General features: G+C 46.8%; 46 protein-coding genes and 3 pseudogenes. 31 read left to right on the top strand and 18 right to left on the bottom strand.

Features of this window, described 5'->3' with window-relative positions:
• Positions 1-119, bottom strand: a pseudogene (locus QUA33_RS17315) (photosystem II D2 protein (photosystem q(a) protein)); the annotation flags it as partial.
• 88 nt (positions 120-207) lie between these two features.
• Between QUA33_RS17315 and QUA33_RS17310 the strand changes: the two are divergent.
• The 3 genes from QUA33_RS17310 to QUA33_RS17300 all read left to right on the top strand — a co-directional run bounded on the left by QUA33_RS17310 (position 208) and on the right by QUA33_RS17300 (position 1,501).
• On the top strand, positions 208-387 hold the full coding sequence (locus QUA33_RS17310; protein ID WP_333149755.1) for a hypothetical protein: 180 nt from the start codon (positions 208-210) through the stop codon (positions 385-387).
• A 146-nt stretch (positions 388-533) separates the two neighbouring features.
• On the top strand, positions 534-806 hold the full coding sequence (locus QUA33_RS17305; protein WP_333149754.1) for a hypothetical protein: 273 nt from the start codon (positions 534-536) through the stop codon (positions 804-806).
• A gap of 23 nt (positions 807-829) precedes the next feature.
• The gene (locus tag QUA33_RS17300; RefSeq protein WP_281363590.1) at positions 830-1,501 is read left to right on the top strand and encodes an energy-coupling factor ABC transporter ATP-binding protein; all 672 of its coding nucleotides are present in this window, start codon (positions 830-832) and stop codon (positions 1,499-1,501) included.
• Positions 1,502-1,625: 124 nt separating this feature from the next.
• Here the strand turns inward: QUA33_RS17300 and QUA33_RS17295 are convergent, their stop codons facing one another.
• On the bottom strand, positions 1,626-2,414 hold the full coding sequence (locus tag QUA33_RS17295) for a DUF4058 family protein (protein WP_333149752.1): 789 nt from the start codon (positions 2,412-2,414) through the stop codon (positions 1,626-1,628).
• 129 nt (positions 2,415-2,543) lie between these two features.
• A complete protein-coding gene (locus tag QUA33_RS17290; RefSeq protein WP_333149750.1) occupies positions 2,544-2,786 on the bottom strand; it encodes a hypothetical protein in 243 nt (80 codons plus the stop codon).
• Positions 2,787-2,916: 130 nt separating this feature from the next.
• On the opposite strand from QUA33_RS17290, the gene QUA33_RS17285 reads away from it, so the two are divergent.
• From QUA33_RS17285 to QUA33_RS17270, 4 genes and pseudogenes are all read left to right on the top strand, one after another.
• Entirely contained in the window at positions 2,917-3,129 is a 213-nt protein-coding gene (locus QUA33_RS17285; RefSeq protein ID WP_193974922.1) for a helix-turn-helix domain-containing protein, read from the top strand.
• A 120-nt stretch (positions 3,130-3,249) separates the two neighbouring features.
• Complete coding sequence (locus QUA33_RS17280) at positions 3,250-3,741, top strand: hypothetical protein (RefSeq protein ID WP_333149748.1); 492 nt, start codon at positions 3,250-3,252, stop codon at positions 3,739-3,741.
• Between the two features lie 104 nt (positions 3,742-3,845).
• A pseudogene (locus QUA33_RS17275) lies at positions 3,846-5,804 on the top strand (tetratricopeptide repeat protein); the annotation flags it as partial.
• A 34-nt stretch (positions 5,805-5,838) separates the two neighbouring features.
• Entirely contained in the window at positions 5,839-6,141 is a 303-nt protein-coding gene (locus tag QUA33_RS17270; RefSeq protein ID WP_333149746.1) for a tetratricopeptide repeat protein, read from the top strand.
• Between the two features lie 32 nt (positions 6,142-6,173).
• Here QUA33_RS17270 and QUA33_RS28275 read toward each other — a convergent pair.
• From QUA33_RS28275 to QUA33_RS17255, 4 genes and pseudogenes are all read right to left on the bottom strand, one after another.
• A pseudogene (locus QUA33_RS28275) lies at positions 6,174-6,287 on the bottom strand (hypothetical protein); the annotation flags it as partial.
• Positions 6,288-6,303: 16 nt separating this feature from the next.
• Positions 6,304-6,540, bottom strand: a complete 237-nt coding sequence (locus tag QUA33_RS17265; protein WP_333102254.1) for a hypothetical protein — start codon at positions 6,538-6,540, stop codon at positions 6,304-6,306.
• The gene (locus tag QUA33_RS17260) at positions 6,537-6,824 is read right to left on the bottom strand and encodes a type II toxin-antitoxin system HigB family toxin (protein WP_333149745.1); all 288 of its coding nucleotides are present in this window, start codon (positions 6,822-6,824) and stop codon (positions 6,537-6,539) included. Before QUA33_RS17260 ends, QUA33_RS17265 begins: the two co-directional genes overlap by 4 nt.
• 192 nt (positions 6,825-7,016) lie before the next feature.
• Positions 7,017-8,525, bottom strand: coding sequence for a UbiD family decarboxylase (locus QUA33_RS17255; RefSeq protein WP_333149758.1), 1,509 nt, complete (start codon positions 8,523-8,525; stop codon positions 7,017-7,019).
• A gap of 336 nt (positions 8,526-8,861) precedes the next feature.
• Here QUA33_RS17255 and pstS point away from each other — a divergent pair, with 336 nt between their 5' ends.
• From pstS to hppD, 8 genes are all read left to right on the top strand, one after another.
• Positions 8,862-9,890, top strand: coding sequence for a phosphate ABC transporter substrate-binding protein PstS (gene pstS / locus QUA33_RS17250; RefSeq protein WP_333149743.1), 1,029 nt, complete (start codon positions 8,862-8,864; stop codon positions 9,888-9,890).
• Between the two features lie 202 nt (positions 9,891-10,092).
• Positions 10,093-11,094 (top strand): phosphate ABC transporter permease subunit PstC, encoded by a 1,002-nt coding sequence (gene pstC, locus QUA33_RS17245; RefSeq protein WP_333149741.1) that lies wholly within the window; start codon positions 10,093-10,095, stop codon positions 11,092-11,094.
• Between the two features lie 2 nt (positions 11,095-11,096).
• Positions 11,097-12,077, top strand: coding sequence for a phosphate ABC transporter permease PstA (gene pstA, locus QUA33_RS17240; protein WP_333149740.1), 981 nt, complete (start codon positions 11,097-11,099; stop codon positions 12,075-12,077).
• Between the two features lie 55 nt (positions 12,078-12,132).
• Positions 12,133-12,984 carry a phosphate ABC transporter ATP-binding protein PstB gene (gene pstB / locus QUA33_RS17235; RefSeq protein ID WP_333149738.1) on the top strand — a complete coding sequence of 284 codons (852 nt, stop codon included), beginning with the start codon at positions 12,133-12,135 and terminating at the stop codon, positions 12,982-12,984.
• Positions 12,985-13,178: 194 nt separating this feature from the next.
• Positions 13,179-14,447, top strand: coding sequence for an APC family permease (locus QUA33_RS17230; protein ID WP_333149736.1), 1,269 nt, complete (start codon positions 13,179-13,181; stop codon positions 14,445-14,447).
• 42 nt (positions 14,448-14,489) lie between these two features.
• Positions 14,490-15,899 carry an NYN domain-containing protein gene (locus tag QUA33_RS17225; RefSeq protein WP_333149734.1) on the top strand — a complete coding sequence of 470 codons (1,410 nt, stop codon included), beginning with the start codon at positions 14,490-14,492 and terminating at the stop codon, positions 15,897-15,899.
• 83 nt (positions 15,900-15,982) lie between these two features.
• On the top strand, positions 15,983-16,690 hold the full coding sequence (locus QUA33_RS17220; RefSeq protein WP_333149732.1) for an SDR family oxidoreductase: 708 nt from the start codon (positions 15,983-15,985) through the stop codon (positions 16,688-16,690).
• A 400-nt stretch (positions 16,691-17,090) separates the two neighbouring features.
• Entirely contained in the window at positions 17,091-18,152 is a 1,062-nt protein-coding gene (gene hppD, locus QUA33_RS17215; protein WP_333149730.1) for a 4-hydroxyphenylpyruvate dioxygenase, read from the top strand.
• Between the two features lie 20 nt (positions 18,153-18,172).
• Here hppD and QUA33_RS17210 read toward each other — a convergent pair whose 3' ends face one another.
• Both QUA33_RS17210 and QUA33_RS17205 read right to left on the bottom strand, forming a co-directional pair.
• On the bottom strand, positions 18,173-18,706 hold the full coding sequence (locus tag QUA33_RS17210; protein ID WP_333149728.1) for a GNAT family N-acetyltransferase: 534 nt from the start codon (positions 18,704-18,706) through the stop codon (positions 18,173-18,175).
• Positions 18,687-20,816 (bottom strand): diguanylate cyclase domain-containing protein, encoded by a 2,130-nt coding sequence (locus QUA33_RS17205; RefSeq protein ID WP_333149726.1) that lies wholly within the window; start codon positions 20,814-20,816, stop codon positions 18,687-18,689. Before QUA33_RS17205 ends, QUA33_RS17210 begins: the two co-directional genes overlap by 20 nt.
• A 496-nt stretch (positions 20,817-21,312) precedes the next feature.
• On the opposite strand from QUA33_RS17205, the gene QUA33_RS17200 reads away from it, so the two are divergent.
• A complete protein-coding gene (locus tag QUA33_RS17200) occupies positions 21,313-22,011 on the top strand; it encodes an HAD family hydrolase (protein WP_333149724.1) in 699 nt (232 codons plus the stop codon).
• A gap of 219 nt (positions 22,012-22,230) precedes the next feature.
• Here the strand turns inward: QUA33_RS17200 and QUA33_RS17195 are convergent, their stop codons facing one another.
• On the bottom strand, positions 22,231-22,842 hold the full coding sequence (locus tag QUA33_RS17195) for a CPP1-like family protein (RefSeq protein ID WP_333149722.1): 612 nt from the start codon (positions 22,840-22,842) through the stop codon (positions 22,231-22,233).
• A 243-nt stretch (positions 22,843-23,085) separates the two neighbouring features.
• Positions 23,086-23,964 (bottom strand): peptidoglycan editing factor PgeF, encoded by an 879-nt coding sequence (pgeF, locus tag QUA33_RS17190; protein WP_333149720.1) that lies wholly within the window; start codon positions 23,962-23,964, stop codon positions 23,086-23,088.
• Positions 23,965-24,395: 431 nt separating this feature from the next.
• Here pgeF and QUA33_RS17185 point away from each other — a divergent pair, with 431 nt between their 5' ends.
• From QUA33_RS17185 to QUA33_RS17175, 3 genes are all read left to right on the top strand, one after another.
• Entirely contained in the window at positions 24,396-26,174 is a 1,779-nt protein-coding gene (locus QUA33_RS17185) for a peptidoglycan DD-metalloendopeptidase family protein (RefSeq protein WP_333149718.1), read from the top strand.
• A 74-nt stretch (positions 26,175-26,248) separates the two neighbouring features.
• On the top strand, positions 26,249-28,621 hold the full coding sequence (locus QUA33_RS17180) for a hypothetical protein (protein ID WP_333149756.1): 2,373 nt from the start codon (positions 26,249-26,251) through the stop codon (positions 28,619-28,621).
• 15 nt (positions 28,622-28,636) lie between these two features.
• Complete coding sequence (locus tag QUA33_RS17175; RefSeq protein ID WP_333149716.1) at positions 28,637-29,527, top strand: glycosyltransferase; 891 nt, start codon at positions 28,637-28,639, stop codon at positions 29,525-29,527.
• Between the two features lie 264 nt (positions 29,528-29,791).
• On the opposite strand, the gene ribE is transcribed toward QUA33_RS17175, so the two are convergent.
• On the bottom strand, positions 29,792-30,505 hold the full coding sequence (gene ribE / locus QUA33_RS17170) for a riboflavin synthase (RefSeq protein WP_333149714.1): 714 nt from the start codon (positions 30,503-30,505) through the stop codon (positions 29,792-29,794).
• Positions 30,506-30,733: 228 nt separating this feature from the next.
• On the opposite strand from ribE, the gene QUA33_RS17165 reads away from it, so the two are divergent.
• From QUA33_RS17165 to QUA33_RS17150, 4 genes are all read left to right on the top strand, one after another.
• Positions 30,734-31,240 carry a bifunctional nuclease family protein gene (locus QUA33_RS17165; RefSeq protein WP_333149713.1) on the top strand — a complete coding sequence of 169 codons (507 nt, stop codon included), beginning with the start codon at positions 30,734-30,736 and terminating at the stop codon, positions 31,238-31,240.
• Positions 31,241-31,245: 5 nt separating this feature from the next.
• A complete protein-coding gene (locus QUA33_RS17160; RefSeq protein WP_333149711.1) occupies positions 31,246-32,376 on the top strand; it encodes an aldo/keto reductase in 1,131 nt (376 codons plus the stop codon).
• Between the two features lie 528 nt (positions 32,377-32,904).
• Positions 32,905-36,147: a PAS domain-containing protein gene (locus tag QUA33_RS17155; protein WP_333149709.1), complete on the top strand. Its 3,243-nt coding sequence runs from the start codon at positions 32,905-32,907 to the stop codon at positions 36,145-36,147.
• Between the two features lie 232 nt (positions 36,148-36,379).
• Positions 36,380-36,886, top strand: coding sequence for a hypothetical protein (locus tag QUA33_RS17150; protein WP_333149707.1), 507 nt, complete (start codon positions 36,380-36,382; stop codon positions 36,884-36,886).
• Between the two features lie 67 nt (positions 36,887-36,953).
• Here QUA33_RS17150 and QUA33_RS17145 read toward each other — a convergent pair whose 3' ends face one another.
• Complete coding sequence (locus QUA33_RS17145; protein WP_333149705.1) at positions 36,954-38,063, bottom strand: extracellular solute-binding protein; 1,110 nt, start codon at positions 38,061-38,063, stop codon at positions 36,954-36,956.
• Complete coding sequence (locus QUA33_RS17140; RefSeq protein ID WP_333067056.1) at positions 38,060-38,179, bottom strand: hypothetical protein; 120 nt, start codon at positions 38,177-38,179, stop codon at positions 38,060-38,062. Before QUA33_RS17140 ends, QUA33_RS17145 begins: the two co-directional genes overlap by 4 nt.
• Here QUA33_RS17140 and QUA33_RS17135 point away from each other — a divergent pair.
• Both QUA33_RS17135 and QUA33_RS17130 read left to right on the top strand, forming a co-directional pair.
• The gene (locus QUA33_RS17135; RefSeq protein WP_333149760.1) at positions 38,129-38,290 is read left to right on the top strand and encodes a hypothetical protein; all 162 of its coding nucleotides are present in this window, start codon (positions 38,129-38,131) and stop codon (positions 38,288-38,290) included. The two genes, QUA33_RS17140 and QUA33_RS17135, sit on opposite strands and share 51 nt — an antisense overlap.
• 553 nt (positions 38,291-38,843) lie before the next feature.
• The gene (locus tag QUA33_RS17130) at positions 38,844-39,242 is read left to right on the top strand and encodes a hypothetical protein (RefSeq protein ID WP_333149703.1); all 399 of its coding nucleotides are present in this window, start codon (positions 38,844-38,846) and stop codon (positions 39,240-39,242) included.
• 387 nt (positions 39,243-39,629) lie between these two features.
• Here QUA33_RS17130 and cobT read toward each other — a convergent pair whose 3' ends face one another.
• The 4 genes from cobT to QUA33_RS17110 form a co-directional block, all read right to left on the bottom strand.
• Positions 39,630-40,736, bottom strand: a complete 1,107-nt coding sequence (gene cobT / locus QUA33_RS17125; RefSeq protein ID WP_333149701.1) for a nicotinate mononucleotide-dependent phosphoribosyltransferase CobT — start codon at positions 40,734-40,736, stop codon at positions 39,630-39,632.
• A gap of 72 nt (positions 40,737-40,808) precedes the next feature.
• Complete coding sequence (locus QUA33_RS17120; protein ID WP_333149699.1) at positions 40,809-41,564, bottom strand: DUF2232 domain-containing protein; 756 nt, start codon at positions 41,562-41,564, stop codon at positions 40,809-40,811.
• A 253-nt stretch (positions 41,565-41,817) separates the two neighbouring features.
• Positions 41,818-42,315 carry a universal stress protein gene (locus QUA33_RS17115; protein ID WP_333149696.1) on the bottom strand — a complete coding sequence of 166 codons (498 nt, stop codon included), beginning with the start codon at positions 42,313-42,315 and terminating at the stop codon, positions 41,818-41,820.
• A 90-nt stretch (positions 42,316-42,405) separates the two neighbouring features.
• Positions 42,406-43,119: a Crp/Fnr family transcriptional regulator gene (locus QUA33_RS17110; protein WP_333099436.1), complete on the bottom strand. Its 714-nt coding sequence runs from the start codon at positions 43,117-43,119 to the stop codon at positions 42,406-42,408.
• 273 nt (positions 43,120-43,392) lie between these two features.
• Here QUA33_RS17110 and QUA33_RS17105 point away from each other — a divergent pair, with 273 nt between their 5' ends.
• The 6 genes from QUA33_RS17105 to QUA33_RS17080 all read left to right on the top strand — a co-directional run bounded on the left by QUA33_RS17105 (position 43,393) and on the right by QUA33_RS17080 (position 50,459).
• Positions 43,393-43,563, top strand: a complete 171-nt coding sequence (locus QUA33_RS17105) for a hypothetical protein (RefSeq protein WP_333067050.1) — start codon at positions 43,393-43,395, stop codon at positions 43,561-43,563.
• A 259-nt stretch (positions 43,564-43,822) separates the two neighbouring features.
• A complete protein-coding gene (locus QUA33_RS17100) occupies positions 43,823-43,984 on the top strand; it encodes a hypothetical protein (RefSeq protein ID WP_333149694.1) in 162 nt (53 codons plus the stop codon).
• Between the two features lie 232 nt (positions 43,985-44,216).
• Positions 44,217-46,508, top strand: coding sequence for a hypothetical protein (locus tag QUA33_RS17095; RefSeq protein WP_333149692.1), 2,292 nt, complete (start codon positions 44,217-44,219; stop codon positions 46,506-46,508).
• A gap of 143 nt (positions 46,509-46,651) precedes the next feature.
• Positions 46,652-48,556 carry a hypothetical protein gene (locus QUA33_RS17090; RefSeq protein WP_333149690.1) on the top strand — a complete coding sequence of 635 codons (1,905 nt, stop codon included), beginning with the start codon at positions 46,652-46,654 and terminating at the stop codon, positions 48,554-48,556.
• A 309-nt stretch (positions 48,557-48,865) separates the two neighbouring features.
• The gene (locus QUA33_RS17085; RefSeq protein WP_333149688.1) at positions 48,866-49,531 is read left to right on the top strand and encodes a sugar transferase; all 666 of its coding nucleotides are present in this window, start codon (positions 48,866-48,868) and stop codon (positions 49,529-49,531) included.
• Between the two features lie 82 nt (positions 49,532-49,613).
• The gene (locus QUA33_RS17080) at positions 49,614-50,459 is read left to right on the top strand and encodes an ADP-ribosylglycohydrolase family protein (RefSeq protein WP_333149686.1); all 846 of its coding nucleotides are present in this window, start codon (positions 49,614-49,616) and stop codon (positions 50,457-50,459) included.
• The last annotated feature ends 93 nt before the right edge of the window (positions 50,460-50,552 follow it).

The following is a 50,552-nucleotide window of genomic DNA, read 5'->3' as shown; positions in this document are numbered from 1 at the left end:
CAGGGGAATAGCAGGATGCCAGACCAGCCTACGAAGACGAAGCGATCGCGTTTGAGCCAGTCGTCGAGTACATCAAAGATGCCTCTTTCGGTCTGGGCGCGTCCGACTGCGATTGTCATTACGCAAATCTCCAAATGGATATAATTACAGCGGATCTTTCTCTAGTCATTAGTCTCCAACCGTTGCCTCTGCTTACCAGAAAACAAGTTGGATTATGAACAGAGTTTACTTTTCTTTACCGTATTGACGATTATAGAGGTAATTCTTTACAAGAGCAAGTTTTTCTTAAAAAACTTTCGGCTCTTGAGTTTTGACTTGTGCGAAGTCCCCGAAGCCCTCGAAGTCCCCGAAGTCCTTGCCCTGCATTTGGGAACTTCTACTATATAGGAGTCTCTGCGCTTTGCGTCAGAAGCCCCGTGGCTTGGTAGATGTATCGCCCTCAACCTCGGATTTTTCTAAGAAACTGGGTTTCCGTGGGTAAGTCCTATATATATACTGAGGATAGAGCTCCAAACTTAGGTTTTTAAGACTATATGTTCAGCATTGACATCATTGTGAAAAATACACCCGTCTCGCTGTCGGTGCAGCGGAAGTTGGAGGAGGACGCTGAGACTGTTTACCAGCAGGTACTGGCGGCGATTCGCAACTCCCAACCGCAAGTTTTGGAACTAACTTGCGAGAAAAATCCTGAGAAAAAGGTGGCTGTAGTCAGCAGCGAGATTTCTGGGGTGGTGGTTTCTCAGAAATCGGGGGCGTCATCTACAGGCAGATCTCCGGGTTTTGTCTCGATGTCGGCTGCAGAATGAGGGCTGGGGGTGTTGGTGCCGATATGAGCCAGTCAGCCGTTGCTGTGCGGGATTTGGGTTTTTGCTGGCCGTCGGGCGATCGAGTGTTGCAAGGTTGCTCTCTGGATGTACCCAAGGGCGAGTTTTGGATGCTTTTGGGTACTAACGGCAGCGGCAAGTCTACGCTGTTGAGGCTGATGGCTGGGCTGCTGCACCCCCAGTCGGGGGAAATTGACTTGGGTGGGCGAGTGGGTTTTGTGTTCCAAAACCCGGATCACCAACTGGTGATGCCGACTGTCGGTGCGGATGTGGCTTTTGGTTTGGTGGAGGAAAAGCTTTCTAACGTTCAGGTGCGGGAGAGGGTGGCGGAGGCTTTGGAGGCTGTGAATTTGCTGGATTTGCAGCGGCGGCCGATTTATGCTTTGAGTGGGGGCCAGAAGCAGCGAATTGCTCTTGCTGGGGCGATCGCCCGTCACTGCGAAATTCTGCTGTTGGACGAACCGACGGCTTTGTTAGATCCTGATTCTCAGTTGGATTTGGTGGCGGCGGTGCAGCGGTTGGTGAAAAATCGCGGGATTACGGCTTTGTGGGTGACTCACCGTTTGGATGAGTTGAATTATTGTGATGGGGCTTTTTTGTTGGAAAAGGGCCAAGTGGTCGATCGGGGAGATCCGGCGCGTTTGAAGCAGCGGTTGATGCAAAGCCAAGATGTTTAGCTGTCAAGCAATTTGAGAATTAAGTCATTCTGCGAGGGAAACCGCTCTGCAAGTCAAACGAACTCTGCCTCCGCAGACTAAGAAATAAATAGGGTATTTAACCAGATTTTGGCGGCACGGCAATTTAATCTCGCAATCCTCGATCGCGCAACCAAGCATCTGCCCAAATTGTATCGGCTTCTGACAGCGGTGGTATGACTTCCCAGTTGCGATAATCTATCTTCAGGTCGTAACTTGCTATGTCGTAAATTTGATTGAATAATTCCTGCAAGTTTATGACAGGTTCGGTATCGCCCGATCGCAGCGGCAGAGGAAAGGCAGGCATCGCGTTTTGCACGTTAAAAGCGTACAAATCGGCTCTGGGACGGCGATTTCCCCGACATACCAAAACGCTATAGTGACTTTCAACATTATTGCCAATAACTGGCATTTTTCGACCGCGCCGCAATAAATCTATTTCAATTAAATGAGTGCGGCTACCTAAAATTTCTTCTCGCTTTTCCTCGTACATTTGTCGTCCTTTTCCTGTGCGCTTATTGCTAGGCGAGAGGATTTCAATCAGGGTGATTAGTTCTTGGTTTCCTCTTTCTCTAATTTCTAAATAGCCTTCCCGAACCTGGTAGGGCATGGGAATATTTACTGTCAAGGGTTGTGTTGGTAGCGCTGCAACGGCTACGTTTGATGTGATTAATTCGGTTGTAGTTCTTGGCTGAATTACGTTTACATCAGGAATGCCAATTGACAAATCATCATCAGCGGTTTCATAGATTCTCACTTCCAACGAGACTAAATACTTAGGACGCAGTTGTGGAGACAAAAATCTAAAAATTTCACTAATTAACAAGTGATGTAGGGCAGGCCAGAGTTCGGGATGCTCTAAATACGGGTCCATACCAGGAAAGGGAGATGGCATTGATGTGACTCCTTGACTCAAGTCTATTTATAGTTTAGCAACATTTTTTTGGGGAAATTAGGGTCGATCGCACTTCCTGCCAAATAGAATAATTCCTATTTGTGGAAGGGCGATCGCACTTGTTAACGGTTAAACTTTGATCGGCAATTGTGTTTCAATTGGAACGCTATTTTCATCTAAGACAGACACCGCATTTACGAAAACAATTGTATGCGGGACTGCGGGCATTAAGCGGCGCAGTGCATTTAGGTAAGATTCGGCATCGGGACGGCGGGCGAAACGGGCGACTGTTAACCGCTGACAGTTGGGGAGGTGGCGAATTAGATGCCAAGGTTGAAGTCGATCGCGATATGTCGATTGTTTTGGTATCATAGATGTGTTCTGCCCACTTTTGTGGGTGGTAAAGGAAAGGCGTTCGCCCTTGATTTCTCAGGTCGGAGGGCGATCGCTTATTTATGATGTTTTATATTAAACTCGAATACTCGAGTGTTGTCAAGAGGGAATGGGACGAATTAGGCTGCGAGTTCGAGAATTTGCTCAAGAGAAGGGTTGGAATCTGACAGAAGTATCCAAAAGAACAGGTATTCCATATACCACGATCATTACCTATGCCAATTCTCAAGGCATGGCTACCGTTGACTACACAGCTTTGGACAAGATGGCCCGTGCGTTCGATATTGCGATCGAAGATTTAGTCGAGATTTTGGAACAGTAAACTGATTATGCGTAAACGACGGCTCTTGCGTTAGCACTTTTTACACGATACTTGCGTATATTAGAATTTGGCGGCTGTAGACTAAAGTCAGGAGTTGTTCAGTCTGCCGGAGTTATATTAATGCCAATTAATCGTCTGTCTGACATGGAAGAGAACTTGGAAGATCTGAAAGACCAATTAGTGGGCAAGCAGAAGGCTCTAAATTTAGCACCGCAAGAAGAAAAGATCCGAATTAAACAGCAAATCCGAGAGCTACGCAAGGAAATTCGGGAGCAGGAAGAGGAGTATTGGCAGGTTCTCGATCGGCAAACGAAAACAGAAGAAATTCCCGAACATGAGGCTGAGATTATTGTTGCCGAGATTGTCGAAGAAGTTGGGCAAATTGAAGTGCAGCGGCAGTATCCCGATGACGTAGTTCAGATTTTGCAGGAGATTCGGGACAAGCTAAACCAACCGGAAGCAACAGCGGCCGCGAAACTTAAAGGCGTGATGTCACCAATTCCACCGTTTGTGGGAATTGCGTATGAAGTGGAGTTGGATACAGAGAAGTTTTTACAGCGACATTTTCCAACGTTTCAGGAGTGGGCTAAGGTATTAGCAAAAAAGTCCTAGACCTGGAGCGAAAAACAGCTAATCCAGGTTTCACAAGTTTTTACCAACTATACGATATTCCCTCGGAACTCGGTTCAAAAAACTTTGTCGGACGGGATGAGGAGATGCAGCAATTGCACGGATTGTTGCAGGATGGGAGCCGCGTTGCGATCGCCGCTGCGTCGGGGATGGGCGGCATCGGCAAGACAGAATTGGCATGGCAGTATGCAACTTTTCACCGCGACTGCAATACCTATCCAGCCGGGATTTGGTGGCTGTTTGTGCGGGAAATCGATTTAGCGCCGCAGGTGTTGCAGAAAGCGCTGCGAATGGGAATTCAGCCGCCGGATACTCTCGACAATCTGGAGGAACGGTTGCAGTTTTGCTACGAAGAGTGGGCAAAACAAACCTCTGGCAATGCTCTGCTGGTATTGGATGATGTCAACGATTACCGCGCGGTGCAGCGGTTGCTGCCTAGAAATCCCCGCTTTAAAGTGTTGCTGACAGCGCGACAAATTGTGCCGCCGCCTGTGGGGTGTTTGCCTTTAAAAGTGTTGAAACCAGAGGCGGCGCTAAACTTGCTGCGGCTGACGGCTGGGGATTTGCCGGGAAACGGGCTGGGACGGATTGATGCCCAGCTTGATGATGCTCAAGCGCTTTGTCAGTGGTTGGATTATTTGCCTTTGGGCATCGAACTGGTGGGGCGCTATCTGCGACGCAAGCGGGCGCTGTCTTTGGCAGAAATGCTGAAACGGTTGCAGAGTCAGCGATTGGAGGCGCGGGCATTGCAGGAGGCGGAAGCTGGGATGACGGCTAGGCGCGGAGTGGCAGCAGCCTTTGAGTTGAGTTGGGCGGAGTTGAAACTTCCGGCGCGGACGCTGGGGTGTCTGCTGAGCGTGTTTGCCCTGGCTCCGATTCCTTGGGAGTTGGTAGCCGACTGTTTGCCGGATTGGGATGAGGAGGAGTTGGAAGATTGTCGGGATTACGAACTGCTGGAACAGAGTTTGCTGTCGCTGGTGGAGGATGAAAGGTCAGATCCGGGTCAATCTGAGCTGGTGCAGCCACGCTATCAACTTCATGCTTTGATTCGGGAGTTTTTTGGGGCGAAATTGCAGGGACGGGCTGATGCTGAGGATTTGCGGAGAAGTTTTGCGGTGGCGCTGACAGCGGTGGCGAAGACGATTTCGTATCCGGTGACGCTGGAGGTGCAGGAACGGGTGAAGGAGGCGCTGCCGCATGTGGAGGTTGTGGCGGAGCAATGGTCGCATTTGCTGAAAGATAGTGATGCTGTGTGGTCTTTCACGAGGTTAGGGTGGGTTGCTCAGGGACAGAGTTCTTGGGTAGAGGCGGAGAAGTGGTTCAAAGCTTGCCTCCAGATGACACAGCAACGCTGCGGAGCCGACCATCCCGGTACGGCAACGAGTTTGAACAATCTGGCAGACCTATACCGTGCAATGGAACGCTACCCAGAGGCGGAACCGTTGTTAGTGCGATCGCTCTCGATCTGGGAGCAACAGTTCGGAGTTGACCATCCCCAGACGGCTATGAGTTTGAACAATCTCGCAGCCCTGTACTATGCAATGGGTCGCTACGCGGAGGCGGAACCGTTATTAGTGCGATCGCTCTCTATTTACGAGCAGCAGCTCGGAGCCGACCATCGCAATACCGCTCCGACTTTGAACAATCTGGCAGAGCTATACTGTGCAATGAGACGCTACTCGGAGGCGGAACCCTTGTTCGTACGATCGCTCGCCATCACAGAGCAGCAGCTCGGAGCCGAGCATCCCCACACGGCTATGAGTTTGAACAATCTGGCAAATTTGTACTATGCAACGGGACGGTACCCGGAGGCGGAACCGTTATTAGTGCGATCGCTCGCCATCTGGGAGCAGCAGCTAGGAACCGACCATCCCCATACTGCTCAGAGTTTGAACAATCTGGCAGAGCTATACCGTGCAATGAGACGCTACTCGGAGGCGGAACCCTTGTTAGTGCGATCGCTCTCTATTTACGAGCAGCAGCTAGGAGCAAAACATCCCGATACGGCAAGTAGTTTGAACAGTCTGGCAGGGCTGTACAAGTCAATGGGACGCTACGCGGAGGCGGAACCCCTTTTATGTGCGATCGCTCGCCATCCTGGAGCAGCAGCTCGGAGCCGACCATTCCCATACGGCAACGAGTTTGAACAATCTGGCAGCGCTATACCGTGCAACAGGATGCTACGCGGAGGCGGAACCGCTTTACCTGAGAGCATTAGAAATCTTGTTTAACCGATTGGGAGAGAATCATCCCAACAGCCAAACCGTTAGGAGAAATTTCATTGATTGTCTCCGGGAGGCGATGTCAGCGGGTCAAGACTCGCAACTTTCCCAGCATCGAACAACGCAAGCAATGCTTAAGCGAGTTCGGGAGACGGAGTAGCTGTTGCTGTTAGAGCGATTGTGACCAATTTCTTACTCAAATTTTTGGCGAATCGATTCATCTACAAAACTCCAGTTTCCAGATGGAAAGACAATGATTTGCTGTTCGTCGCCTGCGAAAATGTCAAGTCCGCCACTTTGTGGGTCAAAGCGGAATAGTGGGTTATGGAACCTCTTCTAATTCAGGAATATGTTCAGCTTCATAGTTTTCGACTAAAACACCAATAACGTCCATCATCGAAGCCAGGGGATGACTTTCATCCTCGCCCACTCGATCGATAAGGCTATCTAGTAGTTCGACTAAACGCTCGTATTCCTGTTCGGTGTGAGGGACAAAAACCATTTTAGCAATGGATGACCAAGCACCAATTGTTTGATCGAGATTAAGACTTTGCATCATTCTTTCCACCTTTCTTCATCGTATTCTGAGTGAGTTAATACAGCTCGAATGTAGACTTTGTGCCGATTGTAATGAATAGCAGCAATGAGTCTAACTTTATTCCCTCCAATGTTGAAAACAGTCAATTTCCCTACTCGATCGGCAGATGGAAATAGTTCACGGAGTTCAACGAAGGTCGCAAATTCATTTTGTTTGACGAGTTTGTACCACTGAACCAAGGCATTTGTTGTATCGGGATGAAGTTTAGCAAACTCATTCAGCCGTTTGCGGGTGATCACGTGCATATTAATTTACTCATGCCTCCTCCTCTTTAATTTTTGGCGTTAGTCTTGTCAACGGAGCATCGAGCCAGATTCTTCGCTTCGCTCAGAATGACAGGATTACCTTAAAATGCGTAAATCCAGTTTATCAAACTCCCCAAAAAAAAGGGAGAAATCCTCTCTCCCCTTCTCCTCTACGCCTTTACGGTTCCTTCCCTACTTCATCTCATATCCAAACAAATTCGGATCGACTTCTCCCAAATTCAAATCCGCCAAACCATACTCAGCCCAACGCCTTTCTACCATCGCCGCCACATCCGGATCGGACTCCAAAACTTCCCCCCATTCGTGATCGGTTTCCGGCGGCATCTTCGTAGTAGCATCAATCCCCATTCTGCCTCCCAAACCAATCTTTTCACTGGCAAAATCTAACGTATCAAAAGGCGTATTCGGAAGAATAAATACATCCCGAACTGGATCGACTTTAGAACTAATTGCCCAAACTACTTGACGGGGGTCGCGAATGTTGATACTTTTATCGACAACAATCACAAACTTAGTGTAAGTAAACTGCGGTAATGCACTCCAAAATGCTAAAGCAGCCCGCCGTGCTTGACCGGGATATGCTTTATCGATCGAGATAATTGCAGCTTTATAACTCAGCGCTTCCATCGGTAAGAAGAAATCGACAATTTCCGATACTTGCTGCCGCAAAATAGGGGTATAAATACGGTTAAGCGCGATCGCCATCATTGCTTCTTCTTTCGGCGGCCGCCCGCTAAATGTGGTCAGATAAATCGGGTCTTTGCGGTGCGTCATGCAGTGGAACCGCACCAACGGCGAATCTTCCACGCCGCCGTAATAACCCATGTGATCCCCGAAGGGCCCGTCGGGCAGAACTTCCCCCGGCGTAATCGTTCCTTCTAACACAATTTCCGAGTCCGCCGGTACTTCCAAATCTACGGTTTTGCACTTCGCCAATTGCACGCCGGAACCGCCGTAAAGTCCCGCAAATAACCATTCCGATAAATCTACAGGAATTGGCGTTGCTGCGGCGAGAATAATCAGGGGATCGACTCCAAGGGCGATCGCAACTTCCAACTTTTTACCAGCCTGCGCCGCTTTCCGCAAGTGTCGCGCCCCGCCCCGCACCGATAACCAGTGTACAGTCATCGTGTTTTTTGACTGCAACTGCAACCGATAAACCCCCACATTCGGCGTGCCGGTTTCGCAATCTTTGGTAATTACCAAACCCAGGGTGATAATTTTGCCCGCATCTCCCGCATAAGGGCGAATCATCGGGATTTTGTTCAAATCCACTCCTTCTCCCTCAAATACCACTTGCTGGCAAGCTGGGAAAAAGTCGCGGCCGGGTTTGGCTTTCACTACGTCGAACAGCACTTTGCCGAATTCTATCGCTTGGGAAATCTTTTTCGGCGGTTTTGGCTGTTGCAGCATTCCCAGTTTTTTGCCGAGCTCTTCTAGTTCGATCGGCTTTTCCATGTTCATCGCCCAGCAAACGCGCTCTTCCGTACCCAACAGGTTAATCGCTACGGGGAAATCTGCCCCTTTGACGTTTTCAAACAGCAGTCCAGGGCCGCCTTTTTGCAGCATTTGGTTGGAAATTTCGGCAATTTCGAGGTCGGAATCGACTAAGGCGCTAATCCGGCGCAGTTGTCCCCGTTCTTCGAGTAGTTTTAGGAATCCCCGCAAGTCTCTTGCCATTGTTGTTAAAGAAATGTTAAGTGTCCCTACTATTATGCGGCGATCGGGGGATGGAGTGCGGGGTGGAGGCGATCGGGCATCGCTCAATAAATTTCTATTGTTATCGTTAATCTATGACTTGGTATTTCTCTGATTCATCAAAAATTGACTTTAGCTAATTTTTATTTGCAATACTCTTAACCATAATTTAAACAAAGCTTATTCTATTATTATTTAATCTACTGTTAACCAAAATTTAAAACAAGCTTATTCTAAGCTATCCCTTTCTTGGCGGGTTTCAGTCTATCCTATGGAGGAGATTTGCAAAGCCTGCTATTAATTTGAGGACAAGGAGTTATGGTTTTCTTCACTAAAGGCTGGCGACGTGCCTTTATAGTTACGCTAGCGGTAGCAGCATTTTCGCTCTCGTTGATTACTTCCGCTGTAGCTGCGGTAACACTAAACGGTTCGGGAGCCACTTTCCCCAAACCTCTTTACGATCGCTACTTCTCTCAGATGAGAAGTGCAAATCAAATTACTGTAAATTACGAAGGAACTGGCAGCGGTGCTGGTATCAAAGCATTAATTTCAGGCACTGTTGATTTCGCAGGCAGCGACGCGCTGATGACGGCAGCGCAAATAGCCGAAGTAAAGCGCGGTGTCATGGCGGTTCCGACTGCTGGCGGCGCTGTTGCAGTTGTCTACAACTTACCCGGAGTGACCAATCTGAGGCTAAATAATGATGCGATGAAAGGCATATTTGAAGGTAAAATTACCCGCTGGAACGATCCTAAAATAGCGGGAATTTCAGGACAAGCTAAAAACTTGCCAAATACTGCGATTCGAGTAGCTGTACGGGCAGACAGCAGCGGTACAACCTTTATTTTTGCTAACCACTTGCAGGCGATCGGCAGCAGCATCAAAGCTGCCGCTCAGCCGAAGTGGCCAGACACCGCTGTCAGCGGTCAAGGAAACCCCGGCGTAGCTGCTTTGGTGAAGAATACAGCGGGTGCGATCGGCTACGTTCAAGATACTTATGCTCGGCAAAACAATCTCCAAACAGCATTTCTTCAAAATAAAGCTGGTAGGTTTGTAGATCCTAGTTTGGCTGAAGCAGAGAAAGCTTTAGCAGGGGAAACATTCCCCGCAGATTTCCGCTTAGTAGAAGGAAATCCTAACGACGGTTATCCGATTGTTGGTTTGACTTGGCTGTTAATCTACAAACAGTATCCTGCTGCGAAAGCAGAGGCTATTAAAAAGATGGTTAATTGGGTGATGACTACAGGTCAAGGTATCAACAAACAGCTAGAGTATACTACAATTCCTTCAGCTACAGCTCAAAAGGTGGTTCAAACAGTTAATCAGACTGTGGTTGCCAGAAATTAATTTTGGCGAGCGCACGGGTTTATGAGTTGATGAGTTAAATGTAGGACTCAAAACTCATAAATGATCGGGTTAATGTGCGCTAGATTTACTGTGTAAGGTACGCAATGCGTACCTTACCAACCAGGTGTGCAGCGTGCAGCCAGCGCATTAGAATTACTCTTATTGCAAGCAAATATTTCACTTTTTACGCAATAATTCCGGTATGACCAATCTTTCAAAAAAATCGAAAAAACAGACTCGGCAACCGGCAGAAATAAACACAGAAGTAGATTTGACAGATACTACTGGTGAAGGTTTATGGATGGAGTCAGGATTTACATTATTTGTATGGGGTTTTGCCCTAGCGACAGCGGGTACGTTGTTTTGGATGAGTGCGGTAATTTTTAAAGATGCTTGGCCTGCTATTAGCAAATTTGGACTCTCCTTTTTGTGGAATCCCAAGTGGGATATCGGCGAGTTGCAGTTTGGGGCTTTGCCGTTTATTTACGGTACTGTAATTAGTTCTGCGATCGGCATAATCATCGCACTTCCTTTAGGGCTGTCAGTAGCTATAGTTACTAGCGAGAACTTCTTACCCGTTTGGGTGCGATCGCCCTTGGGATTCATGGTTGAATTAATCTCGGCTATTCCCAGCGTGATAGTTGGCCTTTGGGGAATATTTGTTTTGATTCCCTTTTTGTTGCCCTTGCAGCAGTCATTGTTCGATAATTTCAGTTGGTTTCCCCTGTTCAGCAGCGAACCTTTAGGCCCCGGAATGCTGCCCGCTGGAATCCTTTTATCGATTATGATCCTGCCCACCGTAGCCGCCATCAGCCGCGATGTATTGATGTCAGTTCCAGTCGATTTGCGAAGTGCTTCTATGTCCCTCGGTGCCACCCGCTGGGAAACAATATTTAAGCTGTTACTACCAGCAGCTAGTTCAGGAATTATAGGCGCTACAATCTTGGCCTTGGGACGCGCTTTAGGCGAAACAATGGCCGTCACAATGGTGATTGGCAACTCGATTCAAATTAACAAATCCCTGCTAGCTCCCAGCTACTCAATTCCTGCTGTTTTGGCAAGTCAATTTCGGGAAGCTCTCGAACCGCTGCACATCGGCGCTTTGATGTATTTAGCCCTAATTCTATTTGTCATCACTCTGTTGGTAAATGCGATCGCAGTATTGTTAGTTCAGTTAATTGGCGTCAAAGGAGCTAAGAATTAAAAATGAATCAAGTACAAAATTCAGACAGCATTCTGGATGCAGAAATCTACAACCCTCTGTCGTTGACCAGAATTTTTTTCAGCCATGGAATGACAGTTATTGCTTTCGCTCTGACAGCTCTTGCCCTGCTCCCTTTGTTTGCTATCTTATACAAAATCCTGGGAGAAGGACTCACACATTTGAGCTGGGAAGTGCTAGTGTCTCTACCAGCACCCGTTGGAGTTGAAGACCAGCCCAACGGCTTTGCAAATGCGATTCTTGGGACAGCTTTAATGGTAGGAATTGCTACGTTATTTAGTGTTCCAATCGGCGTAATGACGGGAATATTTTTGTCTGAGTTTGGTAGAGAAAACAAAGCGATGGCTAATAGTATTCGCTTTATCACCGTCATTCTCAGCAGCGTTCCCTCGATCGTAGTTGGCGTCTTTTCCTACGCCCTAATAGTCGTTACCACCAAAGCATTTTCATCCTTAGCAGGCGGTTTTGCCCTCGGCATCATCATGCTTCCAGTTGTTGCTCTGACAACAGAACAAGCATTAAAATTAGTGCCTACTTCTTACCGCCTCGCTTCTGCTGCTTTGGGAGGGGGACGCTTTCAAACGATGTTTCGCACGATCGTACCCTCAGCACTTCCAACTATTACCACAGGTATTTTACTAGCTGCTTCGCGGGCAGCCGGTGAAACAGCCCCGCTGATTGTAACGGCTTTGTCGAGTCAATTTTGGCCTCCTTTAGTTGATAAATTGGGCGAGATAATGCAGTCTCCGATAGGTGCAGAAACTATGTCAAAACTAAAAGAAATTCCCGAAACACTGCTGACCCCGACTCCTTCTATGTCGGTATTAATATATAGCTACGCCAGCTCTCCTTACAAGGAGCAGAACGAATTGGCGTGGACTGCTGCCTCGGTCCTTTTGGGCATGGTTTTGATTGCTAGCGTCGCATCCCGTACAGTAACTCGGAAACGCTTGCAAAACCGATAAATCAATAACTAAAGTGCATCTCTCAGTCAAATATTAACAATATAACAGGCAAATAATGAAACCTAAAACTAACTTGAACTCCGAAAACTATACAGCTCAATTCCTAGACTATGCCACCCCGGAAATAGACACCAATGCAATGCCAGCACTGCGGATTCAGGACTTGAGTTTTTATTACGGAACTCACAAAGTATTAGAAAATTTATCAATGAATATCCCTCACCCGCAAATTACGGCTATTATTGGCCCTTCAGGTTGTGGCAAATCTACGTTTCTCAAAGCTCTCAACCGGATTGGTGAATTGGAGGGAAAAGTTAAAATCAAAGGAAGAGTAGAGTTTTTTGGACAGGATATTTACAGCCCAAAAGTAAACATTAATAGTTTGCGCCGCCAAATTGGGATGGTGTTTCAAAGACCGAATCCTTTTCCGCTGAGCATCTACGATAATATTGCTTACGGGGTGAGAATTTTTGGTCGCAAAAGCAAAGCAGAATTAGATGAAATTGTAGAATCTGCACTTAAAAGTGCGGCGCTTTGGAATGAAGTCAAAGACGATTTGAAGAAATCCGCTCAGGGGATTTCGGGGGGACAGCAGCAGCGGCTTTGTATTGCTCGCGCTTTGGCGGTAAAGCCAAAAATTTTGCTAATGGATGAACCTTGTTCTGCTCTAGATCCGATTTCAACGATGAAGATTGAGGAGTTATTTCAGACTCTGCGCCAGCAGCTAACTGTTGTGATTGTGACGCACAATATGCAGCAGGCAGCTCGTGTTTCTGATTACACTGCATTTTTTAATACTGATGAAAGTCGCATCGGCCGGCTGGTGGAATTTGGACCGACAAGTAAGATTTTTACTTCTGCGGGCAATTCCAGTACGAGAGATTACATTCAAGGCCGTTTCGGTTAATACTTACATCTTGAACCTCTTTCAGAACAGGCAAGATGCCTGTTCCACAACAGACTAGACAAATATTTTTGTGGAGCAGGCATCTTGCCTGCTATAGTTAGGGCAACCGCCAAGTTTCTAAAGGTTCCAGTGGACGTTATTAATTGCTGAAACCATTGGGGGGAATTTCTTTCTTCACATCGATTTGTGGCTATATGTCTTTACCACTTCTGAAGCGAGAGTTAGGTGTTTTCGGCGCAACTCTCATGGGCCTGGGATCAATCCTCGGTACCGGAGTATTTGTGAGTATCGGCATTGCTGCGAAAGTTGCTGGGCAGGGAGTGATTTTGGCTGTAGGTATTGCGGCTTTAGTTCCTGTTTGCAATGGCCTTAGCAGCGCTCAATTAGCGGCCAATCATCCTGTTAGCGGCGGTACTTATGAGTATGGCTACAAATATCTCAATCCTTGGCTGGGTTTCACTGCCGGGTGGATGTTTCTGTTGGCGAAAACGGCTTCTGCGGCTACTGCGGCTTTAGGTTTTGCGGGGTATTTTTTAAATGCAGTTGGTGTAGCCGATCGCACTTACCCGATCCTAACAGCTTTAGTCGCCCTCGCCATTCTCACTTTAATTGTATTGACGGGAATTAGGCGATCGAATATTGCCAATACTGCCATAGTCTCAGTTACACTTTTATCCTTAGCGGTGTTTGTTGCTGTCGGTTTGCCAGAGGTAAGGTGGGAAATGGCCACCGTACAGAATAATAGCTCGATCGGCTCCATCTTCCAGGCCACCGCCCTGATGTTTGTCGCTTATAGCGGTTACGCCCGCATCACCACAATGAGCGAGGAAGTGCGGGAACCCAGGGAAACCATTCCCAAAGCCATAATTTTCACTTTGGTGCTGACAATGCTGCTTTACGTGGGGGTAGCAGTAGTTGTCGCGGGCGCGGGGGGGCCCGATAAATTGTCCTTACCAGGGGGCACGGCTGCACCTTTGGAAGTCATCGCCCGCAGTTTCCGAATTCCAGGAGTTTCTCAACTGCTAGCCGTCGGCGCAATTACCGCTATGTTGGGAGTCTTGCTGAACTTAATTTTAGGGCTGTCGCGCATCTGGCTGGCGATGGGGCGGCGCTTGGATATGCCGAGAGTCTTGGCGCGGCTGAATCCTTCGGGGACAACTCCCTACGTGGCTGTGGTGGTTGTCGAAGTTACGATCGCACTTTTAATTCTCGTCGGTGATGTCAAAACCACTTGGTCGTTCAGTGCTTTTAGCGTTTTGATATATTACGCTATCACCAACCTCGCCGCGCTGCAACTTTCCCCCGCCGAAAGGCTTTATCCGCAGTGGGTGGCTTGGGTGGGTTTGGGGAATTGTCTGTTTCTGGCTTTTTGGGTGGAGAGGCAAATTTGGCTGACAGGATTGGCATTAATTGCCGCCGGTTTAATTTGGCGGGCGATCGTCCGACTCCCGGCGAGAAACTAGAAGTGTGATAAATTGAAACAGCATCCCGCATTGTAGAGGGCCATGCCCGATCGAACCCCCTTGCTGGCGACTCAAGAATCTCTCGCATTCAGCGCCATCAGTCGCTATATAGCTCAAACCCTAATTACCATTCAGGAACAGCATCCCGAATGGATAACTGAAAAATACAGGAAAACCCCCTGGGCCAAACCTGATTTTCAGTCAGTTTTGATTGGAAAATTGACAAAAAGTTTCACAGTAGCCACCGATACAGATTCCCTGCTGCTGACTGCGAAAAAATACCTACAAATTCTGCTGGTTCCAGAATTCGTTAATTCACCTCAATTCAGCAAATTATCTGCCAAAATTCAGCAGCTAGCCCAATCTCAAACAGCACCGCCTAAATCACAAAACTCAGTTTCGTCAAAGCCTCCCACTCCCACCACCCATCAAACAAATTCGCTTCCAATCGGCATTGCTATCTTGCTGCTAGATGTCGAAAACTTGCAACTCACCATCGAAACCGAAAAATTCCTAGAGGGAATTTGCCACTATCCCATCCAAATCAAAGTTGCCTTTGCCAACTGGCGCAGCATGGGCAAAAAAGATGCCGAATTTCACCAGCGCGGCTATCAACTAATTCACGTCCCCCCCGGCAAAGACAGCGCCGACTTAAAAATGGCTACAGTCGGCGCATCGATTTTCGTACATTATCCCACAGCTAAAGAGATTTTTGTCTGTTCTTCCGATCGCGCCCTCACTCACCTCAGCAATACACTGCAAGCCCACGGACTAACCGTATTTCAAGTCCGCAAACAAATAGATAAAATCATAGTTTTAAACAGCAAAACCGGACAAATGGAAACCCATTCGCTTGTAACCATACCGGAAATTACACCCCTAGAACAATTAGTTATTCAACTCAAAGAATTAATCAAAAAAGAGCAAAAACGCACCTCAACTCAGTGGATCAAAGTTTCTACTGTTTCAGCTTTATTTAGGGAAAATTACGGCTTAGTCCTCAATCAAGTTGTTGCTCATCATTTGCTCGGTACTAAAACCAGGGATATCTTTCTCAAATATCCCACCGATTTTGTCCTCCACAAACCATCAGAAACTTCTCAAACTTATGTCACTCTTTTTGAAGTAAGATTATCTCCCCCACCGCCCATACTTAGCCAAGAAATTACCAATAACCCCCAGGCAGCACCTGCGACTTTGACAGATATTAATTCTCTGGAAGACTTGGAAAGAGCTCTTGTCAAAATAGTTGGTGACTTAACAGACAACTCTCCTGACAATTCTGTATTTCTCTCCAATGTAGGCAGCGAATTTCACCGACAATACGGCAAACAAATTACCCAAATAATTAAAGATTTTAATCTCGGTAGAAAATTTACTAAGTTTTTGCAATCCTGCGCTTCTCTCCAGCTAAAAAAAGCCGAAAAAGGCTGGCAAGTTTCCCTCCATTAATTAAAAATTAAAATATATCAACCTCCCCATTACTAGCAACTTGAGTTATCATACAATCGGGACGTAAAGAAATGTAAAGGGATATGCAGGACAAAGTTGTGGTTGTGGTGGGTGCGACTGGTGGCATAGGTTCAGCGGTGGCCCGCAAACTCGCCGATGCGGGTGCGACGCTAGTGCTCGCCGCCAGAGACAGCAGTAAATTAGACGCTTTAGCTAGCGAACTTTCGACAGCAGAGGTACTGTGCGTACCCACAGATATCACCGATTTACCGCAAGTCGAGACGCTGATGCACAAAGCTGAGGGGCATTTCGGACACATTGATGCCCTCGTAAACGCCGCCGGTGCCGGAATTCTCAAGCAGTGGAACAAGTTAGAACCGGCTGATTTAGATGCAATGCTTGACTTGAACTTAAAAGGCAGTTTTTACACGTCTCAAGCAGCGGCGAATGTGATGAAAGAGCGCAAATCCGGCCACATTTGCAATGTCATCGGGATTTTGGGCAAGCATTCGATGGCGATGGGAACGGCTTATTGCGCTTCAAAGTTTGGGGTAGTTGGTTTCAGCAAGTGCATGGCAGATGAGCTGCGGCGCTACGGTATTAAGTTTACGCTATTCTATTTTGGCGGGGTGGATTCTCCGTTTTGGGATAATGTGAGTTTGAAGGTAGACAGGTCAAAAATGCTGACTACCGACACTGCAGCCAATGCGATTATGTTTGCTCTTTCGGCTGACCCGCAAGCTGTGCCGATGGAGATTAATATTCAGCCGGAAAGTCATTTGTTCTTTTAGCGATTGAGGAGTGATTTTAAGGCAGAAGGCAGCGGAAGCTGAAGGCAAGAAAAATTATGATATTTTTAGGTTTGACAACTTGTACAGCACTTAATTATGTAGGTGCACGGGTTCGCGCACCTTACCCATATTAGTAGTGCGTCAAACCATTTTTTTGCCTTAGTCCTATAGGCGATGGTCTAGCGCTCAAAGCTAAGTTATCGCAGACACGAGTTTTTTTTTTAGTGCCGGCTTATTTCTGCCTTCAGAGGGAGCTAGGATATTCAATCTTTAGGTTATTATTAAGTGGGCGCGCAATAAAAAGTATGAAAAATATCCATTACTCAGTCTCTCCCTTGCAATTTCGCCTTGAAAATCAGCAGATTTTCCATTTTTCAGTTTCCATTTTCAATTATTGATTATGGAGTTCGATCGCATTCAATTTTACGTTGAAAACGCTAAAGTATCCCGCGACTGGTTTGTCAGCCAGTTAGGCTTTCAATCCATAGCAGGTTATGCCAACAGCCACACTCACACTGAAGTTGTCAGCAGTGGCAATGTATGTTTTGTTTTATCTTCACCCCTGACACCCGCTAGTCCCGCTGCTAGTTGGTTGAAGTTTCATCCTCCAGGGATTGCCGATGTGGGTTTTCGGGTAAAAAATATTGAATTAGCGGTAGCTAGAGCGGCTGCTGAAGGCGCTAAAATCCTGGAACCGATTCAAGAAGACCTTAATGCAGGAGGCTATTTTAAGCGGGCAAAAATCGCGGGTTGGGGAGATTTAAGCCATACGCTCGTGGAGCGAATTGGCAGCCATTCACTGCTATCGGCTTCGGATAAGCTGCAGTTGTTTACCCGGATTGACCACGTAGTGTTAAATGTTGAATCTGGGGATTTATCAAGTGCTGTTAGTTGGTATCAAAAAATATTAGGTTTTCAACCGCAACAAAATTTTGATATTCAGACTGAGAAATCGGCTTTGCGGAGCCAAGTTATGGTACACGCTGAAGGTGGGGTGCAATTCCCGATTAATGAACCGGCATCAGCTAATTCTCAAATTCAAGAGTTTTTGAGCGCAAATCGGGGGCCGGGAATTCAGCACATGGCTTTGCAAACTAATAATATTGTGGGTGTTGTTGCCGATTTGCGATCGTGCGGTTTGCCTTTTCTGCCGGTTCCTCCAACATACTACTCCGAATTGCAGGAACGACAAAACTATTTGCCTGCTGATTGGCAAGAAATTGCAGCTTGTCAAGTTTTAGCCGATTGGCAAGAAGATACTCCCGCCGCGATGCTGCTGCAAATCTTTACCCAGCCAATTTTTGCAGAACCGACTTTCTTTTTCGAGATTATTGAACGCCGAGTTAGTTTAGTGAACGGCAAACAGGTGCAAGCTGGAGGTTTTGGGGCGGGGAATTTTAGAGCTTTGTTTGAGGCAATTGAACGCGAACAAATGAAGAGGGGAAGTTTGATCGATGATTGACAAAACTTCCAGTTTTTAAGTCATACAGACTTGTTAATCAGCACTGCGATATCTTTCCACCCGTAGGCAATTTCTTTGAGTGCAACTCCGGCTCTACTTGTTTGCTGTTCGTCTACTTTTTCACCTCCTAACACTTCATAAAATTTATAGGCTGAATTGTCTCCTAGTACCCAAACCAGCATCGAGTTCAAACTTAATTCTGCCAATTTTGTTGCAACTCTTCTCACGAGTTGCCGTCCAATTCCTTGACGCTGATATTCCTCCAAAATATAGATGGCAAATAATTCTCCTTTATATACATATTTGCCGGTGCGCTCGTCACCCCCTGCGGCAAAACCCACAATTTGTCCCGATTCATTCTCAGCAACGCAGACAAAAACCCCAGTATTTTTGACGTTGGCCAGAATTTCTTGCCAGCGGCTTTCTGCTTTTTCATAGGACAGTTGCGCGAGGTAATCTGTGGGTACAATTTTTCGGTAAGCTGTCCGCCAAGTATCTAGATTCACCCGTGCGATTGCAGGTGCATCAGCGATTTTAGCTTCTCTCACAATCATCAGAAAATACTCCTTTCTGGCCCTGAAATTCTCTTTTCAACTCTAGGCAAACTATACGATCGCGCCCTTCTAGTTTAGCTCGATACAGAGCTCGATCGGCCTGTCCAATTAACTCCTCAATCGATAAACCAGCAGCAGGTACCGTAGTAGCGATACCCATACTAAGAGTTATAAACTTACTTACCTGGGAAGCATCATGAAAAATTGCAGCAGCTTTCAAATCGCTGCGAATTGATTCAGCTACCCGCATCGCTCCTTGCACATCAGTTCGCGACAAAATTACCGCAAATTCTTCGCCGCCGTAGCGGGCGGCTAAATCTCCTGCCCGTTGAGCGTTGCTAGCTAAAATCTGGGCCACTTGTTTTAAACATTCGTCGCCTCCTTGATGCCCGTAACGATCGTTGTAAAGTTTGAAAAAATCGATATCGCACAAAATTAAAGACAGCGACTCTTGTTCTCGCTCCATCCACTGCCATTCTAACTCTAATTTTTTGTCAAAACAGCGGCGGTTGGGAATTTGAGTCAATCCGTCCACCGAAGCGAGCCGCTGCAATTCCATGTTAGCTGCTTGTAATTCTAATTTTGCTTGTTCTAAAGCTAAATTTTGCCGCGCTAATTCTTCACTTTGCCGTTTTTCTTGTTCGTACAAAAATCGGATTGAAACTTCAGCTTCTTGCAATTCTTGCTCTGCATATTTGCGCTTGATAAATTCTCCTAATTGAGAACTTACCACAGCTATGATCTGAAGTAAATCTTGATCCGGTTGCAGTTCTTCCCGGCAAAAAAAAGTCATTACTCCTACAACTTGGCCTCTAGCGTGAATGGGGAAACCGAATCCCGATCGCAGTCCGGCTTCCTCGGCCAAGCGCGATCGCACGAAGTTGCGATCGCCCACAATATCAGTAATCCACTGCGGAGAACCGCTACTGGAAACCGCTCCCGGTAAACCCTCACCCGCAGCAAAAGTAATCTGCTGGTGGTTTTCGGCAAACTCGCTAACTTCCTCCGCCGCCTGCCAAACAACCACCCGCCGCCAACCAGGAGTTCCCTCGATCGGACAGCAAAGTGGCAGGCACAAAAGCGACTGTTTTTTGCGTTTTATTTCCGCACCAAGTCTAGTTTCTTTCTCCCCCTCTACGGGCGTCCAAAGTTCGCCAATATCCCAGCCAAAACTTTGGCAAATAGCTTGCAAAATTCTCGGAGTTGCGCTATCTAGAGAAGTTGATTCTGACAGAATATGAGTAACAGCATACTGTGCTTCTTGACAATTTTTTATGCGCTGTTGCTTGGTAATATCTTTGCCGATATAAACAAAATTTTGTATAACCTCGCTATCTCCATACTTGCTTCCTGTGCTTGTCTCGAAAGTAGAGCATGAAAACGCCACAATAACCTTTAAACCTATTTTCGTTTTGCAAGCTACTTTTACTTGAGGCCAATATTCGCTTTTAAGTGCAGGAGGTAGCTGGCTGACTTTGCGTAACAATTCCTGCTCCGCGGTAATCATGGATATGGATTGGCCGATTAATTCCGATTCGGTATATCCAAATAATTGCTGTGCAGCTTGATTCACTTTTTTAATTTTTCCCGACTTTGCTGTTACTAACAAAACATCGCCTAGGGAATTAATAATTTTGTCAATATAATCGCCAGCCGCAGCTAAGTAATCGACTTTAATACTGTTTTCGTTTGCAGCCTGAACCATTCTTTGCTGAGCTGCAATGCTATCGGTAACATCTTCGCATAAAATAATCAATCTGTCAGCATTGGCTTCTCCATGATAACCAAAGATGTACAAATCTAGATATAAATAAGAGCCGTCTTTGAGAACTCTGGTAATTGATTTTAACTGAAAGTCTTGCTCTCGTTGTTCAATAATAGCTTCAAGGATTTCTTCAATTCCAATCAGTTCGGGAAAACTATCGCGCACGTCTTTTCCTTCGCCTACTTCCTCATGAATGTCGGCAAACTCTTGCACTTTCAAAGATATTTCTTGAATCTTAAGTTCTCGATCGACTGTGAGGTATTCAATCCTGCGTAAGGATAACAGCTTATAAAGAAGAATATTAATACTTCTTGGGCTGCTCTCTACAGTTAATATTGGAAGCATCTCGTTATTGTAGAGCATCTATCTCAAAAATTAGCAGGTAAAGTTAGTTGTTTTTTGGCTGCTATTTCTCATATAAATTTTTATACTGGCAGATGTCACCATCTGGTACCGCTGGCTAATTTATGCAAACAGTACACTTTGGATTCTCCAAGCAGTTTTTTGCTTATTTTAAAAATGAGGCAAAATATTAATTTTGCCAACTTTTTTTTGAGAAAGCGCAGTCACAATCATCCTCTATTGAGGTTGAGATTTATGAACAATACGTAGCGGTTTGCACTATTTGTGCGGCATATTTTAATTTTAAATTCCGCGATATGGCTGACAACCGCTAAAGTTAAGAAGTAGCACAGTTTAATTCAAATGTTTCCTTTAATTAGCACCATTCCTATAGACCTTACCTCCCCTGGGTATTTGTGTCAATTTTTGTAAAGAAAGTGTTACTTTAAGTGATATAGTATCGAAGAATTTGTATAAAAGCTTAAAAATACTCTGCTAAATGCTGAGACTTATTACCGACTTTGACGGCCCGATCATGGACGTGTCCGATCGCTACTACCGAGTTTACCAGTATTGTCTCGCCGAGACTAAGCGTTCGGACCAACCAGTGCGCGAACTCCCCAAAGCCGAGTTTTGGGACATGAAGCGCGCGCGGGTTCCCGAAACCGAAATTGGCATCCTCTCAGGATTAGATGCAGATCAAGCCCGCGATTTTGCTCAGAAACGCCGTCAAACCGTCCACACCCTACCCTACATGGTTTACGATCGACCAGCGCCCGGCGCTCTGGAAACCCTCGAAAAGGTGCAGCGCGCTGGAGTAGACTTAGCGGTGATGACCATGCGCCGCGTTAGGGAACTAGATGAAGCCTTCAACCGCTGCAATTTAGGGCAATTTTTCCCAGAAAACCGCCGCTATTGCCTCCCCAACGATTACGTTAAAACCGGGGATGTCAAAGATAAGCCGCTGTTGATGGCAAAAGCTCTCGCCGAACTGCCGCCGGCTTCTGACACTTGGATGGTTGGCGATACGGAGGCAGATATTATAGCAGCAAAAACGCACGGTGTCAAGGTAATTGGTGTTTTGTGCGGAATTCGCGATCGTACCCAACTAGAAATGCACCAACCGGATTTAATTGCCAACAATTTGAGCGAAGCAGTCGAGATTATTTTAGATAGTCAGTTGTCCGTTGTCCGTTGACAGTTGACAGTTGACAGTTGGCAGTGGTTAATTATTGTTATTGGTTAATTGTTATTGGTTGGTTCGTAAGTTTTAGGTGTTAGTAGTTAGTTGATTGTTACCAATTACCAATTACTAATTACCAATTAACAATTACCAATAACTAATGACTGTTGATGGTTGACTAATGATTGATGACTGTTGACAACTGACAACTGTCAACTGTCAACTGTCAACTGACTATCGCAGAAAACTGCTCACCAGCCAGAGAACTAAAAACGTAAACACAGCGATAAATTTCTCTGTTGTTATAAATGCCGGACTGACCAAAGAACCCAAAAAGCCTCCCAGCAACAAGCCTATAACCAAGCCAGCCACAGTCAGCAGCACAGCCCGACCAAATTTTTGTTCCTTGCGATTAACAAAATAAAGACAAGAGCCGACCCCAAGAGCCAGAGTCAACTGTAGTAAACCATCATTAGCCGCCGGATAAATACTCAGTCCGCCCAACCCCGCATACACCCCAGCGGGCCACAAAATGTCCGATCGACTAGGAGTATCGATTAGACGCTGCAACCAAGCAGGGCTGCCACTAGGAGGAGAGGGAGTAAAGCTTGGGGGTGGCGGAGTCAGCCGTTCGGGAAAGCGGATGCGTTCGGGTACTTTAATTTTACCCTCCTGTCGCTGCCGCAGGCGATCCATAAGGATCGCGTCGTAAGCTGCTTCGATCAATTCCAAACGTTTCTTGTCACCGCTGTACTGCTCACCTAGGCGCGTGCGGGCCTCTTGCACTTCATCAAAGGAAGCATCTTCATCGACTTCAAGCAGTTGATAGGGAGTTGGCTCACTCATGGTAATAACCCGCTGAAGACTCTCGTTATAGAGCAATCTTAACAAGAGAGGAAAGCGGGGCGGGGGCTCTGCCGCTTTCCCAAAAGTTTTGCTGCTAGTTTTTGGTGCTTTAAAACAGGAACCAGCAAACCTTACGAAAATAGAAACTAGAAGGCATTTGGCATTCGTAAATAAAAAATAATGAATCCAAAGATTTTTATTTTTATCTTGGCCGTCTAAAATTTTACCTTCTGCCAAATGCCCTCAGAAGGGACTTGTCCCGCAGGCACTCACAATTCCCGACCACTGGACTTTTTTAAGTCGATCGCGGCGGTAGGAAAAAAAGCGAGCCGAGTCAGAATAAGTACAGAAAGGAGCGATCGCCACTTGAGAAAGATCGATTCCCAACTGCTGCAATTGCAGAGCATTGCAGAGGCGAACATCCAAGCGTACTTTTCCCGGTTCTGGATCCGCTAATACAGGCGTTTCCGGGAGTTGGTGCAAAAACTCTAGAATGCCGTCGGCTGTCGCACTAACGGCACTCTTAGGAGCAATGGTGGCTCCCAGTTCCGCTGCTACTTCCACAGATACCTGGTAAACCTCTCCAGCGATCGCCGGCCCCATAGCAATCTTCAGATTTTCTAGTTGACTGCCTTGTGCCACAAGTTGAGCGATCGCCTCTGGTAATATCTTAGCAGCAGTCCCGCGCCAACCCGCGTGAACTGCTGCAACGAGTCCCGTGCGATCGTCAGCAATCAGCACCGGCACACAGTCAGCCGAGCAAACCCACAGCGCCTCCAATTCTCGCTCGGCCACCAAGCCATCAGCCTCAGCATAGCTTGGGGCTGCAGTTTCCGGGCCCGGAGCCACAACCGGGGACAACTCACTCGTTTTGAGTACCGCATTGCCGTGTACCTGTTGGAGTCGGTAAACCTTAGCTCCAGGTTCGAGAACTTCCGTCAGATCGATCGGCCCCCGGGGCGAGAAATCGCGAGTAAAAAAGCCGTGAGACCAGCGAGAAAGCAAGCTGCAAGTCAGATAGGGCAAGCCTTCATAACTCTGCCAGTCCCAACTGATACCGTCAGGCCCTCCGGCGCATACAGAGTCTGGAAAATTTGTCAAGCGATCGCCAGCTACAGTCATGAAACCTATCCTTACCCAAGCGCATCATTTAGCTTGTATTCTAAACAATCAAAAATTTTGTCCGCGAAGTTTAAAGGCAGCGCCAGCTTTCAGGAAAAAATCGCGATGAAGGAGGCGGTTTGACAACGACCAACTGCGCCGAAATTTTGCATAACCCGAGAAATACAGGCAACTAATTAACATAGAGGAACGCCAAAGCGCTATCATCAGTGTGGCCGTCAGACACTTTTAGGCAAGTGCCATCGGGATCAAAAAAACCGGATATCGATCGCGACTGAATGTGCAAGGCATTTGAGCTTGTTCTATGTGCAAAAAAAATTGCCTCAAGCCCGGTAAAATCAGTTAGGCCTGTATATAAAGACAAGGATTGCCATACATTCGATCCTGACTTCGAGATCCTTGTGCCCCCTGTTGAGTTGGGAAAAAAAATCGTGAAACCAGTTCCAGACAAGCAAATAACAGCCCCTTTGAACACCAAACAGCAAAAAAAGAACCCTACAGGCACCCGGACTCGATCGCGCCTTTTGTGCGATCGCTCACTGCTGGTGGGACTGGGTTGCCTTGCCAGTCTGGGACTGCTCAGCAAAGGCCTAGTTTGGGCCCAAGCCGAAACTCCGCCAGCAGAACAAGCCGTCCCCGGCGCAGCCGACCTCCAGCCATTATTTGAAGCTCCTCTCCCGCCCCCGGAACCCGCATACAGCCAAGGGTCGCCAGAACCAGACCCTGCACCGCAGGCAGAAGTTCCGCAGTCCGAGCCTTTCGATGCCAAACCGCCGTCACAGCCAGAGTACGCCAGCGAACCACCTCCGGCCCAATATTATCTGCCGGAACCCGCGCTGATTCCCCTGCCAGAAGCGACGGCCCAGGAGCCGCCTTTTGAAGCGCCAGTTAACCCAGCCCACGCTGAAATCGACCAAACAGACTACAGCATTGGCGCTACCAGCGAGTACGAAGCGCCAACCAGAATAGAGTTTGCAGAACGATCGAACGGCTGCGAAGGAAGTGGCGGTTTGTGCGCGCCTCCTCCTGTTTCCGAGCCGGTGACGGCAGATGCAGGAGAACCCAACTACAGACAGGAAACTCCGATCGCAGGTGACGGCTATATTGCAGCCCCTCCTCCTCGAAATCGGCCAGAAAGCCTTCCGGGCGATGTTCGGGAAAGTGTGGCAGGAAATAGTAGCGGCAATCCTGTGAGTAAACTCGGTCAAGCCGTTCAACAAATAGGCAGCCAGGTTTGGGGGGGTTCCAACCCGCCGGAATCTGCCTACGCACGCCCGCGCTACCCAGCAAACATCGGCTACTCCGCAGACGCAGGATACTCGGCAGACACTGGATACTCGGCAAACATCGGCTACTCCGCAGACACTGGATACTCAGCAGACGCAGGATATTATGCCGGCTCCGCATCTTACGGCGGCGGCGCTCCAGCGCCCAGCATGGGACTCGGGCCGGTTCAAGTCGGTGCGGTTAGTGTCAGCAGCGGCAGCAATACCGGTTTTGCTTACTACAATCTCACGCCGCGTCCCGCAGGCCTCCCCGGAAATGGCAACACCAGCTTGCTGTTTCCGCTATCTATTGCTGCGGCAATTACTTCGCCGTTTGGGTGGCGGACTCATCCGGTTATGGGCTACGGCAGGTTTCACACCGGAACTGACTTGGGAGCCCCGATGGGAACGCCTGTACTGGCAGCCTATGCGGGTCAAGTGGCGATCGCAGATTGGTTGGGCGGCTACGGTTTGACTGTGGTTCTCAACCACAGCAAAAAGTCTCAGGAAACTCTCTACGGCCACCTTTCGGAACTGTTTGTGAAACCGGGAGAGTGGGTGAAACAGGGAGAGACCATCGGCCGCGTCGGCAGTACGGGAATGTCTACAGGGCCTCACCTCCACTTCGAGGTTCGGCAAATGACTGACCAGGGTTGGGTGGCGATCGATCCGGGTTCTCAGCTAGAATTCGCTCTGGCAAAAATGATCGGCAGTTTGGAAACCGCCAAAGTACCGCAAATGCCGAAAATGGTGGAAATACAAACCGCTAGCGGACTCAAGGATTTGGAAAACGATCTGCCCCAGCTTCCACCTCTGCCGCTGGGAATGGACATCGAAGTTCACAACCTCCAGCCGCCATTCCCCGAACTCTTAAAAGCTGACATTTCTAAGCCCAAAGATACTGAAGCAGTCAAACCCAAACCTCAGAAGCAAGCTAACAGGTAAAAATTAGGGATTGCCTAAATTAATTTTCTTGTGGAACGGTCGAAAAGCCCAGACCACAAGAAAATTTATGTTTGGTGCAACGAACAGGCGAACTCGTTGCTTTTCCTCGTTACCGGGCTCTTTCGGGTAACGAGGAAAAACTGATAAAAAATGGTAACTTGGAGCTTATGCTAATAGCGCAGCATTTGTGGGAATTAATTTTATTTCTGATTATTCTAGTCGGGCCGATTCCCTTAAGCTTGTCTCTGGCCTTTGAGAATCAGAAAGAAAACAATAACTATTCATTTCCCCATTTTCTCCTTGTACTCCTGACGGGATGGAGTATTGCACAAGTTTGTATCGGCTTGATTTTAGGAAGTGCCGATCGCCTAAATATTGCTGCGGTGATTATAGCAGAAATTTTGATGGGTGCGATCGGCTTCATCCTGATTTATACAAAAAACCATAAAACTTTTACCTTCTCCGAGTGGCCGATTCCCCTACTCAAGCAACCTCTGGCAAAATCCGAACGCCTAATTATTTTTGCCACCGCTATTGCAGGATTTTTGCTGTTACAAATTCTCGCAACCAAACCCACAACTAATTATGATTCATTGTGGTTTCACCTACCTGCGATCGCCCGATGGTATCAAACCCATTCATTTACCTTATTAGATGCCGCCGGAAATTGGATTTTTGAACAAGAACAAGCCCGAGTATATCCTTACAATTGGCACGTTTTATCTGCTTTGTGTGTACTCCCATTCCGAGAAGACTTTCTCGCAGCTTTTCCCCTGCTAATTGCGTGGGTACTTGAGGGAATTGCCGTTTATCTATTAAGCGTAAAATTTGGAGCAACCCGAATTCACGGTATGGCAGCAGCATCTTTAGTATTGACAGTACCGATGGTGCTCAACCAAGTTAACACCATTCACCCAGACTTACCGCTAGCTGCAATATTTACAGTAGGTTTGTATCTTGGTTTATCCTATCACAGCAGCCGATCGCACTCGGAACTCTCCCTATTTTTGGCAGCCACAGGAATGCTAGCCGGAATAAAAATCACGGGAATAGTCTATGCAGCCTCACTTTTAGGAGGATTAGCAATATTAGAAATTAAAAGATTCGCGGTTAATAAAAAATCTACACCAGCAAATTTTAGAATTCGCCACTTTCTCAAACCAGTGTTAGTGTGTGGCCTAGCTTGTTGCTTGCTTTTAGGAGGTTTTTGGTATGCGAGAAACTTGCTGCAAATCAATTATCCTGTCAGCGAAGTCGGCGATATTAAAATTCCCTTAGAGCCTGTTTCCTTACCGTCTCCCGTACCTGGGCCAACACCTCCGGTACAGCAGCCGCCCGCTTCGCCACTTCTAAAGATTTGGCAAAGCACTTTAGCAGCTCAATTTAATCCCAGCAATTTTTCCCACTGGCAAACTGTCGGCTTACAAATTATCATTAGATTGCAACTGCCCTTTCTGGCGATCGCACTTCAGGTATTGGCAGCACCTCTTGCATTTATTCAGGGTAAAAGTAGAATAATTAATCAAAATAATATTATTTTAATTATACTTCTCGCCAGCACAGCAGTTCTGTATTTAATTACACCTTACACCTCCGGGACTGTCGGAGAGTCGATCGGTAAACTCAGCCCTATACTCGGTTTTAACCTCAGATACGGATTTCCCTTTTTAAGCGTACTCGCCGTCGCCGCAGCAGCTACAGCAACTCTCTTGAAAACTCAAAATCAAGTTGTTCTGGCAGTGGTTGTGATTAGTGGTTTTTTAGGAATTACTAGCAACACAATTTTTGATTATATTAAAAATGCTTCTTTCACCGGAGATAGTATTGTTTGGGGGAGTTTATTGATTGACAATTTTAAATCTAATCCAGTAGAAGCTATTAATACTATCTGGAAAATATTAGCTCCGAGTTGGCAATATATATTACCATATCCGATATTTTATATTGTGTCACTGACTCTGGCTGCGATCTTGTTGAAAATAAATCCAGGCTTCGGATGGCTGAATCATCTATTTCCAACTCGCAAAAAATCAATTTATATAGTAATAATTGGAGTGTGCATAGGATTGATAGTAATTGGTCATTGGAGGGAAAAGCGAGATTTTGCACGCACCGAACTGTATCGCGGTATTTACGAATATATTGATAAAAATACACTACCAGATGAAAGAATAGGCTTCTTTTTAAGTTCGCGCAGCTACCTGTTTTACGGGAGAAATTTGGACAGACAAGTTTTATATGTACCATTTAGAGCCGATCGACTTTCGGCATGGATTGACAACCTGCGGCAAAATAAAATTAGGACTGTGGGATTCGGGCCCCTGACTGAGACAAGCGCAGCTACCAAAAAAGCTTTATCTTGGCTGACAAGTGCCCAGGGCCCGCTGCAACCAGTTTTCGGTAAAGATTTTAATACTGAGTCGGTGCTATATCGCTTGAAAAATTAAAAGTTATTAGTTACCATGAACCAAGCTAAAACTCTATTTTCAATTATTGTTCCGACCTACAATCGCCCCGATAAATTAGCGGCGTGTATTCAGTCTTTTGTTGAAATTGAATATCCGCGCGATAAATTTCAAGTTATCGTGGTCAACGATAGCACCGAAATCTCTGTAGAAAATACAATTTTGCCTTTTAAAAATCAGCTAAATATCACACTTCTGACACAACCAAACTCCGGCCCTGCAACGGCGCGAAATACTGGCTCTTTTGCCGCAGAAGGCACATTTTTAGTGTTTACAGACGATGACTGTACTGTGGGGGTAGATTGGCTGCAAAATCTGGAAAGGCGATTTCTGGAAACACCAGATTGCTTAATCGGAGGTCGAACTGTAAACGCGCTGCCGGATAACATCTATTCTACTGCCAGCCAGCAACTGATCGATTACCTTTACAGTTACTATAATGCTATTGGCGATCGCGCGCAATTTTTCACTTCTAACAATTTTGCCCTTCCCGCTGAGGCTTTCCAAAAAATCGGCGGCTTTGACACGACTTTTTCTCTAGCGGCTGGAGAAGACCGGGAATTTTGCGATCGCTGGTTGCATTCGGGCAATGCCGCCATTTACGCTCCCGAAGTTATAGTTTATCACTCACACGCACTAACTCTTCGCAAATTTTGGAAACAGCAATTCAATTATGGTAGAGGTGCTTTTTTGTTTCAGCAAATTATCTCGAAACGCGGGGCTAATGGGAAACTACAACATCCGTCATTTTATCTGAATTTGCTAACTTATCCATTTTTCCATGCACCGGGCTTTCAAAAGCTATTAATTGCTGCTTTGTTTTTAGTTTCTCAGGTGGGAATTGCTGCGGGATTGTTTTGGGAGAAAAACAATTTTGTTGAGGAATAGTTTTTTATTAATGAACCGCAGAGAGCGCAGAGAGCGCAGAGAGAGAATTAAGAGTTAGTGGAGTGCGTCTGCTTTGAACAGTCAATTATTGATATAATTCATTCGCTCCTGATGCTTTCTATAACTCAAAAACAGGCTCACCTGCCTGTTCCACAAAGAGTGAGTTTTCTTGTGGGTTGGGCAGGATAACCCGCGCGTAAAAGGCTTATTGAGGATGGTGTAATATCTCAGATATTAGCAAGGTGCGCGGTACGTACCCACAGATTAAATAAATCCGTGTTCTGCTAAGAATTCTGGTGTAATTGTTCCCAAACTGTTGATTGTGGGGGTTTCTTCCCACGGTTCGAGATGGGATTTTGAGCCGCTGCGGAGAAATTTGGCGACATATTTACCCAGAATATCTGCTTCTAAATTAACTAAACTTCCTGGTTGCAAATAGCTGAGGTTTGTCTCACTAAAACTGTGGGGAATGACAGCAACTTCAAACCAATTGCCGTCAGCATCGCAATCTGCCACGGTTAAGCTGATGCCGTTGACGGCGATACTGCCCTTGGAAACGATGTAAGGTGCGATTTGACGTTGCCATCCCGAATTTGCTGCCGGTGGGGCAGTAAACCGCATCTCCCAAGCGTTGGCGGTTTGGGTTGAAGTTGCTAAAGTGCCGATCGCATCTACGTGCCCGGTTACAAAATGTCCCCCCAATTTGCTACCGGCGCGCAGGGAGGTTTCTAAGTTGACCCAAGCATCGGGGAATGCTCCCAAAGTAGTACGGCGCAGGGTTTCCGGGGAAGCGACGGCGACAAAACCTTGGGGCAGAACTTCCACCACGGTCAAACAGACTCCATCCACGGCTACGCTGTCCCCAATGGCTAAATCTTGTAAAATCTGGTAGGAGTTGTTTGATGTGCAGGAAATTTGGAAATAATCGTTGCCTAGCGACTTCAGCTTTCCGAGAGATTGAATTAGTCCTGTAAACATAAGTATTTTTCCGTAGTCGATCGCTTATTTACATCAAATCACAGGGACAAACCAGAGACAGGAGGTTTTGCCGTCTCCCTGTCCCCCGGAGTCAATCTAAAATCTAAAATCGACAGTCCCCGATCTGTTGCTGATTCAGGCGAAGATCAAGTCATACTGGATTTAGGTGATCTTTATGTCCAAGTTCTCTACTGCCTTACAGTTTCTTAATTCTATGAGGCCGATCGAATGATTGAAATGAAAGTCGCTGGAATTGCCTTAGATGCAGCCACGCGCAGTCCTATTGTCCTATTGAGAGACGCTACTGAGCGACGGGCTTTGCCTATTTATATCGGTCAGGAGCAAGCAAAGGCTATTATTAGCGCGCTCGAAGGCCACAAGCCTCCTCGGCCCTTAACTCACGATCTGATGGTCAATTTCTTAGAGGCATGGAGTCTTACCTTGGAGCGCATAGTTATTCACTCGCTGCAAGATAACACGTTCTATGCCGTCCTGATCGTCCGTCAGGGAGAAGTTAAAAAAGAGATCGATGCCCGACCTAGCGACGCCATCGCCCTAGCCCTGCGAACGAACTGCCCCATCTGGGTGATGGAAGAAGTCGTCGCCGATGCTTCGATACCTGTCGATCGAGATGCTGATGAGGCCGAACGCCGGGCCTTCCGGGAATTTATCTCAAACCTCCGTCCAGAGGATTTGATTAAGAGAAGCGGCTTGGGCCCGGGCGAAACTTCCTAAACTTTATGCGCTATCGACGGTTTGGCAAAACGGAGTTGCACCTGTCGGTATTTTCCTTGGGAACCATGCGCTATTTGGCTTCTGAGGAAACTGCCTGTCAGACTGTACAACAGGCGTTGTCTCAGGGAATCAATCACCTGGAAACGGCAGCAGGTTACGGTTGCAGCGAGGAATATCTTGCCGCGGCCCTTTCGGCTGGTTTGTCGGTCGATCGATCGCGCCTTCACGTCACTACAAAAATTTCCCCAACGGAGGATGCAGCAGCTATGGAACGCTGCATCGACGCATCCCTCAAACGCCTGAATTTAGACTATATCGATTGTCTGGCAATTCACGGTTTGAATACTTGGGAACATTTGGCGATTGTGCGATCGGCCACAGGCTGCATGGAAGCTGTACGCAAAGCCCTGGCCGATTGCCGAATTCGGCACGTCGGCTTTTCGACTCACGGGCCTCTGGATCTGATTTTGGCTGCAATAAATACAGATTTGTTTGAATTTGTCAACCTGCATTACTACTATTTTTTTCAGCGCAACGCCCCGGCAATTACACTCGCCAAGCAAAAAGATATGGGCGTTTTCATCATTTCCCCAGCCGATAAAGGAGGGCAACTCTACACCCCCCCGGAAAGTCTCGCACAATTGTGCTCGCCTTTCTCGCCCTTAGAGTTAAATTATCGGTTTTTACTCAGCGATACTAGGATTGGGACTTTGAGTGTGGGCCCTGCAAATGCGACAGAATTAGAGCAACCCCTGAAATATTGCGATCGCGACTTTCCCCTCACCAACGCCGAAATCGCTGCGTTCGATCGGCTAGAATCGGCTATTGCAGACACTTTGAAAACCGACAAATGCAGCCAGTGCTATGCCTGTTTGCCTTGCCCGGAAAACATCAACATTCCCGAAGTATTGCGACTCCGCAATCTCGCAGTCGGGTGCGACATGACTGACTTTGGCAAATACCGCTATGCCATGTTTGAAAATGCCGGACACTGGTTTCCTGGCAGCAAAGGCAACCGCTGCACCGATTGTGGCGAATGTTTGCCTCGGTGTCCCGAAGAGTTAGACATCCCAACTTTGCTCAAAGATACTCACCAGCGACTCGGGGGCAAAGCAGGCAGGCGGTTGTGGGATTGAAAAAAAGGTGATGAAGGCAAAAGGCGATCGAGCGTATCTAAAGTTTTGCAAAAATTACGCTAAACTTTGGTTTAAGTAAATTTACGATACTGTCGATCGATAAACTACTTCGTTTTACGACTGTATGCGGGAGCATCCCGATTTGGCAAAAAGCGTTTTTGAGGAGTGTGAATATCTTGCACAACCAAGCCTACATCTAAGCGCAAACACTCCTGTGAAAGCACTCATTTGGATGCTGGCAACACACTTTAAATGGAGCCGAGAGTATTATATGTAAAAACAACTAAATAACACAATCTGATTGACACCTAGAAACTGATTTTTTTGAGAATATCCCAGTCATTTTCTTGTTTGGTTGGTCGGCGATACCGAATAATTTTATGACCATTTATTAACCGAATTCGATATAAAATCTACAATCGTTCACCTGAGCGCTCACGCCGAAGTCTAAAATCTAAAATCTAAAATTGATTGCCTTCCCGATTAATTGATGCCCTGTCATCTACAACCGATCCCGCATTTACTACTATGGCTCATACTCAGTTAAACGACAGCCAGCAAAATTGTCTGCAACAAACTAAAGTTGCAACTTCCGAAAGAAGAGTGAAAGCAGCTTTCAAGCCGTGCGCCTATAACTTATTTGTTACCAGAAAACAGCTAATTGGACTGCTGGCGTTACAAACAATCTTGCCAGTCGGACTAACGGGAGCAGCACTTTGGCTAACATCGGCAGTTGGAAACAACGAACTGCAAAATCAAGCTAAATCAGAACTGAGCCTTAGTAAAATTAACTACAATTTCAAACTAGATCGCGCCGCCGACCGTTTGCAAAACTCCTCTGACAGCAAAACGATCGCCCAAACAGCCTTAGCTTACAACAGCGGCAAAAAAGTATCAGATTTGCAAAAATCGGTCAAGCAAATTCTAGAAAATCAAGTCAAGACAGGGGAAATAGACAGCGCGGCCTTAGTTGGAAAAAACAGACAGATAGTTGTTAGCGTGAACCCCAACCAGAAGGAAAAAAGTTTTAACCTGCCAAAAATAGTCGATCGAGCATTTGATGCAAAAAAAACCATTACAGCTACCGAAATCATTGCCAAATCAGAAGTTCAGGAACAATTGGGATCTTTGTCGCCCGGAAAGGTCGATCGCCCTGTGCTCGTCCGCTACGCAGCAATTCCCGTAAAAGATCCCAAAAATCAGACAGTGATTGCTGCTTTAGTCTTAAGAAAAATTATCAGCCAAACGTCGGCAGTCGCTAACAGCGAAACCCTCAATTTACAGGGCGGCGGATATCACGCTATCTACATACCGCTGGCTGACGGCAAATTTGTCTTGGCAGGTTCGCAAGCAGTTACAAAAAACCAACAGTTGCCAGACTTAAATTCAATAGACAAATCTCTCCTAAAATCTGCACTCGCCGCCGACGGCAAATTAGTCGCCGGAAACGTACACACAGGCAGTCAAACTCATGCAGTAGCTGCCAAATCCCTCGGCAATTTAGCCGGAAAACCCGCAGCAATTTTAGTGCGATTCATCCCCACAACCTCGATCGAAACCTGGTGGGGCAACAACTGGCTGCTGGCACTGTCTGCTGCTGCAGTTGTCCCCTTCGCCTTGGCAGTTGCTGTCACCCGCCGGATTGCCAAACCCGCTAACTCAGATTTATCAACAGCAGAGGGGAATTGGGCATTTAACTCCTCTGCCGAACCGCAGCAGCGAGCCCGGAATTTGGATTTAACTTATGACAATTTAAATTTAGGCGAATTTCCAGATTTATTCCCTAAAAAATCGAGTTTAAACGGTAAATTAGCGGTCGATTTTCGATATAAAAAAAATCCGGGCGATCTCCCGTTAGCGAAGCCCTCGAAGAGGATCGCAAATCCCCAGAGCCCGCTCGCTTTCCAACCCCTAGAATTGGCAGAAAACTCCGTCTCAAATCAGTCGCGGCACGTAAATACAGAACTAGAAAAAAGTGCGATCGCCTTAAATCTAGTCCAGGAAGCTTGGCAAGACTTAAATCGCCTCAACTTGGAATTGCAGCCAAAAATACTGGATCGCCAAAACACTCAAAAAGCCCTGCGAAAGAGCGAAGCACTGCTGCAAGCGATTTTAGACAACTCAACAGCAGTAATTTACATCAAAGATGTTGAGGGAAAATACCTGCTCACCAACCGCCATTTTGACAATTTGTTCGACATCGCCAAAGAGCAAATAACAGGCAAAACCGACGGCGATATTTTTCCCGAAGACAAAGCAGCAGCCTTGCGAGAAAATGACTTGAAAGTTCTCGAATCCTCCTCGCCCCTAACCCTCGAAGAAATCATCCCTCAAGACGACGGCCCGCACACTTATATTTCTCTGAAATTTCCCCTCTGCAACTCCGAAGGCAAAGCTTATGCAGTCGGTACAATTTCTACAGATGTGAGCGATCGCAAACTGGCCGAACTCACCCTAGAAAAGGCCAAAGCAGAACTAGAAAGAGAAGTCGAACAGCGCACCCTATTCCTCCAACAAACCAACGAACTTTTGCAGTTTGAACTCGCCGCCAAAGTCCGCGGCGCGATCGCCGTCAGACAAATGAGTGCTCAGGTAGCCCGACACGCCAGAACAGTTGACGGGATTCTCGGCGCTTCTCTTGACCTAATTTTTCTAGTAGATCGATCGGGAAAATACACCTATGTCAGCCGCACCGCCGCTCAAGCTGCCGGCATGAACCCCAGAGAAATGATTGGCAAAACCTGGCAGGAATTAGGCTGGTCGCCAACAATTATGCAGCGAGTTCACCAAGAATGCCACGGCATATTTGCCACAGCCGAGCCCAAGAAAGGCGAAGTAATTGTCCCCACCGCAAGCTGGGGAACCCGCGACTACGAGTACATTCTCAGCCCGGTTTGTGCGACAGACGGCAGCGTCGAAGCGGTGGTGGCGACACTGCGAGATATCACCGAACGCAAAGACGCTGAGGAAGCGTGGCAGTTGGCCAAAGAAGCCGCAGAACTCGCCAACCGCGCCAAGAGTGCTTTTCTGGCAAACATGAGCCACGAGTTGCGAACTCCCCTGAATGCGATTATCGGCTACAGCGATATGCTGGTGGAAGATGCCGAAGAGTTAGGCAACTTACAGGTTGTCTCGGATTTAGACAAAATTCGCACTGCTGGCAAACACTTGCTGCGGCTAATTGACGACATTCTCGACATCTCCAAAATTGAAGCTGACAAGATGGAGATTTACCTCGAAAGCTTCGATGTTGGAGGCTTAATCGATGAGGTGTTAACAACTATCAAACCGCTCATGGATAAAAACGGCAATACTTTACAAGTATTGACTTCTGACAATATCGGCGCGATGCACGGCGATTTGATGAAAGTGCGGCAGGTAATGCTGAATTTGCTCAGCAATGCTGCTAAATTTTCTGCGAATGGGACGATCGTGCTTACTGTCGAAAGAATTACCAGTGAAGAATTAAAAAATAAATATCAACCGAGAGTTGCTCAACTGTTAATTTTGGATGCAGAATTTTTAATTTTCCGAGTGACGGATACGGGCATCGGCATGACAAAAGAGCAGCAAGAGCGACTGTTTCAACCTTTTACTCAAGCCGACAATTCAACTACTCGCAAGTACGGTGGTACTGGTTTGGGACTGACTATCAGCCAGCGTTTTTGTCAGATGATGGGCGGCGATATTGAAGTTACTAGCGATTTAGATTGCGGTTCTACTTTTACTGTTTGTCTGCCTGCTTCATTGTTTAGGCGATCGGAATTTTAACATGACTTCAGGGGCGGGCTTTACCAATAATAAAAGCAAAAACAAACAATCTTATAAACCCGCAGCCACACAACACAAAATTGCCATGTACATCTTTTGCATATAATAAAATGTAAGGTTGATGTATGTTATATCCTATGCGGGGACGGGTTTTCTAGATGGCGATTTTCCGATATGAATGATTGGTAAAACCTGCACCTATAGAAAATATATAAAAAAGCCAACAATAATTATGAAATACGATGTTGATACCCGCAAGAATTGCATTTTGACAAAAAGTTTATTTTTGTTCCTGATTGCGGGTTCTGCGTGCTTCGGAGCCTTGCTGTGGGGACAATCTGCCACATATTCCCAGCAGCCGAGCTGCCCGACTGGCAACGCTGCTAATTTACCGTCGCCTCCGCTTTCGCAAACCGAAAAAAGCGTGCCGAGTCTGTGGTTAGCTCAAAAACTCTATGGCGGGAAATTGCTCGATCGCTGGTTTGTAGATCCCGGCAATACTTGGGTAATTATCATCGTCAACCGCCAACTTTGGAGTTTGCTCGATTATATGGAACGCTATCAGTTTGTCAACCGCTTCGGAACTGTCGCCAGCGAATACGGTTACAATGTGCGAGTTTGCAACCGTCAAGGCACGGCTTTGGCAGTTTATTCGTGCAAGGGCGATCGGCGCTTCTGTCGGATTGATTTAGAATCTCTCTCAAATCCAGGTATTCGAGGAAGGGTGAAAGGATTTTAGTAGGGTGCACCAGCAGCGAGTAATTTGATGAATAATGGATAAATCAAGAGCTGACGCACCGTGCATTTTAACTTCTCACTACTTGCCGAATTTCTTGCCAGAGCGATCGATACAGCGAGATCCCAGCATCCCCCAAAGGCAGCAGAAAGTCGCTAGCAGCAAGAATCTTCGCATCCGGCAACAACACGGGATTAGTGCGAACAGCTTCCGGCAAATCTTCGGGTTTCATGCCGACAATTATCGGCGAACTAGCCTTAGCCAGCAAAGATAATTGAGGAGCAATTTGAGGCTGCAAGCAAAAATTAATCCATTTTTCCGCTAAAGAAACTGGATTGCCCGATGCTGGTTCTACCCACAAATCTGTCCAAAGTGCAGTTCCCGAAACGGGAATTACTAAAGCAATATCCTTTTGAGTTTGCAGCAGCGGCAGCAAGTCTCCAGATGAACCGACAGCTAACCAAGTATCGCCTAAAACTAGCGGTTGCAGGTAAGCGTCGGAACTGTAAAATTTAACTTGTGCGTTCAGATTTGTGAGTTCTTTTTTGAGGTTTGGAACTCGATCTAATTGCTGCGTATTGTAAGATTTTCCGAGTTTTTTTAATGTTAAACCGATAACTTCTCTGGCACTATCCGGTAGAGAAATTCGATCGCGCAATTCGACTCGCCACAAGTCTTTCCAATCTGTCGGAGTCCACCCCAAAGCCTTAAATTTGTCGGTTCGATAGGCAATTACCGTACTTCCCCAGCGGTAAGGTGCAGCCCACACTTTACCTTCAGGATCTAATTTACCCTCATCGTTGCGCCTGACGAGTTTTTGCCATCTTTCTGGCAATTGTGGCCAATTAGCAAACTTAGCAGGATCGATCGGCTTAATCAATTTTTGCCTAATTGCCAAAGTCAGCCAGTAATCTCCCAACATCACCAAGTTAGCTTGATTTTTTGATTGGGGAACCCGTTTCCACTCCTGCAACAGGGCGAATAATTCTTTTAATTGTCCTTCTTGCGTTACCTGCAAAAGCGGAGACGGTTGTACATCGCGGCTAAATTTGCTTACCAGTTGGGCCGGAATACCGTTTTTGAGCGATCGAATTTTGAGAATCGGCTTCGAGTCGCACCCTGCCGCCAATTGACTTAAAGTTAGGGTGGCGGCCCCCAATAGCAAAGACCTTCGTTTCACCTGTGAATCCGCTTTTCTAAATATTGACCGATCGTTTTGTGTTCTACAGCCCGGGAAATAATTGTTTGTCGAGTCCGGTAGTTGGCGCCGATTTGTCTTATTTCTTCCTCAAACACAGAGCCATTGTACTCGGTTCTGCTGCCAAAAGAGTCTGTTTTGCTCTTGCCCTGATTTTACCTTCTAGCTTGTCGATCGACCTTCCGATGCCGAAAATTCTGTCAACTTAACGGCTAATTTCTCTGTTCCAAGTTCCTTTGAGCCAGTTGTGTTCGCCAGCCGGGTCGATCGACTGTATCTGTGTTACATTTTTTAATATAACGAAATAACGAGAGCGCTGCCATCTGCAGTTGGATGACGCTTTTTACACAACCGAAGTGAAAAATCCTTTTTAAGTCGGCGACAGCTTAATAACTAAAAAAACTAAAAATCCATTCATCTGAATCCTGAAAGCACTGGCGAGAGCGAAATCAATCTAATAGGACGCTCTGCAATCCCACTCTCAGAAACCAGACGTTTTAACTCTGATTGAAGGCTTGAACGAAGTATAGGGGTTAACCAACTCGGTTCCTGTGTCCAAGACCATGTAAAACCTAAAATCTACAATCTACAATCGACTCACGAATGGCGATCGATTATCTTCAAGCTGGCTCCCTAAATCTACCGTCAGGATTGGGAACACAACAATTACGTCAAAAATTAAATAATTTAGTGATAAATCCAAGTTATGTAAAGATTTACCTAAAATATAAAGATATAAGTTACGAGCCAAAGGATGATTGTATGGAAGCGCTCCGCCAGCAAGTTACAGTATTGAGCCAACAAGTCGAGGCCCTCTACAAACTCATAGAAAACCTTAATGAAAAGCTCTTGGCGTCTGCCACGGAGACGAAGCTGACCCAGCAACAGAGAAACGATCGCTCTGGAACGGTAGGAAATGACAAAACCTCGTCCTATCCAAGCTACAGCAGTCTCGACGGCCTCCTCGAACACAAGGACATACTGTTAGATGACAGCTATTTCGACAAGAATTCTCAAAGCTTAGAAAAAGAGCTGAGTGCAGAGATTCAAATCCAGCGCTTAACTGCTCAGCTAACAGCAGCTTACAATCGAATTGCAGCCTTGGAAGAACAATTGCTCTCCAAAAGAATGCACTCGCAACATCTAGGCGGGCCTAATTAAATATTGCTAGCAGGGATCGGGTACTAATCAAAAAAAATACAAGTTGCGTTGCTTTATGCTCGTCTACTTATAGATTCATTGCATAGAGTTTTTTATCTCCCGCAAGTAGCAGGGGGGATACTGCATCAAAGCCAGATATTGTGTAGAAAACTATGTAAATCTGAGAGCATAAATGCTACAGAAAATGATATAATTATTCAGCCAAAAGGAAGCTGGGTGAGCAGCACAACCATGTTCGCAGCTAGAGTTCCGCATCTGAATTTTTAATGTTTAATTCCTAAGATTCGTGGACGCCCAGAAAACTAAAAATCCGGTTTGCGAGTGTATTCGTCCCTGCAAAACCCCAATATTTTCAGTAAAAACCAGGTTTTTTGCCTCCAGGACTCTCTAATGTTTAATTTCACACCGCGAGGCTAAAGCTTCAACAGCTTGGAGGAGTTGAGGAGGAGTCCAATTTGCAGTCAGGCCACTGGCGATCGCACAGGCTCCCGCACCGACACCTTCTTTAACATAGCCGCGATCGTAAGCTTGCAGTTGCCCGTAGCGAGATCCAGCAAAACTTAGCTGCGCGGCCAACAGAGGCACACCGCCGATATCTTTAGCGAGTCCTAAAGTGTCTCCTGTAGGGTCTTCTGCCACCCAGCGCGTAGTCCCTACCGCGACTTGTTCGGGACTCCATAGCAGAGCATATTCACGGGCTAAAGCTTGCATCAAAGCGTACACTGCCAGCATTTGCGTGCCCCCGGCCAGAAGCACCCCGCAAGTCCGACTCGCGGCGATCGCCATTGCCGCCACCACTATTTGCATCGGATCGCCCACCGCCGCTACCAATTCCAGGGGAGTGCTGTTTTTTCCGTTAATTTCCCACTCAGCATTATTGAGTCCCGCTGTCACCGCAGCCAATTTTTGAGCGTGATTGCAGCGAGGATGAGAACTGTTAACTTTGCCCGCCGCTGCAATACCCAAACCCATTAACACGCCCAAAGCAGTAGTCGTTCCCCCAACTACGCACTCTCCTAAAATTAAATAGCTGCCATTAGTTTGAGCAGCCAATTTAGCTCCCCAAATTAATCCTTGTTCGAGCAAATGTTTGACAGTTTCGAGTTCTAAAGCATTTCCAGAAATCACACACTTTGCCGGAGTGCCGCCCAAATCAATTGCAGGTACGGGAGGTGGGAGGGGCAAACCAGAATTAAATAGGTAAAGGGGAAGTTCCAAAGCTTCGACTACAGCGCGAGATATCAGTACCGGCGATGCACCCGCTTCTAGGGGCGGCAAAGGATATTGGGGCGAGGGTTGGGGGCCGTTATACAAAAATTCTGCATCGGCTAAACAAGTAAATTGTCGATCGTGCGGAGTTGCTCCTGCTGCTGAAATCCCCGGAATTAAGCCAGTAGCGGTAAATCCTAACACGCAGGCAAATATCGGTTTTCGTCCCCCATAGCGATCGAGCCACCGCTGGGCCTGTTCAATTTCTGTATAAATACCAATCATAGTTAGTCATTAGTTATTAGTCATCATTTATCCGTCAACAGTCAACAGTCAACAGTCAACAATTCCCAATAACTACTCTTCATAATCAATCAAAACTTGCACCCAGCTTGGCGGCCGCGGAATTGGATTTCCCAAACGATCTAATAGCAGCAAAGCTACTAAATGCACTACAAATAAATAGACAATATTGTTAACCAAAATCATCCCGGCGGCGATCGCCCCAATTGTGTTCAAACTCGGTACATTAAGCCAGCCCAGCTTCACAAACACCCATTCCACCATCTCTGTTACCTGGGCGGTTACGTAAACCCATAGATCTTGACCCACCAACGCTGACAGCAGCCAAAACCGAAAAAAGAAGCCGACAGTACCAATTAGCGCGCCCACACTAATAGAGAGCGACCAACTCGCTTTGCGCCTCCAAAGTCCTCCCAGCGCAACTCCCATAATTCCAAAAGGCATCACGTATAAAATGCTCCGCGTCGGGCCCATCAGTACCGATAGCAGCAAACCCGATACCAAAGATGCCATCCAAGCTGCTCGGTTGCCCCAACGCAAGTAAACTAGGGCGATGGGTATGGGGAAAAAAACCCGCAGCAAAGGCCCTAGCGGAAAGTAATAATTTACCAGCCAAATTAAGCTAGCGGTACTTGCCAAAAAAGCCGTTTCTACCAGCCTTAAAGGCGCTTCCCCAGAGGCGCGCTTCTCCCGATCGGGATTGGTGCGATCGCCAGCCATTGCTGAACTGTCGGCGGTTTGTGGCTCGTTATTTGTATTGGGTGAACTACCCGAATTAGAGGCAGCATCTGCTGACAAAAAATCACTCATCCGATTTTAGATTTTAGATTTTAGATTTTAGATTTTACGGGACTTGCGCTCAATACGGCTGATTCCCGATGTTAGATTTTAGATTTTAGATTTTAGATTTTACGGGACTTACGCCCGATACGGCTGATTCCCGGTTTCAGTGTTTGGATGCCTCGCCACCAAATTTAATATTGCTCGCAGAAACCGGGTTTAGGTAGGAACGCAAGTCTTATGTTAGATGGATTTTCTCAGCCAAAATTTTCAGCAGCATTATTTATTTTTCGATTTTGACTTCCTGGATTACCAAAACCGAACAAGATGCGTGGTGAACTACATAATTACTGACGCTGCCGAGGAAAGCTTCTGCGAACCCCGTGCGGCCGCGCCTCCCCAACACTATTAAATCTGCGCCCCAATTTTCGGCGGATTCACAGATACAATGCCCCGGATCTCCGTCCATTTTGCAGTCAAATTCCACCTGCAATCCTTTTTTTGCTGCGGCGTCGCAGTAATTTTTTAGCAAACCCGAAGCGTGTTTTACATCGCTTGCCAGCCGCAAACGTTGAGCTTGATAAGCTTGATCCATTAACTCGACATTCATTCCCAAATCTACTGGAATTGGCACTGCCGTCTGACCCACCGTGCTCACAGTAACGCAGTTAAATAGCATTAACTGGGCGCTATCGCTCAGAGCTAATTCTAAAGCTTGAGTGAAGACGCGGTGGCCGAGTTCAGAATCATCTAAGGCGGCGAAAATTTTCTTAAAACTCACAGCTTTACCTCCTGCGTGAAATCATTAATATCAGTTAGTTAACAGAGAGTGCTTTTGAATTAGAAGCAATAAAAGCAAACTCTGATACTTCTAGACTAACAGACGCTCTAAGGCGTGCAGGTCGGGAATGCACAAAACGTCACGTTCGCGCTGAATAGTTCCTTTTTTTTCCAGCTTGCTCAGCACTCGCGTTACTGTTTCGCGAGCCAGCCCGCTGAGGCTGCTTAATTCTCTGTGTGGCAGGTTCGGTATTTCTGTACCTCCTGTTTCCAAGATTTTTTTGCCTTGCCCCTCGGCCAAAAATAAGAGAATATCTGCTACTCGCGAGGTACTGTCGGACTCTCGCAAACGCAGGCGGCGGTTGACTTGTCGCAGGCGCCTGGCCATTAGTTGAGCTAGCCGAATACCTGCTAGCGGCTCGGTATGAATAAGCTGCACAAAATCCTGAGATGGCATATTACCGATCAGTGTCGGGGCTAGGGTGATCACATCTGTCGATCGCGGTGCTTCTTCGATCGCAGCCATTTCCCCGAATAATTCTCCTTTCCCTAAAATATTCAGTGTTACTTCTTTTCCGTCTAGGTTGTAGGTGCGAATTTTCACCCAACCATCCAATATAAAATACACTGATGTTCCCCAGTCATTTTCGAGTAAAATCACTTGATTTGACGGATGACTGCGGGTAACGATGTGGACAGTTGCTCTCTCGATTACAGAATCGGGTAATCCTGCAAAAAAAGGAGTAGAAACTATCAATTGATTTATATTAGAATTCGGATCTCGGGTGTTAAAGCGGTCTTCCATGAGGCCATCATTTTAATTTATGCGCTTGAGCTGCGCTGGGCAGTTACAAATAGCTTGCAGCCGAGTCATTGGATTTGAGATTCAAGATTTGAGAAACAAGGATCTAAAATCAAGGATCTAAAATCGGAAATTTTACCTCTAAAGTTTTGCGGTCAAAGGCTCAATATGGGAATTAATAGCCTCAAGCTCTGATTGGGAGCTAGAAACTAAAAAATATACCATAATTTTTTAGATATATACCACTGAGCAAATTTTATTAACAAAATTTTAGCAATGTGGCAAACCACTGAGCCGATCGAATTACCTTTGAAAGCACTTCGCGAAGACAAGCTTAACACTGCTGAGAGATTTGTTGTCACTAGGCCCTGCTGTCGAGAAGGTAGAATCCACGAGTACAAGCCTGCAAGCAAGGTAGACAGCGACCAAATCCGAGCAACTACCTAGAACCCGGCAAATGTCAGCACGATCGGCAAAATCCACAGCCATTGCGAGCCTAAAGACTGGCGCTCTTGGCAAGCCAAACCCACCCACTTCCCAGCAAACTTTTCTGCTACCCCAAGATTATTGTACCATTAGTATCTAGCCATGAATACAGATAATAGGCTATAATCAAGGGTTACTCAAATCCAGTATACGGGGACAATCCCGAATCTCGGTATCCCAAAGCCCAAATTGTTTGAGGTTTTTTCCAAGTCGGTGAAAAATGAACAGACACTGGCGCGCCACCATGCTAATGAAACTCGCGGTGACAGTGTGCGGCCCGCCGTTCAAGCAGGTGAAGGCAAAAGTTCGTCGGGCTCGCAGCTATTCCGAGCAGGAATCAGCCTCCGGGCAGGGAAACTCGCCCCTGAGTCGCAGAATTTGAAAGCACTTGGAATTGATAGAAGCGGGCATTTGGTGCGGAAGTACCGACTAACCTATCATAGGCAATAGAAGCGCTCCGAAGGCAAAAGGTTAATTAACAGTTGTCAGAAAATATTAGTAAATTATTGACGGACTCGCATTCAGATTATTCTATCTATTGGCATCGCTGCCGCCTGACTTCAGTCTTTTGTCGGTAAAGTTTCTCCCAAGCCGCATTCCCAGAGGTTCCGCCCTTGAATTCTCAGAAGTACAAAATTCAAGCACTGATTGCTGAGATAGACGAGGTACTCAGCAAGCCCGCACCCCGCTTGCCTTGGACGGGTTCGATAGATACTGTCCACCAGCGCCAACTTTTAGAGCGAGTGCGCGCTTATCTGGTTTCCTCAGACTCAAAGCTAACAGTCCCAAAGGCCCCCGCCCGCCCAAATGTGCCCCCGCAACCAGTTCCAGTGCCCAAAGTGCCTCTGCCCGCCCCTCGCCCCTCAGCAGCAGAGCAAATCATGCTGGCCGTAACCGGAGAAATCAGCCATCTGCGTTCAAGCCTGACAGGGCCGCTCCAAGAAGACATAGAAGCTTTGCGGCAAGAGCATCAAGCTCTAATTCAAGAAATCAAACAGCTAGAAGCAAAACGGCAGCAGCAACAATCCCTAGCTCAACAACAAGCCAACCAACAGCAAATCATTGCTGAATTCTTGCAGGTACTGACTGCCCGCTTGGAAGAAACCTTGACTAGCAATTTCTCCCAAATTCTAAGTTCGCTAGAAAATCAGTTATTGCAAAGCAGCGCAGCACCATACTCTTTGGGCAGTGCGCCTGATGAACAGTCGGCTATTGATGTCACACTGAACCGACAAACCTCAGAAGAACACCCGCTGCTGACGCCGGCTCAGAGGTTGGAGCAAATGCAACTGTTCCAATCTCGTGCTGACAGTCTGCTGATGAGTCTCGATTCTAGGATGGCTATCGTGTTCGAGGCTTTGCAAGCAAATCTGCAAAGCTATCAAGCTTCCTTGAGACAAGAACTCGAAAATATGTACGGTTTGAGCCAGCAGAGCGAGGCGATGTTCGCAGCTTTGGTCAACCATTTGGCTTCACAGTTGGGGCGAGAAGCATCTTCCTACGTTCAACAGCCGATCGATTTAGCAAATAATCTCGAAACCGTCACCCCAACCGCAGCCGATCGATCTCCTATCGCTCCCGCCCTTTCAAATACTCCAGAGACTCTGGCGGGAGACTCGGTGCAGGAAATTCGCACCGGCGAATTCGGAGACCAAGACAGATTTCCCTATGCCGGTACAGAAATTTCTCCGCAATTCAGAAAGTTGAGGCGCGACCGCGACCGCATTCAAGCCCCAAGTTTGCTCCCGGATGGGGAAGATAATGTGTTGGGTGATATGCCCGAAATATCTCGAAATGCAACTCGGTTTACTGGCGGTGAATTGGATAACAGGGTAACAGAAACAGACGAAGAAGTTGATGACTTGTATGCAAGCTTGTTCGCTGGAGAAGCGGTTCCTGAAGTAGAATTACAAATAGAAAATTTTCCGGTAGAAAATACTGTAATTGAAACAAAAAGAGAAGGCGTAGAATATCAAGCAGCGACGGATAATGAAAATGCAGAATCGCTAAAATTGACTGAAGATTTGTTTGTAAATCTACTGGATGAAAGCGAATCTCTGGAAGAGATTTTAGTAGAGGAAAATTCAGAATTTGTAATGCGGAATTCTGTAGAGCGTCTAACTTTAGATAGTGCAGATTTATTTCAACCGCAAGAGGCAACAGTACCTCCAGTTTCAGAAGCATCACCCTCAACTGCTGAGGTGCAAATTGACGCGGACGATCGAGAAAATATAGAAACGGGTCAAAACATCAGCGAGCAGTTCGGCGCTACAGTGCCTCAATCAGCAGCTTCGCCGTTGAGAACGCCTGTAGAAATTAGCCCTCACCGACCCAGTGCCACGCCCGCTGTACCAAGTGTCGGTGACTTGCAAACTGGCGAGTTCGACTCATCCTCGCAGCGGCTCGATGATGGGTACATCCAAGCTTCGCCGGACGAGGATTTGCTGCCGGTGGAGGCATTAGAAGATGACCTCGATCGAGATCTAAATCTGGACAACAATACTCTCGAACTTTTGGAGGCAGACCTCTACAATCTGGAGGGATTGGAAAATACTAGCTCCCGGCGATCGAATTTCTCAGCCGCTAACAGCTTGGATTTATCGGCGAGTTCTCCCGATGACATTGCAAAAAATCCCTTTGCCGAGGCCGCAGAGGAAGAACTCGGAACGCTGGAGGATTTGTTCTCCGATGTGTTGGAACTTTCATCTGATGATGAACCCTTTGTTTTGGAAAACGAACTTGAGGATGATTTGTTTGCGGAGGAAGACGAGTCGAATTTGACGCTAGACGAGATTTTGGCTAGTTTGACCGAGACCGATCGCCCTTCGACTGATTCTTCCCCTCCAGAAACTGCCGAAACTAACGAACTGCGATCGAGTCCTCCAGAAAGTCAAAAAAAAAACTAATTTCGATAGAGAGTAAAGCAGGAGTTGTTGAGGGGAAAACCGATTTTAGCGAGTTTGCCGGGACACAGCAGCAAGACTCGGCTGGGCATTCTGCAGCAGATGCGATCGCCCCATCCCGAGAACGGCGGAATTCTAGCTGGTATTTGGGCATTGATTTCGGTTCCAGCGGCCTGTCTGCAGCTTTGCTCGATCGCACCAGCGGCCAGTTGCACCCGATTTACTGGGAAGCATCGCAGGCTGAGGGTTCCGCTGCAGACGCCAGTTGTCGGGTTCCCTCGGCTGCAGTGCTGGCGGAAACAGCCCCAGGAAGCCCGGGGTCAGAGGTGACAGTCAAGTCGGTGGGATTCCGACCTCAGCCTTTGGCTGCAGGAGAATTTTTACTGGAAAATTTTAAATTGCCTTTAAAGGTGGGCATTCCTTATCAGCGGGAAGCTGCTGGGATGTACGAACCGCTGTTGCAGTGGTCGCCCTTGCAGGCTTTTTCGATCGCCTTGCCGCTGCAAAGTGTGCGGGCACTGCTGGCTACTTTGAATCCGAGTTTGCGGGGAGAAAAATTTGACGGATCGGGGGAAGTTTTGGATTCTGCACCAAGGGAGATTTTTGCAGGATTGCCAGTTTCCAATTTAATCTCTAGGGCTTCGGGACTAACGCCAGAAACTCTCGATGCGGCGCTTTTAGACTTGCAGGGTGTCATTTTGGGGACTCCAGCGGGCTGGTCGGATGTTTATATGTTTAATCTGCGGGAGGCGGTTTTGGGCGCGTCTTTGGTGGCTTCGGGTTCGCAAATTTTTGTGGTGGAAGATGCGATCGCCACTTTGCTGGCTGCTGTAACTCCTGTGAACAATGGCATGGAAGTCGAGTCGTCAGCCGTGGATTCTGCTAAGGACCCTGAAGAAGCTGCACCGCTGAGTGTGAATGCTTCATCTTTTAGCGGGGGAACTTTGATTTTGAATGCGGGGGCGGCGACGGTGGAATTAGCTTTAGTTGAGTTGCCGTCGAATCTTCAAGATTTAACTCGTGCTGATTTTACTTGCCAGAGTTTTAGTTTTGCTGGCGATGCTTTCGATCAGGATATTATCTGTCAGTTGTTGGCTAAAAATGAAACTTGGGGAATGTCGATCGATTTGCCACGTCCTGGCCACCCTGATTTGCCGAGTCGCTATCAATTGCAGCAGCGGTTACAAGGTTCTGCTTTTGGCCTGCAATTGTTAGAAGCAGCAAGGCAAATAAAAGTTATTTTGCAACATCAAAAAAGTTTTGCTTTGGATATTGGTCAGCAGCATTGGGATGTGAAGCGCAAAGATTTGGAAAGTCTGGTTTTAGTGCCTTTTGTGCAGCAGTTGAACCGTGAATTGAATGCTTTGCTCAGCCGCGCGGGAATGTCGCCGGCGGGGATTAATCAGGCGATTTGTGCGGGGGGTATGGGTGCTTGGCCTGCGATCGCCCGCTGGTTGCGGCAGAAGCTGCCGAATGCGATCGTGGTTCAAGACCAGGAATTGCAGGGCGATCGAGATATTTTTGAGACTCACAATTCTGCATTAAATTCTGTATCTCAAAGTACCAATTTTTCTCGAAAATTTGGTCGAGTTGCCTGCGGGTTGGCGAGTTTGGCTCTATATCCTCACATTTTGGATGTGTCGCAGCAGCAGTACAGCGACTTTTTTCTGCTGTGGGAATTAATGCAGGTTTTGAGTGAGGAAACTTTGAGCTTTCAGGAAGTTTTGCAGTTGTTGGAACGTCAGGGCGTGAATACCCGCATCTGCGAACCCCGGATTTTGCGGATTTTGGAAGGAAATTTGCCGGCGGGACTTGTGCCTGCGGAGGAAGATTTCATGCTGTTGGCCGAGGAGTCTAGACAAAATCCTGATTGGGAAGCAATTTTGGCTGAGCCGCTGTTCTTTGAAGATGTCTCGCGGGGTTATCGTTTGAATCTCGAACACGCCTCTGTTGTCCGCGAATATTTAGGCAAACTCGCCTCTAGCAGCCAGCAAAAATTGTTAGAGCCGCTAACACTTGCTTGGGATGTTGGCACCGATATTTATCGCTAAACGGCAACAAACCCGGTTTCTCAGTAGAATCCTCCCTGTCTTTTGGGAAGAGTCCTAGTCGAAACCAGGTTTTTTTTGCGTCCAGGAGTAACTTTTTTCTGTAAATTTACTTAACTTTACATAAACTTTATACGGTCTTATAAAAAACACATAGAAACTTTATACATTTTTAAAGATTGTGCAAACCTCAGCATTTCAGGCTCTGCAGATTTGGGATGGCTAATAAGATGGAGGTAAGAGATCGTTAAAGTTGAGACAAATCATATGAAATTTCCGATGGGTGCCTCGTGGAAATCATCATTATCAGAAATGCTGTCCTTATTTTTTCAAGAATTTACTTACAGAGTCTGTGTATCAAAAAAACAGCATCACCGATCCGTAACTAGCAAGGTAAAACGGTTAATCGATATTTTGGGATCGCTGCTGGGACTGGCAATTGCTGCTGCGGTGGCGGTGCCGGTGGCAGTGGCGATGCTATTGGACAATCCGGGCCCGCTGCTTTACAGTCAAGTCCGCTGCGGCTTCAAAGGGCGGCTTTTCAGAATGTGGAAATTTCGATCGATGGTTGTCGGTGCAGAAAACCTCAAATATTTAGTTAGGAACCAAGCCAATGGTCACATTTTTAAGAATGAAAATGACCCGCGAATTACCCGCGTCGGCCGCTTCTTGCGGTGCACGAGTTTGGACGAGTTGCCTCAATTCTGGAACGTGTTAGTCGGCGACATGAGTTTGGTGGGAACTAGGCCGCCAACTCCTGATGAAGTTGCTGCCTATGACGATTTTCACTGGCAACGTTTAAATGTCAAACCCGGTATGACTGGGGAGTGGCAAGTCAACGGACGGTCTGGAGTTAAAGACTTTGACGAGATTGTACTCATGGATCTCGACTATCAGCGCAAGTGGTCTGTTGTTTACGACATCACTCTGATTTGCCAAACAATTTGGGTTGTCTTCAGTAAAAACGGTGCGTGTTAATAGACTTGCTGTTTTGGGGTGTTTTTGGATTTTAAATTTTAGGCAAAACCGGGGATGAAATAGTTGGAAACTGATTAAATATATGTTAATAGAATTAGCGATTGGTGATGCTTACGGTGCGGGTTTTGAATTTGTTGACCAGCAGACGATCGAAATGTACAACAATCTCAACGGCTACATCAAGCATCCCCGTCACGATATCCAGCCTGGATGTTACACGGACGATACGCAGATGAGTTTAGCCGTCGCAGAAGCTATCGTCAGCCGAGAACCTTGGACACCGGAACTTTTAGCCAGCAAATTTGTTGCAGCTTTTCACCGCGATCGGCGATTTGGTTATGCTGGCAAATTTTATAATTTTTTGCTACAAGTTCAAGACGGAAAAGAATTCTTAGAAAAAATTCACTCCGCTAGCGATAAAAGCGGATCGGCGATGCGAGCCGGGCCCATTGGCATTTTTCCTACTATTGAAAAAGTCATCGAAAATGCTACCGTTCAAGCTGCAATTACTCACAACACTCCTGATGGCATTAATGCAGCTATAGCAGCAGCTTTGATGTCCCATTACTTTATTTATCAGCTAGGTTTAAAGAAGAATTTGGGAAACTTTCTAGAAAAGCACGTAGCTGGTGAGTGGTCGATACCTTGGCAAGGAGAAGTCAGCGTTAAAGGTTTGGTCTGTGTTAAAGCAGCTATTACTGCAGTCATGCGAAACGATTGTATGAGCAAACTTCTCCAAGATTGCATTGCCTTTTCGGGAGATGTCGATACAGTAGCAACTATTGCTTTAGCTGCTGGTTCCTGTAGCAGTGAAATTGCCCAAGACCTGCCAGAAAATTTGGTACAAGGATTAGAAAATCAATCTTACGGCAGAGATTATATCATAGAACTGGATCGAGAGTTAATGAATTGCGCGATCGACTTCTGACTTCTTCCTGAGATAGGCATTACTCACAAGTTAAGCTAAAAGCACTATTGTCAATGAGTAAAATTACTCATCTTTTACCTGTTGACCCAATTA

The sequence above is a fragment of the Microcoleus sp. Pol14D4 genome (assembly GCF_036701245.1).
Taxonomy (GTDB): domain Bacteria; phylum Cyanobacteriota; class Cyanobacteriia; order Cyanobacteriales; family Microcoleaceae; genus Microcoleus.
This window is presented reverse-complemented; position numbering and strand designations above follow the sequence as displayed.

Bases quoted from the DNA above. Each gene is read 5' to 3' on its own strand.
- QUA33_RS17120 (WP_333149699.1), bottom strand. From the start codon at position 41,564: ATGAGTGATTTTTTGTCAGCAGATGCTGCCTCTAATTCGGGTAGTTCA.
- QUA33_RS17150 (WP_333149707.1), top strand. From the start codon at position 36,380: ATGAAATACGATGTTGATACCCGCAAGAATTGCATTTTGACAAAAAGT.
- QUA33_RS17160 (WP_333149711.1), top strand. From the start codon at position 31,246: ATGCGCTATCGACGGTTTGGCAAAACGGAGTTGCACCTGTCGGTATTT.
- QUA33_RS17285 (WP_193974922.1), top strand. From the start codon at position 2,917: ATGGGACGAATTAGGCTGCGAGTTCGAGAATTTGCTCAAGAGAAGGGT.
- pstS (WP_333149743.1), top strand. From the start codon at position 8,862: ATGGTTTTCTTCACTAAAGGCTGGCGACGTGCCTTTATAGTTACGCTA.
- QUA33_RS17110 (WP_333099436.1), bottom strand. From the start codon at position 43,119: ATGGAAGACCGCTTTAACACCCGAGATCCGAATTCTAATATAAATCAA.
- pgeF (WP_333149720.1), bottom strand. From the start codon at position 23,964: ATGACTGTAGCTGGCGATCGCTTGACAAATTTTCCAGACTCTGTATGC.
- QUA33_RS17255 (WP_333149758.1), bottom strand. From the start codon at position 8,525: ATGGCAAGAGACTTGCGGGGATTCCTAAAACTACTCGAAGAACGGGGA.
- QUA33_RS17300 (WP_281363590.1), top strand. From the start codon at position 830: ATGAGCCAGTCAGCCGTTGCTGTGCGGGATTTGGGTTTTTGCTGGCCG.
- QUA33_RS17105 (WP_333067050.1), top strand. From the start codon at position 43,393: ATGTGGCAAACCACTGAGCCGATCGAATTACCTTTGAAAGCACTTCGC.
- pstA (WP_333149740.1), top strand. From the start codon at position 11,097: ATGAATCAAGTACAAAATTCAGACAGCATTCTGGATGCAGAAATCTAC.
- QUA33_RS17130 (WP_333149703.1), top strand. From the start codon at position 38,844: ATGGAAGCGCTCCGCCAGCAAGTTACAGTATTGAGCCAACAAGTCGAG.
- QUA33_RS17175 (WP_333149716.1), top strand. From the start codon at position 28,637: ATGAACCAAGCTAAAACTCTATTTTCAATTATTGTTCCGACCTACAAT.
- QUA33_RS17210 (WP_333149728.1), bottom strand. From the start codon at position 18,706: ATGATTGTGAGAGAAGCTAAAATCGCTGATGCACCTGCAATCGCACGG.
- QUA33_RS17290 (WP_333149750.1), bottom strand. From the start codon at position 2,786: ATGATACCAAAACAATCGACATATCGCGATCGACTTCAACCTTGGCAT.
- QUA33_RS17165 (WP_333149713.1), top strand. From the start codon at position 30,734: ATGATTGAAATGAAAGTCGCTGGAATTGCCTTAGATGCAGCCACGCGC.
- QUA33_RS17205 (WP_333149726.1), bottom strand. From the start codon at position 20,816: ATGCTTCCAATATTAACTGTAGAGAGCAGCCCAAGAAGTATTAATATT.
- QUA33_RS17260 (WP_333149745.1), bottom strand. From the start codon at position 6,824: ATGCACGTGATCACCCGCAAACGGCTGAATGAGTTTGCTAAACTTCAT.
- pstC (WP_333149741.1), top strand. From the start codon at position 10,093: ATGACCAATCTTTCAAAAAAATCGAAAAAACAGACTCGGCAACCGGCA.
- QUA33_RS17280 (WP_333149748.1), top strand. From the start codon at position 3,250: ATGCCAATTAATCGTCTGTCTGACATGGAAGAGAACTTGGAAGATCTG.
- QUA33_RS17195 (WP_333149722.1), bottom strand. From the start codon at position 22,842: ATGAGTGAGCCAACTCCCTATCAACTGCTTGAAGTCGATGAAGATGCT.
- QUA33_RS17100 (WP_333149694.1), top strand. From the start codon at position 43,823: ATGAACAGACACTGGCGCGCCACCATGCTAATGAAACTCGCGGTGACA.
- QUA33_RS17230 (WP_333149736.1), top strand. From the start codon at position 13,179: ATGTCTTTACCACTTCTGAAGCGAGAGTTAGGTGTTTTCGGCGCAACT.
- QUA33_RS17225 (WP_333149734.1), top strand. From the start codon at position 14,490: ATGCCCGATCGAACCCCCTTGCTGGCGACTCAAGAATCTCTCGCATTC.
- QUA33_RS17220 (WP_333149732.1), top strand. From the start codon at position 15,983: ATGCAGGACAAAGTTGTGGTTGTGGTGGGTGCGACTGGTGGCATAGGT.
- pstB (WP_333149738.1), top strand. From the start codon at position 12,133: ATGAAACCTAAAACTAACTTGAACTCCGAAAACTATACAGCTCAATTC.
- QUA33_RS17080 (WP_333149686.1), top strand. From the start codon at position 49,614: ATGTTAATAGAATTAGCGATTGGTGATGCTTACGGTGCGGGTTTTGAA.
- QUA33_RS17265 (WP_333102254.1), bottom strand. From the start codon at position 6,540: ATGATGCAAAGTCTTAATCTCGATCAAACAATTGGTGCTTGGTCATCC.
- QUA33_RS17200 (WP_333149724.1), top strand. From the start codon at position 21,313: ATGCTGAGACTTATTACCGACTTTGACGGCCCGATCATGGACGTGTCC.
- hppD (WP_333149730.1), top strand. From the start codon at position 17,091: ATGGAGTTCGATCGCATTCAATTTTACGTTGAAAACGCTAAAGTATCC.
- cobT (WP_333149701.1), bottom strand. From the start codon at position 40,736: ATGATTGGTATTTATACAGAAATTGAACAGGCCCAGCGGTGGCTCGAT.
- QUA33_RS17155 (WP_333149709.1), top strand. From the start codon at position 32,905: ATGGCTCATACTCAGTTAAACGACAGCCAGCAAAATTGTCTGCAACAA.
- QUA33_RS17305 (WP_333149754.1), top strand. From the start codon at position 534: ATGTTCAGCATTGACATCATTGTGAAAAATACACCCGTCTCGCTGTCG.
- ribE (WP_333149714.1), bottom strand. From the start codon at position 30,505: ATGTTTACAGGACTAATTCAATCTCTCGGAAAGCTGAAGTCGCTAGGC.
- QUA33_RS17295 (WP_333149752.1), bottom strand. From the start codon at position 2,414: ATGCCATCTCCCTTTCCTGGTATGGACCCGTATTTAGAGCATCCCGAA.
- QUA33_RS17085 (WP_333149688.1), top strand. From the start codon at position 48,866: ATGCTGTCCTTATTTTTTCAAGAATTTACTTACAGAGTCTGTGTATCA.